Annotated in this window: 31 protein-coding genes (2 of these 31 cut by a window edge); 24 read left to right on the plus strand and 7 right to left on the minus strand. The window is 43.3% G+C overall.

The annotated features are described in order from the left end of the window. The 7 genes from IH597_01355 to IH597_01385 all read left to right on the plus strand — a co-directional run. Positions 1 to 2,217, plus strand: partial view of a tail fiber domain-containing protein gene (locus IH597_01355; protein MBE0661085.1) — the 3' portion only. The gene continues 27 nt to the left of window position 1, outside the view; 2,217 of the gene's 2,244 nt are visible here — the last part of the coding sequence; its start codon lies beyond the left edge, outside the window; the stop codon is at positions 2,215 to 2,217. Positions 2,218 to 2,316: 99 nt separating this feature from the next. Then, the gene (locus IH597_01360; protein ID MBE0661086.1) at positions 2,317 to 3,477 is read left to right on the plus strand and encodes a T9SS type A sorting domain-containing protein; all 1,161 of its coding nucleotides are present in this window, start codon (positions 2,317 to 2,319) and stop codon (positions 3,475 to 3,477) included. 347 nt (positions 3,478 to 3,824) lie between these two features. Continuing rightward, complete coding sequence (gene lipA, locus IH597_01365) at positions 3,825 to 4,727, plus strand: lipoyl synthase (GenBank protein MBE0661087.1); 903 nt, start codon at positions 3,825 to 3,827, stop codon at positions 4,725 to 4,727. Between the two features lie 192 nt (positions 4,728 to 4,919). After that, the gene (gene lipB / locus IH597_01370) at positions 4,920 to 5,615 is read left to right on the plus strand and encodes a lipoyl(octanoyl) transferase LipB (protein MBE0661088.1); all 696 of its coding nucleotides are present in this window, start codon (positions 4,920 to 4,922) and stop codon (positions 5,613 to 5,615) included. Between the two features lie 154 nt (positions 5,616 to 5,769). Beyond that, positions 5,770 to 6,375, plus strand: a complete 606-nt coding sequence (locus tag IH597_01375; GenBank protein ID MBE0661089.1) for a TIGR00730 family Rossman fold protein — start codon at positions 5,770 to 5,772, stop codon at positions 6,373 to 6,375. Between the two features lie 78 nt (positions 6,376 to 6,453). Next, a complete protein-coding gene (locus IH597_01380; protein ID MBE0661090.1) occupies positions 6,454 to 7,008 on the plus strand; it encodes an AAA family ATPase in 555 nt (184 codons plus the stop codon). A 196-nt stretch (positions 7,009 to 7,204) separates the two neighbouring features. Beyond that, entirely contained in the window at positions 7,205 to 7,693 is a 489-nt protein-coding gene (locus IH597_01385) for a dCMP deaminase family protein (protein MBE0661091.1), read from the plus strand. Positions 7,694 to 7,697: 4 nt separating this feature from the next. Here the strand turns inward: IH597_01385 and rsmA are convergent, their stop codons facing one another. The 6 genes from rsmA to IH597_01415 form a co-directional block, all read right to left on the minus strand. Further along, the gene (gene rsmA / locus IH597_01390) at positions 7,698 to 8,462 is read right to left on the minus strand and encodes a 16S rRNA (adenine(1518)-N(6)/adenine(1519)-N(6))-dimethyltransferase RsmA (GenBank protein ID MBE0661092.1); all 765 of its coding nucleotides are present in this window, start codon (positions 8,460 to 8,462) and stop codon (positions 7,698 to 7,700) included. Between the two features lie 258 nt (positions 8,463 to 8,720). Then, the gene (locus tag IH597_01395) at positions 8,721 to 10,550 is read right to left on the minus strand and encodes a tetratricopeptide repeat protein (GenBank protein ID MBE0661093.1); all 1,830 of its coding nucleotides are present in this window, start codon (positions 10,548 to 10,550) and stop codon (positions 8,721 to 8,723) included. A gap of 15 nt (positions 10,551 to 10,565) precedes the next feature. Continuing rightward, complete coding sequence (gene serS, locus IH597_01400) at positions 10,566 to 11,837, minus strand: serine--tRNA ligase (protein ID MBE0661094.1); 1,272 nt, start codon at positions 11,835 to 11,837, stop codon at positions 10,566 to 10,568. Positions 11,838 to 11,940: 103 nt separating this feature from the next. After that, entirely contained in the window at positions 11,941 to 12,204 is a 264-nt protein-coding gene (rpmA, locus tag IH597_01405; GenBank protein MBE0661095.1) for a 50S ribosomal protein L27, read from the minus strand. Between the two features lie 46 nt (positions 12,205 to 12,250). Continuing rightward, positions 12,251 to 12,562, minus strand: coding sequence for a 50S ribosomal protein L21 (gene rplU / locus IH597_01410; protein ID MBE0661096.1), 312 nt, complete (start codon positions 12,560 to 12,562; stop codon positions 12,251 to 12,253). A gap of 54 nt (positions 12,563 to 12,616) precedes the next feature. After that, a complete protein-coding gene (locus tag IH597_01415) occupies positions 12,617 to 13,534 on the minus strand; it encodes a DMT family transporter (GenBank protein MBE0661097.1) in 918 nt (305 codons plus the stop codon). A gap of 268 nt (positions 13,535 to 13,802) precedes the next feature. Here IH597_01415 and IH597_01420 point away from each other — a divergent pair, with 268 nt between their 5' ends. The 4 genes from IH597_01420 (at position 13,803) to IH597_01435 (ending at position 23,759) form a co-directional block, all read left to right on the plus strand. Further along, positions 13,803 to 15,113 carry a helix-turn-helix domain-containing protein gene (locus IH597_01420; protein MBE0661098.1) on the plus strand — a complete coding sequence of 437 codons (1,311 nt, stop codon included), beginning with the start codon at positions 13,803 to 13,805 and terminating at the stop codon, positions 15,111 to 15,113. A 333-nt stretch (positions 15,114 to 15,446) separates the two neighbouring features. Further along, positions 15,447 to 21,875: a carboxypeptidase regulatory-like domain-containing protein gene (locus IH597_01425; GenBank protein ID MBE0661099.1), complete on the plus strand. Its 6,429-nt coding sequence runs from the start codon at positions 15,447 to 15,449 to the stop codon at positions 21,873 to 21,875. Next, positions 21,872 to 22,111: a hypothetical protein gene (locus IH597_01430; protein ID MBE0661100.1), complete on the plus strand. Its 240-nt coding sequence runs from the start codon at positions 21,872 to 21,874 to the stop codon at positions 22,109 to 22,111. Before IH597_01425 ends, IH597_01430 begins: the two co-directional genes overlap by 4 nt. Before the next feature lie 253 nt (positions 22,112 to 22,364). Beyond that, entirely contained in the window at positions 22,365 to 23,759 is a 1,395-nt protein-coding gene (locus tag IH597_01435) for a helix-turn-helix domain-containing protein (protein MBE0661101.1), read from the plus strand. A 60-nt stretch (positions 23,760 to 23,819) separates the two neighbouring features. Here IH597_01435 and IH597_01440 read toward each other — a convergent pair whose 3' ends face one another. Continuing rightward, entirely contained in the window at positions 23,820 to 24,059 is a 240-nt protein-coding gene (locus IH597_01440; protein ID MBE0661102.1) for a hypothetical protein, read from the minus strand. A gap of 73 nt (positions 24,060 to 24,132) precedes the next feature. On the opposite strand from IH597_01440, the gene IH597_01445 reads away from it, so the two are divergent. The 13 genes from IH597_01445 to IH597_01505 form a co-directional block, all read left to right on the plus strand. Then, positions 24,133 to 28,677: a T9SS type A sorting domain-containing protein gene (locus IH597_01445; protein MBE0661103.1), complete on the plus strand. Its 4,545-nt coding sequence runs from the start codon at positions 24,133 to 24,135 to the stop codon at positions 28,675 to 28,677. 26 nt (positions 28,678 to 28,703) lie between these two features. Further along, the gene (locus IH597_01450; protein MBE0661104.1) at positions 28,704 to 30,059 is read left to right on the plus strand and encodes a T9SS type A sorting domain-containing protein; all 1,356 of its coding nucleotides are present in this window, start codon (positions 28,704 to 28,706) and stop codon (positions 30,057 to 30,059) included. Positions 30,060 to 30,208: 149 nt separating this feature from the next. Next, positions 30,209 to 32,146, plus strand: a complete 1,938-nt coding sequence (locus IH597_01455; protein ID MBE0661105.1) for a tetratricopeptide repeat protein — start codon at positions 30,209 to 30,211, stop codon at positions 32,144 to 32,146. Positions 32,147 to 32,452: 306 nt separating this feature from the next. Beyond that, positions 32,453 to 32,719: an acylphosphatase gene (locus IH597_01460; protein ID MBE0661106.1), complete on the plus strand. Its 267-nt coding sequence runs from the start codon at positions 32,453 to 32,455 to the stop codon at positions 32,717 to 32,719. A 19-nt stretch (positions 32,720 to 32,738) separates the two neighbouring features. Then, positions 32,739 to 39,650, plus strand: a complete 6,912-nt coding sequence (locus tag IH597_01465; GenBank protein ID MBE0661107.1) for a T9SS type A sorting domain-containing protein — start codon at positions 32,739 to 32,741, stop codon at positions 39,648 to 39,650. Between the two features lie 41 nt (positions 39,651 to 39,691). Continuing rightward, positions 39,692 to 41,491, plus strand: a complete 1,800-nt coding sequence (locus tag IH597_01470; GenBank protein MBE0661108.1) for a T9SS type A sorting domain-containing protein — start codon at positions 39,692 to 39,694, stop codon at positions 41,489 to 41,491. Positions 41,492 to 41,592: 101 nt separating this feature from the next. After that, positions 41,593 to 43,014 (plus strand): aldehyde dehydrogenase family protein, encoded by a 1,422-nt coding sequence (locus IH597_01475; protein ID MBE0661109.1) that lies wholly within the window; start codon positions 41,593 to 41,595, stop codon positions 43,012 to 43,014. A gap of 177 nt (positions 43,015 to 43,191) precedes the next feature. After that, positions 43,192 to 43,800, plus strand: coding sequence for an RNA polymerase sigma-70 factor (locus IH597_01480; protein MBE0661110.1), 609 nt, complete (start codon positions 43,192 to 43,194; stop codon positions 43,798 to 43,800). 111 nt (positions 43,801 to 43,911) lie between these two features. Beyond that, entirely contained in the window at positions 43,912 to 44,937 is a 1,026-nt protein-coding gene (locus tag IH597_01485; GenBank protein MBE0661111.1) for a FecR domain-containing protein, read from the plus strand. A 67-nt stretch (positions 44,938 to 45,004) separates the two neighbouring features. Next, positions 45,005 to 46,354 carry a hypothetical protein gene (locus tag IH597_01490; protein MBE0661112.1) on the plus strand — a complete coding sequence of 450 codons (1,350 nt, stop codon included), beginning with the start codon at positions 45,005 to 45,007 and terminating at the stop codon, positions 46,352 to 46,354. Positions 46,355 to 46,385: 31 nt separating this feature from the next. Then, positions 46,386 to 49,475 carry a right-handed parallel beta-helix repeat-containing protein gene (locus IH597_01495; GenBank protein ID MBE0661113.1) on the plus strand — a complete coding sequence of 1,030 codons (3,090 nt, stop codon included), beginning with the start codon at positions 46,386 to 46,388 and terminating at the stop codon, positions 49,473 to 49,475. 577 nt (positions 49,476 to 50,052) lie between these two features. Further along, on the plus strand, positions 50,053 to 56,790 hold the full coding sequence (locus tag IH597_01500) for a choice-of-anchor J domain-containing protein (protein MBE0661114.1): 6,738 nt from the start codon (positions 50,053 to 50,055) through the stop codon (positions 56,788 to 56,790). Between the two features lie 354 nt (positions 56,791 to 57,144). Further along, positions 57,145 to 57,671 carry the start of a choice-of-anchor J domain-containing protein gene (locus tag IH597_01505; protein ID MBE0661115.1) on the plus strand. 6,262 nt of this gene lie beyond the right edge of the window, so 527 of the gene's 6,789 nt are visible here — the first part of the coding sequence; the start codon lies at positions 57,145 to 57,147; the stop codon falls past the right edge of the window.

Below are 57,671 nucleotides of genomic sequence, written 5' to 3' on the forward strand. Positions count from 1 at the left end.
ATTGTGGCAGCCATGCTTTCATTAGTATCCTTTTCACAGGGTGTAGGTATCAATAATGATGAATCTGATCCGGATCCCTCAGCGATGCTGGATGTAAAATCCACCACACAGGGCATGTTGGTGCCGCGGATGTCTGCAGCTCAGGCTTTTGCAATCTCAAATCCTGCCGAAGGATTGTTGATTTATGCTACCGATGCCCAAAGTTTCCTGTATTATAAATCAGGTACCTGGGAATACCTAACCAATGAATTTGCCCGGGAAATAGCAGATTTCGATTTCGACACAAGAATTACAACAGGTAATGGTTTGGATCCGGATGATGATATTATTGAAATCTATCTTGGCAATGCGACGAATCCAAGATACAGGATTGACTCCATGCGGATTGAACCTTTATCTGATAATATTTTGATCGGCAGCAATACAGGGATTTTCAACCAAACCGGCAAAAGCAACATCGCCATTGGTAACGGGGCATTAAGAAGTAATGACAGCATTTCAGGCCTTGTTGCTATTGGTGATTCAGCGCTGTTATATAATTTCAGTGGTTGGGATCCATTCTTCATTCAGGGTGAAGAAAATACAGCCATAGGATTCAAAGCGCTTATGTTTAATTCTTATGGTTCTTTTAACACAGCATTAGGGTACGAAGCTCTAAAAAAAAATACAGCGGGGTATGGAAATACGGCTATCGGAACAAGAGCGCTTCTTAACAACAACAGCACTATTTCAACCTCAGAATGTATCAACAACACCGCTGTTGGTGCATTTTCCCAGGAAGGTACTACCAAAGGCAGTTACAATACTTCGGTTGGTTCACATTCGCTTCATGCCAATTCTGACGGCAACAACAATTGTGCATTCGGATATCTCGCCTTATCTACAGCTTCGGGCAATAACAATTCTGCCTATGGAACTCGTGCCCTGCAAGCCAATTGGGGCGGAAATTCGAATGTAGGAATCGGTTATATGGTGCTGTTGAGCAATCAGTCAGGAAGCAACAATGTTGCTGTAGGCATTGGTGCTGCTGCTCTTGGGCAAACGGCAGATCATGTAGTAGCCATTGGCGATTCGGCACTGTACAACAACACGCAGTCATTTAATACCGCAGTGGGCTCAAGTGCCTTGCTCCACAATGTCAATGGATTTTGGAATACGGCTATTGGCAGAAAGGCACTTTATGCAAACACCTCAGGTATTTTCAATACAGCTAACGGAAATTCTGCTCTTTCTTCCAATACAGAAGGATATCAAAATACAGCCATCGGGGTTGAAGCCTTACATTCGAATTTATTGGGTTACAACAATACAGCCAATGGCTTCCAGGCTTTATATCACAATTCAGGGGGGAATTTGAACGTGGCCATGGGCACATCGGCTTTGTATCAAAATGTAAGTGGAAGCAATTCAGTTGCCATTGGTTTAAATGCGTTATTCAATAATAATACTTCAGGAAATGTGGCAGTTGGCTCCGAAGCTGCCTGGCAAGGCACTACAGCTTTCAGTATTACAGCATTAGGGCAGCAAGCACTATATACCAATACAGTAGGATATGGAAATACCGCTATTGGTGACAAAGCCCTGTATTCAGTTGATTATGGTAACAGGAATACAGCAGTGGGTAATGAGGCAGGATATGCTTTACCTCAGGGTTCATACAATACCATAATAGGTGCCTCTGCCACTACTCCTGCCAGTTATATTTCTAATTCAGCGGCACTGGGTGACGCGGTATCAATCACTGCCAGCAATCAAATCCGCTTGGGAGATGCCGGTGTAACCAGCATTGGTGGATATGCCAACTGGACCAATATTTCCGATAAACGGTTTAAATCCAATGTTTCGAAAGATGTTCCCGGGTTGAAATTCATTCAATTACTTGAGCCGGTAACCTATAATCTCAACATCAGTGCCATCAACAATTTTCTGGGTGTAGATTATGCTGAAAAAGAAGAAGCCCTGGCTGAATCAGGAAAAGACACCATGAAGTTTTCCGGATTTTTTGCACAAGATGTAGAAGCAGCATCCCGTTCAATAGGTTATGATTTCAGCGGTGTAGATCCTCCTAAAAATGCTAAAGATACCTATGGCCTTCGTTATGCGGAATTTGTAGTTCCCCTGGTAAAAGCTGTGCAAGAACAACAGGCCATCATCGAAGCACTGATGAAAAGGATCGAGGTATTGGAAAATGAAAAAAGTTCTTCAGCAAACCATTAACAAATAATCTTAACGGTTTTGAGAAATTGAACTTGTAGTTTCCCTTTCTCAACTTCCGGTAAAAATGGACTTAAAAAAAACACTCAAGCATAAAAGACAATGAGAACAACCCTAACCCTTATGCTTACAATTCTGCTCACAGCAGGAGTGGCCCTTGCTCAAGGCATTAAAATCGGAACCAACATGATCATTACCGGTGGAACCGTTATGTATGTGGATGGTTATATTGTAGTTGATAATGACGGTGACCTCAAACTTGAATCCGGTTCAATCCTAAAACTAAGCGATGAGAAAACCCTCACCGTTAATGATGGCGGCATTCTCACCCTTAGGGGCGCTGATGGCGACCCCGTTACCGTTACCTCTGCCGGATACTTCGTATTCATTGTTAGTTCGGGTGGAACAATAGGCGCAGATTACGCGACTTTCGAAAAAATGAGCGGAGATGGGCTAAACATTCAATCAGGCGCTACCATTGACCCGGTATTCCCACTCAACAACAGTATTTTTCAGAGCGGGTCATCTGGCAGCACTTTTCTCACCATCAACAACAGCCAGGAATTGACCATTGATGGTGTATCTTTCATCTCCACATCCGGCAATGAGTATTATAATGTTACCAAAACCCTTAACTTTGGCGAGGTAACCTTCACAAACTTCAACGGCAATTTTGCAGGCGAGACTTTTGAAAACGACCCCTTTAGTCGCATACATTGGAGCGAAGTACCGATAAACAGGCTGGTTGAAAACGTAACCGTTACCAACGGGCAGGAACTCTGTTTTGATGCCGTGCAAACCATTTCGGTTCAAAATCTGCTGGTGCAAAGTGGCGGTATTTTTCATTTGGTGTCCGGACAGTCGGTATTGCTGCTTCCGGGTGTAATTGTTGAAAGCAATGGCTACCTGCACGCATGGATTGACCCTGACGGATTCTATTGCAGCAATGCCAAAGCCATTGTGGCTGCAACCGACCAGCCTATTCCTGAAATCATATTTGAGGGAACCTTGCCATTCGTTCAGGGCATAAGCGTTTATCCCAATCCCACCACAGGCATTATTACCCTTGAACTACCTGAAACAGAAGAAAACTCAACTGCCAAAGTTGAGATTTACGGCATGATGGGCGAGTTGGTTCAGCAGGTTACACTTTTAAATGAAAGCGGATATAAGTTCAACCTCGACGAAAATCCACACGGCATATATATCATTTGGGTGCTGCAGGGGGAGAAGCTATATTGGCAAAAAATAATTAAGCAGTAAGCTGAATTCTGGCGTTCAATTATTAACTCACTAGTGTTGCATTTTACCTCAAACTGACACAATGATAATTTACGCGATTTCATAACAAGAGAGTCCACTTTTAAGAATATTTTTAGGAATGCAATCAGCATGTAGGTGCAAAGAGCTATCCAAACCTGTATTAATGTGCCTTTTAGGCGATTGAATAGTTGCCACGGATTCACGGATGGATATATCTTATTCGTGCATTCGTGGCACCAACATTATCTGCGAATATCCGCCAAATCCGCGTCATCAGCGTTCCATTGTTAATCATGGTAAACCACCCTTCCTATAAAAGTTTACTTTTGCAAATTGAAGTTGGGTAAATGAATAATTCAGAGAATCAATACAAACGCAAACCCTCCTGGCTACGCATCAAACTACCTGGAGGGGAGGGCTACCGCAAGGTAAAACAGATTGTGGAAGGCCACGGGCTGCATACCATCTGCAGCAGTGGCAATTGTCCGAACCTTGGGGAATGCTGGGGCGCAGGTACAGCCACTTTTATGATCCTTGGTGAGATTTGCACACGTTCCTGTCGCTTCTGTGCGACCCTTACAGGCAAACCTTTACCGCTTGATGATCAGGAACCTCAGCGTGTTGCGCAATCGGTAAAGCTGATGAACCTGAAACATTGTGTGATCACTTCCGTTGACCGCGATGACCTAGAAGACGGCGGCGCGTCCATTTGGGCCGAAACCGTCAAAGCGGTTCGTAAAGAAAATCCCGGAACAACCATAGAAGTGCTGATCCCGGATTTCCAGGAAAACAAAGATCACCTTCAGTTGGTGTTGGATCAGAAACCGAATATTACCGCCCATAACCTTGAAACGGTTCGAAGACTAACACCCATAGTTCGCAGTGCAGCTAACTACGACAGAAGTTTACAGGTAATTAAGTGGATTGCAGAAAGCGGTTTAACTGCAAAGTCAGGCATCATGCTTGGCCTGGGCGAAACCTATGAAGAAATCATGGAAACCATGGGCGATCTGCTAAAAGCCGGTTGTAAAGTTCTGACCATTGGGCAGTACCTGCAGCCAAGCATCAAACACCTGCCTGTTGAAGAATACATTCATCCTGATATTTTTGCAAGATACAGGGAAGAAGGGCTGAAGAGAGGTTTTCGTGTGGTGGAGAGCAATCCGCTGGTGAGATCGTCGTATCATGCGGAGCATCAGCTTGTTGAAGACCCAAGCTCCAAGTCCCAAGTCTCAAATTCCAAGTCCTAAATTCCAAATAAATTCAAAGTCTAAAGATCAAAGGTCAAAATTCAAAGTCTAAAACTCAATTTCAAAATTCATAGAAAAGTTGGCAGTTGGCAATTGGCAATCGGCAATAATCTGCGAAAATCAGTTAAATCCGCGTCTTCAGCGTTCTATTAAAATCCGAAATCGTAAATCAAAGTGTTAGATAACAAACCCATTAACCACAAAGTCATTTATAGAGATCTGGGGCTTATCGCATACAAAGAGGCCTGGGATTACCAGGAAAAGCTTTTTAATGAGATTACTGAAGCCAAAAAGCAAATTGCAACGGGAAGCGAGTTGGAAATAACTCCAAACTACCTGCTTTTCTGCGAACACAAACATGTTTACACCCTTGGCAAAAGCGGTTCAGAACAAAACCTGCTGGTTGACTACATTCAGCTACAGGCCAAAGAAGCTGAGTTTTTCCGAATCAACCGCGGTGGTGATATCACCTATCACGGCCCGGGGCAAATTGTCGGCTATCCCATCCTGAACCTTGAATATTTTGTAAGCGGCGTAAAAGATTATATTTTCAAGCTCGAAGAATCCGTCATTCATTTGCTTGCAGATTACGGAATTGCCGCTACCCGTCTGGAAGGCGCCACGGGTGTGTGGCTGGATGCAGGTACAAAAAGTGTCAGGAAAATTTGTGCCATTGGGGTTCGCACAAGCCGCTGGGTAAGCATGCATGGCTTTGCATTTAATGTGAACACCGACCTGAGCTTTTTCAATCATATAAATCCTTGTGGGTTTACAGATAAAGCAGTGACCTCCATGGAGAAAGAACTTGGCAATAAACAAGATATGGAAACGGTGAAACAAAAGCTGAGAGGAAAAATTACGGAGGTGTTTGAGATGGAACTTCTCTGACCCGTCCGACCGCTCCAAGCGGTCTGACGGATAATGATACAAAGTGGAATTTTAATAAGTTTGCATGATGGAACTTCATAATTCAATTGTTCTAATACTCAATTGTTCTACTGTTCAAAAACAGACTTTATAAATGGATAAAACAATCGCTACAATAACAACCATATGCGTTTTCTGCGGTTCAAGCACCGGACGGGGAGAAAGCTATGCGGCAAACGCCCGGCTGCTTGGTAAAGCCATCGTAAGAAACAACTGTAATCTTGTTTATGGCGGCAGCAATATAGGACTGATGCGTATCATTGCCGATGAAGTGCTGTCTGGCGGCGGACAAGTTACAGGTGTGATGCCCAACGGCCTGGCTGATAAAGAAATCGCACACAACGGCTTACAGAACTTCCACCTGGTTGACACCATGCACGAACGCAAAGCCATGATGGCGTCCTTGTCGGATGCTTTTATTGCCATGCCGGGCGGGCTGGGCACGCTGGATGAAATTTTTGAGATCCTTTCGTGGAACCAGCTCGATCTGATCAACAATCCGGCTGCCCTCTATAACGTGGACGGATATTATGATCATTTGCTGAAATTCCTGGATCACACAGTTGAAGAAAAGTTTGTGCGAACCGAGCATAGAGCGAACCTGTTGGTAGATGAGGACGCCGAAAGGCTGATGAAGAAAATCATGGAATTCATACCTCAGAAGCCGCCAAGCAAATGGGTGGATGAGCTGAAAGTGGCAACGAAGAACTTATTGGCGTAGAAAGAGTTGGCAGTTGCAGTTGGCACTTCGGCAGGGTCACTGCCCGGAAATCGTAAATCCAAAATCGTAAATAAAAAAATGATCGTAATTGGTATCACAGGAACACTTGGCGCGGGGAAAGGAACCATTGTTGAGTACATGGTCGGTGAAAAAGGGTTCGCACATTATTCAGTCCGGGCTTACCTGATTGAGGAAATTGAACGCAGGGGAATGCCTGTGAACCGCGACAGCATGGTGGTTGTTGCCAACGATTTACGCACACGTAATTCCCCTTCATTTGTTACGGATCAGTTGTATGACCGGGCGTTTGAAACAGAGCAGAACTGCGTGATCGAAAGCATTCGCACTCCCGGCGAGGTGGAATCTTTGCGATCGAAAGGAAGATTTTATCTTTTTGCCGTTGATGCCGACCCAAAAGTCCGTTATGAACGTATCTTTGCCCGTAACTCAGAAACCGACAAAATTGATTTCGAGACTTTCCTGGAAAACGAAAAACGCGAAATGGATGCCGACGACCCCAACAAACAAAACCTGCGCCGTTGCATCGAAATGGCCGATTTTGTATTTCAGAATGAAGGAAGCATTCAGGTGCTGAATGATGAGGTGGATAAGGTGCTGGAGAAAATATTATGAAAACTAGCCACTAAGGCAGTAAATTTATCAGTATCAATAAAGACTTTACGGTATGAGTTGGCAGTTAGCAATTGGCAGTTAGCAATCGGCAGGCGAGTGGCAATCGAATACATCACTCCATTACTCCAACATTCCAAACTGCATCACTGAATCACACAATAAATCCGAAATCCGAAATCGAAAATCCGAAATAACAATGTCTTCAAAATACATCCGCCCCACCTGGGATGAGTACTTCATGGAAGTAGCCAACACCATTGCCAAGCGTGCCACCTGCGATCGCGGCCGAAGCGGTTGTGTGATCGCCCGGAACCGCCAGATTCTTGTAACCGGATATGTGGGATCGCCCATCGGTTTGCCGCATTGCGATGAAGTGGGCCATTTGTTTAAAAGCATGACCCACGAAGATGGCAAAGTGACCCAGCATTGCGTTCGTACGGTGCATGCCGAGCAAAACGCCATTTGCCAGGCCGCCCGCCTGGGTATCGCGCTTGAAGGCGCCACACTCTATTGCCGTATGACCCCCTGCCGCACCTGCGCCATGCTCATCATCAATTGCGGGATTAAAAGGGTGGTTTGCGAATACCGGTATCACAGCGGTTCAGAATCTGAGGCTATGTTTGCCGATGCCGGCATTCAACTGTTTTATGTGAATGACGAAGTGTTGAAGTACGAGAAGCAATAACTTGCTACTGCAGGCTGCTGGACAGTTTAACAAAATCGTCCACACTCAGCCGTTCAGCACGTTCACTCATGAAAGGCAGAGCAGCAGTGTCTTTATCTTTGATGATTGAAGAAAGCGCATTGCGCAAGGTTTTGCGACGCTGGTTAAAGGCGGTTTTTACGACGGCGGTAAAAAGGCTTTCATCGCATTCAAGCGTTTGCTTTTGATTTCGTGTGAGCCTTATCACAGCAGATTTTACTTTGGGCGGTGGTATAAACACATTTTCATTTACCGTGAAAAGATATTCAATATCATACCATGCCTGCAACAAAACACTCATGATCCCATAGGTTTTGCTACCCGGCGGGGCGGCAATCCTTTCCGCAACTTCTTTTTGAACCATGCCCACAACTTCAGGAACCATATTGCGGTAATCCAGGACTTTAAATAAAATCTGGCTGGAAATATTGTAGGGGAAATTGCCAATGATGGCAAAAGGTTCTGAGAAAAAATCGTTCAGCTTACTTTTCAGAAAATCTGCATGGATAAGCCGGCCATGCATCACAGGAAAGTGATCGTGAAGGAAGGAAACGGATTCAGTATCAATTTCAATAGCCTTGAAATTCATATTTTCGTTTTCGAGTAAGAAGCGGGTAAGAATCCCGGTTCCCGGCCCGATCTCAAGCACATTGCTGCTCTCACCCGACAAACTTCCCGCAATCTTTCTCGCGATATTCTGATCATGCAGAAAATGCTGGCCTAGATGTTTTTTGGGTCTGACGGGGAACATGGGGGTGGTAGTATTCAGTGATCAGTAATCAGTATTTCAGTAATCGGTATTTGAATTATGAATTTAGATTTATAATCAGTAATTTCATTCTGCTACTTTAATGCGATGCTTGCATCTGTAGCACTAGAATAATAGAACAACTGCCTGACAATCGTCTTACCACTGCATGACAATCGTATTACCACCGCATGACAACCTTCTGACCATTGAATGACAATTGTATGACCAGTGTTTGACCAATCTGTAACACACTTTCCCCTAAACCACATCCCCCCGCAGCGCCCGGAAGCGTTGACGCGCGGGTGCAGCCTGAAGGCTGGCCGGGTATTTCAACAAAAGTTCTTTGTAGTATTCCATAGCTTGCTCCGGATCGTTAAGGTAAATTTCATACACTTCAGCAAGGCGGAACAAAGCCTTATCGGCAATCAAACCATCGGGGTATTGGGTCACAATTTGCTGAAGCTGATTGCCGGCTTCTGTGAATTCCAAACGCCTGATGCTGATCTCAGCCTTTTTAAATAGCACATCATCGTGAATGGCATGATAAGGATAATTGGCAATCAATGAATCGAGCGTCATCATGGCCAGGTCATCGCGGTTGCGGTAGCTGTGTAGTTCCGCACGTGCAAAATACGACAAGGCTCCGAAAGTGCTGTCGGGATCCATATTATCCTTGATCACTAACGACAAGGCCATTGCATCGTTGGCAATGAGCTTTGAGGTTGCTGCCCGCAATACATTCAATTGTGCCCTGGCCCATACAAATTCGCCGATAAAGAACGATAATCTCGCGTTCCGGAATTTTGCCTCGTGGCCAATTGGTTCATTCGGAAATTCTTTTTCAACCTGCGAGTAAAGCAATGTAGCTTCCCATACATCTCCGGTAAAAAGCAGGATGTCAGCAAGGTCGAGTTTGCAGCCGGCCTGGTTTTGCTGCCCAATGCCAGCAATATCAAGCGCCTCATAAAGCAATTGAATGGCTTTGCCCGTGTCGTAAAGCTTGAATGCATAAAGGTTTGCCAGATCGCGTATCAATGCCACCGTGAAGCGGTTTTTGCCCAGTTCATCCAGTGTGTTCAGGTATCTCTTTTCGAGTTGAACTAAAAGCTCCTGATCAATCGGATAAGTGGAATTAAGGCGCTGGTATTCAGCATTCAGGATTTCAATGCGGCTATGCAGATAATATCTGTTTTCTTCACCCCTGCCAATCAGATATTCGTAGGCTCGCACTGCAATATCGTACTCTTTGTTGGCAAGACTGAGTTGGGCGATGGAGAACACCCTGTCGCCGCTTTCATTGAACCTGCGGTCGAGGGCCACAGCCTGAGCATAAGCCGATTCAAAATCTTCCTGCTGTATGGCGAACCAAAGCATCAACTCAGAATATATTGGAACATCAGGATATTGCCTGATGCTTCTAAGCAGCGATGTACGAAGGTATTGGGTTCGCTTGCCGTCAATATCGGTTCTCATTGCGTTCTGAAAACGGTTCTGAATCTGGGAAATATTTGTGCCGTCAATCCTTATCTGGTTCAGATATTCGGTGACCATGTTCTCGAAATCGCCCATGCGGTCATAAAGATTTCCGAGTTCCATATGGAAACTGTACGAACCGCCAAGCAACTCTCTTCCTTTAAGATAAGCCTTGATGGCATACTCATTTTCGAGCCGAATCATGAACGTATTTGCGGCTTCATTGATGATCCTCATGTCTGCATTCAGGCCTTTGATCACATCATCGTATTGGCGTTTAGCTTTTTCAGCTTCGCCATTGCTCATATATACGAAACCGAGGTCAATCTGATAGCGCAGGTTGTCGGGGTTTGTCCTGATTTGTTTGCGTGTTACCTGCTCTGCCTTTTTAAAGTTTTTTAGCTCGATAAGGCAACTGTAATAATAATGGTAAGTTACCTGAGATGGGTTTTTCTCATGAAGCTTTTCAAAAATAGTAAGGGCTTTTTCAAATTCCCGGTTACGGAAATATTCGGTTCCCAACTGCATATCGGTAGTTCTTGTCTGCGCTTTTGTTTCAGCAACTATGAGCGTTACCAGCGTGATAATAGTTAGAACCCTAAGAAAAAGCTTCATTTATTGTTTAGCTAGTTAATTAATGAGATCGTAACCCGTGTAAGGCTGCAATGCTGCTGGTATTCTGATCCCCGCTTCTGTCTGGTTATTTTCGAGCAATGCTGCCACTATACGGGGTAACGCCAAAGCGCTTCCGTTTAGTGTATGAACAAGACGCATCCGGCCTTGTTCATCTTTGAAACGTAATTTCATCCGGTTCGACTGGAATGTTTCAAAGTTTGAAACCGAACTAACCTCGAGCCAGCGCTGTTGTGCTGCAGAATAAACTTCCATGTCGTAAGTAAGGGCAGATGTAAAACTCATATCGCCACCGCAAAGCTTCAGCACCCTGAAAGGCAATTCCAGTTTCCGCAAAAGCATGCACACATGTTCACGCATCTCTTCAAGGGTTTCGTATGATTTTTCCGGATGTTGAATCTGAACGATTTCAACTTTATCGAACTGGTGCAGGCGGTTCAAACCACGCACATCTTTTCCGTACGAACCGGCTTCGCGACGGAAACAATTTGAATAGGCTACATTTTTAATGGGCAGATCGCTTTCTTTCACAATCTCATCGCGGTAAAAGTTTGTAACAGGCACTTCGGCGGTAGGGATCAGGTAAAGATTGTCTTCATTGATAAAATACATTTGCCCGTCCTTATCGGGCAATTGGCCGGTGCCATAGCCCGATGCCTCATTTACAAGCAAAGGCGGCTGGTACTCAATATAATCAGCGGCAATGGCCTGATCGAGGAAAAAGTTAATCAACGCTCTTTGTAAGCGTGCGCCTTCTCCACGGTAAACCGGGAATCCTGCCCCGGTGATTTTATTGCCAAGCTCAAAATCAACAATATCGTAGGTTTTGCAAAGATCCCAATGCGGAACGGCTTCGCTGTAAAGTTCCGGGATGGTGCCTTCCTGATGGACTATTTCATTGTCCTCGGGAGTTTTGCCTGACTTTACAGAAGCGTGCGGGAGGTTCGGAAGTTGAACCAGGATTTTCTGAAGTTCGGTTTCAGCATCGCTGAGCTGATCGCCAAGGGTTTTTGCATGGGATTTCAGCGCAACTGTTTTTTCCTTCATTGCATTGGCTTCGTCTTTTTTGCCCGATTGGAATAGGGAGCCAATTTCCCTGGAAATGTTGTTGACCTCGGCAAGCGCCTGATCCATTTGGTTTTTGGTTTCCCGTCTTACTTTATCAATTGTCAGGATTTGTTCAATCAACTGGCTGGCCTGAAAATTTTTAACGGCCAATCTCTCTGAAATTTGTCCAGGATTTTCTCTGATAGCGTTGAGTTCTAACATATAGCTATATGATTATAAAGGCTGCGAAATTAGATAAAAAAACCCGGCCTGAAACAAGCCGGGATAAAGTATCTGAATAGGGGGGACAAAGCTGGTATCCCTGCTATTCCTGCATTTCGGGAAATACGGAAACGTATGATTTGTTATTTCTGCGTTTCTTGAATTCAACCTTGCCGTCGGCCATTGCAAACAAAGTATGATCTTTACCCATGCCTACGTTGATTCCGGGTGAGTGCACTGTGCCGCGCTGACGTACGATAATGTTACCGGCTGTGGCGAATTGTCCGCCATAAATTTTAACGCCCAAGCGTTTGCTGTGCGATTCGCGACCGTTATTTGAACTACCGGCACCTTTCTTGTGAGCCATAATATCTTGTTTTTGTTCCTATTCGGGATGGTTAAACTTCAATTTACTAAATAACGATACCTTCAATTTCAATTTTGCTCAGGTATTGCCTGTGCCCATTGAGTTTCTGATATCCTTTTCTTCTTTTCTTTTTGAACACCAAAACCTTGTCGCCTTTCATGTGCTCAAGGATGGTAGCCGAAACGCTTGCGCCTTCAACTTTTGGGGTGCCAACGGTAACGGTTCCACCGTTATCAACCAGCATTACATTTCCGAATTCAACTTTTGCGCCGGCTTCACCTTCAAGGCGATGGACAAAAAGTTTCTGGCCTTTTTCTACTTTAAACTGCTGGCCTGCTATATCAACAATTGCGATCATTATTACTTGCTTTAAGAGTTGTTGCAAAGTGGGGTGCAAAATTAGATAAAAAAATCAAATACCAAAGCGGTTGGTGTAATTTTTTGTTTTTCTGATCAGAACACCAATGATTGGTAGTCGGCTGGGGTGTTTGGCGCTCACAAGAATAATCCCTGTAAGAACCAAAAGCACCCATAAGAGGTAACTCCAGCCTAATTTTTCTCCATCCAGGAAGCCCCACAACACAGCAATGATAGGAATCAGGTAAGTTACAGAGGAAGCAAAAACCGGATCAGTCATCTTTAGTAATTTGTTGAATAGCATCAATGCTAATGCGGTTCCACCAATAGCCAGAATTGCGACATAACCCAAACCTGTCAGGGCCTGTGGATGGTTTGAAAGCTTTAAAGTAAAGTCAGTGAAGGTGAAAAGGTAAATGAGAACCGGCAATCCTATGAGCATAAATGAAAGTGCAACAATACCAATGGAGTCAACATCTTTGAGATAAGTCTTAATGATGTTTACATTGATGGCATAAAGAAGAGTAGCGATGATCACATAAATTGCATAACTGAACTTGAATGAAAATTCTCCGCTTCCACTAACAGCAAGCAAACCCATGGCTCCAGCCATTCCAATGGCTACACCTAAAAAATTGAACCAGCGAAGTTTAAGTTTAAAGGCGATAATGCCAACCAGAACTGTAAACAAAGGTGTAAGGGAATTCAGGATTCCGGCTACCGAACTGTCAATCACTGTTTGGGCTTTTGCAAATAAAAATGCTGGGGCGCCATTTCCAAGAATGCCAGCCAACAATAATATCAGCAAGGTTCGCGGTTTAATATTCTTTAATCTTGCAAGAGCAAAAGGCAGAAGAAATAAAAAGCTGATTACTATGCGCAATGCACCCACTTCGCTGCTTGAATAAACCAGCAACCCTTTTTTCATTAAGATGAATGAACTGCCCCAGGTTAGCCCGAGAAGGATTAAAATGAGCCAAGCATAAGTCTGAGCTGGTTTGGGTTCGGGGTTCATAAATGATTTAAAAAGTTTGCAAAAGTAGTTTTAATTGCTGAAGGGAAGATGATTGGAATAAGGTTCATTCGGATTTATTTGAAAAATAAACTTTCAACCAATACAAAGCTGTGACCCAATTTGCAAACCGGCTTTATTGTCTCTATCTTCGTGTACTTTTTCCGTATTCATGCAATCACTTAATATTATTCACTGGTGGTTTGGATTGATTTGCTTTTTCATGCTTATGAAAACATCAACAGGGCAGGAGCAATATCAGATCCCGTACAATACCAGTGACATATTTATTGACGGGGATCTCAGCGATTGGAACCATTTCCTGTCAATTTTCTTTTCTGATACGCTCGCCCAGCTTTGTCCCGTTCCGGATCGTGCTCTAAAGGCTTTCTATGACGATAAAGTTGACTACACAAAAACCTGGCATCCACTTTCGAAAAACGATATTGAGATTTGGATTTGCTGGAACGTAAATTTTCTTTTTTTAGCTTTCAAGGTAGAAGATGAGCATCTTTTCAGCGAAGTTAAACCTGCTGAAGATCGGTTCCCGATTCAACTGAATGATGGAATTGAATTATATATTGATGCGAAAAACGATAGCTATCGGAAAATGGACTTCAATGATTACCAGTTTTTGGTTGATGTTTCAGGAAATAGCGTTGTTTACCGTGGCGATAAACAAAGGTTCAATATTGATACCGTACAGGTTCCAAAATTAGCAGGACAGAACATCTATTATGAAACGGCCGTCCGGTATCTGAATAATACAGTGGGTTTTGAAACAGGCTACTTAGTTGAACTTGCCATTCCATTCGCTGCTATAGGCATGAGACCCGAAACCGGTCTTAAAATGAAAATTGATTTGTGTAATAATGATATTGATTACTCATTAGAAGGTGCACAAACCTACGCTGATACTGCTTTACGCTATTGGGCATTTAATATGAGCGGGTACAGCGATTTCGGTTTCCCGGAAACATGGAAAACGATGCAACTGGCCGGAGCTCCGGGCTATATCGAAAGGCTCAGTGCGGCCAAGATTAGCAGGTATTTTAAGATATATATTTCCGTGCTTGTGATTTCCATTTTAGTAATCAGCTTTTTGTTGATCCGCATGAGAAAATTGCACAAACTTCCGGCGCGTGAAGATCTGCATCCTCAATCAATATTATTTCTTGAGAAACCGGGCACGGCTCAATATGCCGTAAGTGATGACCAGAAAATCCTTCAACAAGCTACTGATTTCATTAGCAGGAATAGTCATGAAACAATCAATTCAGAAATGCTTGCCAAACACCTTGGGGTTTCATTAAGAAAACTTCAACGCATTACACGTGAAGAACTATCATGCACTCCAACCAATTTTATTTATATCCTTAAGCTTAATCTTGCTGCTGAGTTCCTGAGGCAAGGAAAAGCCAACGTATCTCAAACCGCCTATGAATTTGGTTTTTCTGACCCCGGATATTTCACCCGCCTCTTTCACAAACACTTTGGCGTTTCACCGATTGAATATCTGGCCACCCACAGTTCTGCATAGATTGTGATGCAGTGATGCGGTAATACAGTAATACAGTAATACAGTGATGCAGTCTGTTCAAGCAATGCAGTAACCTTTGTTTTTTGCGGCCACAACTTACTCTACCCAATCTTACTAACCCATACTTAAGGCGTATAAGCCATGGCTTCACAGCATCACTGCATTACAAGAATCTGTCGTTTTCATCCCAATCTCTGTCGCTATTATCCACGTTTTTTTTTTTGTGCTGAAGTAGTTTCGTTCAGTCTTAGGAATGTCATGGACATGCTTTAAATATTGGCTCACACAAAAGGATTGCAACAATTAACCCCCAAAATCATAGGAGAAAACATCATGAAAACCTTAACAAGCATTTTATGCGGCATTTTATTGCCGTTTTTATTAACAGCACAGGGCTACAAAATTGTTCCGGTCGAAACCATCAAAGAAATTGCCGGCCGCAATGCGCAGGCTCTGTGGGGCGATGTGTATCCGGCTGAACCAATTCCTTACTATGGCCAGGATGATGAAATCGTGGCATGGCAGTTCAATTATTCCATCGGGAAACCATTTCCGGAATCAGAAAAGCTTGTCAGCGACTGCGGCGATTATGCTGCACAAAAGATGATAAAAGAACAATGGGGAAGCCGGCAGTTTGGCAACATCCTAATCGGCGCGCGTGATAACCTGCCGGTTGTGCATCAGTATTCACAACAGCTTTCGCCGGAATTTGCATTGGGTCATAAACTCCGTAAAATGCTGATTGAGGCGTTTGGCGACCAAATACCGAAGGCAGGTAAAACCTATTATTTGGGTGGCGCTGACATCTGGCAAGAATATTCGGCCTTGGATCAGAGCTATTATTTCTGCGCATCACCCGTGGGGAGAGTACTTTCAGAAACTGAATTCAGATTGATGAAAGCCTCAGCGGAACCATTCTGTTTAACAGGTGATTTCGGCGAAGAATGGATCAACTTCGAAAACGGTTATGATTTAGGCACACGAGGCGATGTATATATTTCTGACCACGAAGTGATGCCATATTACGACTGGAGTTACGGGTGCGGCCCGACCGCAATGGTCATGTTACTTGGATACCATGATTATCGTTCATTGAATTCAATCTACAAATATGCGAACCTGATAACACATCATTTTGAAAGATGGGATCCTGTGGATGTGGAGACTGATTTCAATGTTCCTGAAATACAAAAGCTTGTTGCTTTTTACATGGGAACCGACTCTACTAGTAGTGGTTTTACCCATCCGCACCTGATGGACAATGGAGTGGAATATATTGCCAATACGCTAAAAGGATATAATTTCAGTGCAAGCAATTACAGGGTTACCCCATGGACAAAGATCAATCCAAATATAGATAACAACAGGCCTTTGATTGGGCATCTATGGAATCATTTCATTACTATTATAGGTTACCAGGAAGGCACAGATATAATCCATACACACTGGACCTGGCAGCCTGAAATAACTTCAGTCAACAGGTATCATGTGCTGGGTGTTACAGTTGTGGTGCCCGGGGGTTCTTCAGGCAATGCAATACAACTGGTTACTCCTTTTGGCGATCCCAGGTATAACAGAGATGGTCAGGGAGAGACTTTTCGGGCAGGAAATTATCACGAGATCCGATGGTTATCGGATAATGTGCCCGGATCAACGGTGGATATATCATACTCTCTTGATGGCGGGCACAGTTTCACGAAGTTTGTAACTAATTTGCCAAATACCGGATTTCACAACTGGTTTGTTCCTTCACACCTTAGTTCCACTAAAGCCAGGATCAGAGTAGACTTGTACACACCAACAAAAGAATATGCCGGCGCCGATGGATCATACGGGAATTTTATGATTAATTCAGGGGGTTCAATCGCTTATCTCGAACATTCGCAATTTTATTTAAACGATCATTTAACAAAATATTACCGGTTCGAGCACTCGGTACCTTCCGATAACCCCAAGTGGGGAGTTGTAGGAACGTATCATTTAGAGGAAGAAAATCCCTGGACCTGTGAATTGTGGGATGAATACTTTCTTAATATGCTCTCATCTTCAACTTTAACTGACTCTCCACAAAACATTGTGGTTCTGGATGGAAACCATCTTCTTGGCAATGTCCCCTATGGCATGAAGATCAGACCATTGAGCGAAGTAAGTCAGGTTCTTACACAGTTCCAGAAATCAACAGAGGTCCTTAACTGGTTTCCGGGAGTTGAAATGATTCGTTACTGGAATAACAATGATCTGGTTCAGATTTATGACCTCCAACTAAACCCCGGCCAATACTATATAAAGTTGGAGCATGAAAGTGTTGGAATGAGCCTGGATATGGCCTTGTTTGGTTCAACCAGCGGAAATTATTTTAAATCTCTGTCAGAGGCTGACTATATTTCAAGCAATGCTGGTTATGCTCCTGAATCGTTCATCGTTAACATCACAACTGCCGACAGATATGGTCTTTGTGTTTTCGCGAGGGAAAGAATTTCAGGGCAATTCGGTATCACAATAAGCGATGCATTTATATGGACGGGTGCAGTCAGCCATAACTGGCATAATGGCAATAACTGGACAGGGTTGGCAGTGCCGGGCGCCGGAGATAAGGTTACCATACCACCAGTATCAAATTACCCCATTATAACAGCCGGTGCAGCTTTTTGCGGTGAACTGAATCTGCTTCAGAGCGGCCGGCTTCAGATTACCACTAACAACCTAACCGTAAGTAATGATGTTTTCCTTAATGGACTCCTCGAAATAGATGATGATTGGGCATTGATTTGTAACGGCAATGTAAGTTGTATGCAACACGGAGCTATCATGCTGGATGCAGACGCAGGCATACAGGTTAAGAAAGACTGGACTTTTGAGCTTTACTCAAACATCGTATCAAATATCGGGTATGTTAGCATGATCGGTTCTGAGGATTCGAAAATTTATGTTAAGTCGGGGAATAGTTGGTTCCCCAAACTAACAATTGCCAAAACGGATGCTTCGGTAACTTTTGCGGAAGAATCATCTACCGGGAAAGCACCGGTATCGTCCTATCCATTGCTCATTAAAAAGGAGTTTACCATTTTCCCAAATGCTCATTTTATTGGAACCTCAACTCAGAATACGATCATAAGGGACGTGTTTTTAACTTATCCGGGAAGTCAGTATACCTTTAATGAGGGTGCAGCAGTTTTTGAAATGCCTGGTTCAGACTCTTATTCAATAGGCACTCCAACAGGAAGCTATTTCAATGATGTGGATATAGATTTCTTTGGCACGCTCGATCTTTTATCCTTCATGGATATCAGGGGCGATCTTGACTTAAAGAGAGGAACACTGCAAACGAATGGCTACAACATTAAGATCAGAGGCAGTTGGAACAGGTCAGATAATAGCACTTTCCAACATGGCAATGCCAGGGTTATTTTTTGCGGAAGTGGAGATCAAACGGTTAAGAATACCAATTTCTGGATACTTGAAATAGATAACTCGTTATGGGTTAGTTTTCCGGAAACAACAGTTACTTGTCAATTTTACGATTGGACAAAAGGAGTGTTGATGGTAAATGGTGGAACATTTTCAGCAGCCGGGATGATGGATCCGGGAATTTATGGTGGAGTGTTTGTAAGTTCCGGTGAATTGAATCTGCGCCAGGACCCGGGCGAATACATGGACCTAAATGGTGACCTGTTAATTATCGGGGGAACCGTTAAAATTACCGGTGGCCAGGGCCCAAGCTTCTGGCCTTGGGCTGCCAACGCTTCCATCACCATGAGCGGTGGCGTTCTTGATTTTTATGATGTAGGCATCCAGATTAACAATTCCCCGTCCTATACTTTTACTGAGAATATTACAGGTGGAACAATCCGCACCCGAGGAAATTTGCTTGTTCAGCGAACTGATTTTAATCCAAGCGGCGGCACTTTTGAATTTTACGGCATTGAGGATAATGCCACAGTTGCTGTGAATCCAGCAAGCAATCTTTATAATCTTTTGTTAACTAAGGCCACAGAAGGAAAAGACAAAGGCATCGTAAAAAAACTGACCGCTTCCGGCACGCTTGACATCAACGGGGATTTTATTCTTGAACGCGGAATTTTTGAAGCACCACCCACCATGAAAGTTGCAGGGAACTTTATTAATCTTAAAAGCCAGGCAAATTTTACTGAACTCACAGGCCATGTTATCCTTGACGGCAACAGTAATATTATTATCAATAATAGCGAGACTTTTTTTAAGCTTACCGTTGACAAGGCCAGTCCGGGAAGTGTTCTCATAAACAATAACCTTGACCTGACTGTCAGTAATAAGCTCACTGTTGAAAACGGGCATATGACATTTAATCCAGGCTCTGCATTGTTTCTTGATGGCAGTTATGAATCCAATTATGGAGCTGAGGTAAGATTTCAGGGAACGGAAGCCGATAATATTCTGGTCAGTAGCGCTTCAAAGGCCAATTACGCATTTGATGTTATCGGGGGAGGAATAGGCGCCATCCATACCATTTTTGAAAACATGGATAATGACGGGATCAGACTGCTTTCCTATGTTGATCCTGAAATGGCTTTTCATCATTGCACCTTCAGGAATGGCGCTCCCGGAGGAACACTCGTTACGTGGAATCAGGGAGCCACAATAACGGTTGAAGATGCTGTTTTTCCGGCCAATACAACAGGAAGCCTGTATAATGTAACTAAAACCAGCGACAATGGTAATGTGTTTTTCCACAATGCCACCGGTGCTTTTGCCGGAGCTGCGTTCGAAAGCGATCCCTTTAGCCGGGTGCACTGGGAATATGTGCCACCCTTCGAATTGCCCTTTTCTGAAAATTGGACATCTGGCGATTTTACAACCAAACGCTGGGTAAAAACTGCCGACAATTGGGTTGTTTCGGCCACACTTGGAAATGCTGCCCCTGCGGCTACTTTCCATTTTTGGCCCCGGATTTATAATTACTCGGCAGATTTGCGAAGCCACTACCTGAATGCAAAAAATTATTCTCAGGTTTTTCTCAAATTTGATCTCCGTTACGTTAATTATTCCTCAACAACACTGGAACAACTGCAAGTAAGGGTGGTACTGAATAATGACGATTTTATCAATGTAGCAACTTACAACAATGCCGCCGGATCATTCGGGTTTATTAGCGAGTCTTTTAATATTTCATCCATAGCGGCCGGAAATGAGATCAGGATTTACTTCAGGGCTTTCGGACAGGATTCAAATAACATTAATGATTGGATCATAGATAATATCCAGGTTTACGGGACTCCCATTCCGCCTGCAACTTTAAGCGGTAAGGTAAGTGATGATGTTACCAGCCTGCCATTGGAGAATGCCCTGATCACACTTGTTGGAACATCTTATTCTGCCCTCAGCCAGAGCGACGGGCAGTACACAATCAATAATATATTACCCGGCATCTATGATGTTACTGCAACAGCAGCAGGTTATGAACCTTCCACATCCGAAGGAATTGAGTTTTTATCCGGGGAAACCGTGACTAAGGACTTTCCGCTTCAGCCCATACCACCTGCGTATTGCACGGAAGGTCTTTATTCAATCGGATGTGTTGAAGGTGACGGGCTGAATTATTTTGAACTGAACACGATCCTGAATTTAGCATCCGGATGCAGTGAAAACGGATATGGGGACTTCACAGCATTATTAACGGATATTGCAAGGGGCTATGATCATGCGGTGTTTTTTGCTTCAGGATTTTCCGATCAGCATCTATCACTTTGGTTAGATTTCAACGATAATTATGAATTTGAGGCGTCTGAACGACTGCTAACAGATTTTATATTATATGACGCAGGCGAAACGTACCAGGCTACAATTCATATTCCTGCCGGGGCTCCGTTGGGCGAACACCGGCTAAGGGTTCGTACAAACTGGAACGCTCCCGGTTCCGATCCCTGCGCCTTATATGAATATGGTGAAGCGGAAGACTATACCGTGAATATCACAAACGATCTGCTCTTCGGCTTACTCTACGCAACACTTACCGATGATGTTTCAGCTAATCCGGTAAATGGAGCAATGGTGGAAATTGAAGGTACTTCATTGTATGGGATCACAGAAGAAGAAGGAATTTGCCTGATTGAATATATTGTGCCGGGAACTTATAATGTGCATATTTCGGCCAGTGGTTACCAATCATTGACAATCAATGATTTCATGATAACCGGAAATGAGTCGAACTATCTGACTGCAACGCTTATTCCTGCGCTTCCTGATAATCTTTACCTTGAGGATATTACGATCCTAACGGGACAGTTTGAATGTTTTGCAGCCACACAAACAATTGTCGTGGCTGGCAGCGGAACAATATTTATTGTAGAACCGGGCGCTGAGGCAGAACTGGTAGCAGGTGAAAATATCATTATGTTGCCGGGAACGAGGGTTTTTGATGGTGGCTATTTGATGGCACGGATAACGGTTACTGATGATTATTGCTCAAATCCGGAAAGTATTATTTCAGCAGTTATTGATCCGACCCCGACGGAAATGCCCTCTCTTACAGGCACTGACAAATCATTTTTCAGGGTTTATCCAAATCCAACAACCGGAAGGTTCACACTTGAGCTTACCGGGGGAAGCTTCAGTGGTGCAATTGAAGTTGAAGCTTATGATCTGATAGGCAAAGTAATTCTTAAAACAGCATTGCCGGCATCGCAAAGCCATGAATTCGATTTTTCACTTATGCAACCAGGAGTCTATATTATGAAGGTTATTCATGGCAGTGATGCAGGTTTCGTAAAACTGATCAGGCAGTGATCATGCAGGGGCAACTCACCAATGTTTCCTGCCTGATGGGCTTGATAATTATTTTCCTGATGGCAGCTTATCTGAATGGGAACTATTCATGGATTGCCGGTATTTTGGTGTTGCTCGGTATTTTAATTGTAAGAAATGTTTTAGGCGAAATTTCCCGGAAAACCGATTGGTTGCTCGCGGTTCTTAGCTGGATTTGCGTCCCTCTCACATTTTTACTTATCATAGAAAGGATTTAAAACCCGACAGATGCAGAGGGTTTCAAAATAAATTACATTAATAGACTTAAGAATAGTCTTTAATCGCATAGAGGTGTATAATTCTCAGATCTGGTGAGACCAAGGCCAGTGGGGATTTCTTATGGCTTTCCTAGTTGCTTTACAAGCGAAATAGCAATCTGAAACAGTTGAGAACTATACCAAATCATTGGGTAAGGGTTGAATTGTTGGGACTTACTTTTGTATTTTTGTCTCGCTCAATCAATACTACGGAATGCGCCTTGCACTATTTGCATGCTTTTACAGTCTTTCGGTTTGCTTTATTGCATCTGCTTTAGAAAATGATGGCGCACAATTTTATGTTCCTTATACGCAAAGCAACATCGTTATCAACGGCAACCTTAACGACTGGAAAGAATATTGCTACATCACATTTTCTGATACCCTGCAGGAACTCCGGCCTGTGCCTGACAGAATACTGATGGCCTTTTTTGATAAAAACTTTGATTACTCACAAACCTGGCACCCACTTTCAAAAAACACAACGGAAGTCTGGATTTGCTGGGATTTGACCAGGCTTTATTTTGCATTTCAGGTTAAAGATCAACACCTTTTTGCAGAAGTTGAACCCGTTGGAAAAGTTCCTGAAATTCACCGTAACGATGGCATTGAATTATACATTGATTCAAAAGCCGATAGCCACACCAAAATGGACATCAATGATTACCAGTTCATTGTGGATATTGCAGGCAACAGCATAGTATTTCGGGGCGACCGCGAGTTGATGGAAAGAGATACAACACTTGCCACGCCCAAAACAAGCGGTCAGAATATTTATTACGAATATGCTGTTACAGTAAACGATCAGGATAATCAACAAAGGCATGATCCGGCTTATCTGGTTGAGATCGCCATTCCTTTTGCAGCTGTTGGCTTGAAACCTGAAACCGGCCTCAGGTTGAAAGCTGATTTTGCAAACAATGATATTGACTACAGCCTGAATGGAACAACCACATACGAAGAAGCGGCGTTGCGTTATTGGGCATATAACGTAAGCGGTTACAGCGATCTGGGCTTCCCCGACACCTGGGTCTCATTGCAGCTTGCCGGGGTTCCGGGATGGATCGAACAATTGAGCGCCTCCAGCCTGCAACGGTTTTACAGGTTGTATGTAAGTTTATTTGTATTATCAATTCTTGTGATCGCATTTCTCACTTACCGGATGAAACGATTAAAGAAATTGCCCGTGCGATCCGATCTTTCTCCTGCATCGGTGGTTTTTCTTGACAGGTCCATGTTACAGACCGCTCCTATAAGTGAAAACCAGGCATTGTTGCAAAATGCCACTGATTATATTCAGGCAAACAGCCATGAAACCATCAATTCAGAAGAGCTTGCCCGGCATCTTGGCGTATCGCTCAGAAAACTGCAGCGTGTAACCCATGAAGAGATTAACAGCACGCCCACTGCTTTCATCTACATAGTCAAGTTAAATCTGGCAGCTGGATTTATCAAAGAAGGGCGAGGCAATATTGCTGAAACGGCTTATCATTTTGGTTTTTCCTCCCCCTCATACTTCAGCAGGATGTTTAAAGAGCATTTCGGGCTCACACCCATGGAGATGAAGAAAAGCCCCGGTGAATCCGAAACAGACAATTCAACCGGATAATTACCATTTTCTGCTACTTTTTGTCCATATTTTTACAGCCTTTCCACCTTCCTGACAGTATTATTGCATCACATCCTCATTCATGGATTGTATGCAGAAATCATTGTTTTCCGGCATAATTGCGTTGGCCACCGTGTTGGCTTCATCATTCTGGTTCCCGCCCGGAGTCTGCTTTATTGCCGGAGTAGTGTTTGTCTGGACAGTGCTGATCATCAGGGCATTTATGGGCGAGATCAGCAAAAAAGCGGAAAACACATTGGCAATCCTTGTGCTGTTGTTGTCGGCTTTTACCATCATCATGAATGTGGGATTTTATATTCCATTTTGAATAGTAATACATCAGAAAAATAATTAACCAACAAAATAGAGAAACATGAAAACAAAAATTTTGATCCTCACCATGCTGACTGGCTTTGCATGCCTTATTTTCAGCACAGCATCCCTGGCGCAAACAGATGATTACCAAAAGATTCAGGACAAAGTTTTTGGGTCAAAAATTCCACAGAAAAAGGGAGGAACGCCCGGTTTGTGGACCGGTGCAGTAAGCTCAACCTGGCACAATCCCCTGAACTGGGATGATGGAGTGGTTCCGGGTTCAACGGTAGATGTAAACATTCCGGCGCCACCCTCCAATCAACCTGTTATCAACTCCGCTCATGCAAACTGTAAAAGCCTGACCATTCATCCCTGGGCCAGCCTTACAATTGAGGCGTATTATTTAACTATTCAAAACGATCTTACTGTATTTGGAACGCTCAATAAGAATTCCGCTTCTGGTCTTCTCATTGTTTATGGTGATGTGGTTTGGGAGAGCGGATCAACAGCAGGATTTACGGCAAATAGCTCATTCCGGGTTTACGGTGACTGGAATTTTAACGAAGGGGCCAACGTAAATTTTGCCAATGGCGCTGTTGATTTCATGGGGACCGGCGATAGCTGGATAAGGTGCTACAGTGACAATTGTAGTTTTAATAACCTGAGGATATACAAATCAAGTGCTAATACAAAAGTGAGTAATCTGAGCACTCATGATCTGGTCATTAATGGTTTAACCTTTGTTGACACTCATGCAACATTTGAAAGCTTTACCAGTGAGAATATTTTAATGGGGGGTGATTTTATTTATTACGGGAGCTTTGATTTTACAATGTTAAATAATGATGGCTCTGTAATCTTCAATGGTATATCGCAAACGATTGATAATTATGGTTCTGGTTCTGGAACATTTGGCCATATAGTATTCAATTCATCAATTGGAACCTTTGTGGTTAACGATGATTTCAATGTTGCCAGGAACCTTACCATAGAACAGGGTTACTTCAATGCCGGGTCTTCAACCATAACCGTGGGTGGCAACTGGACAAACAATGCAGGAGCTGGTGGTTTCAATCCGACCTCAAGTACCATCATCTTCGAAAGCAGTGGCGATCACCAGGATGTGACCGGAACAAATACTTTTTACAACGTGACCCAGCTAAATGCCGGTAAATATCTCAGATTTTTCGGCCCAACTACTATACAAAACAACCTGGCGCTTAACTACCTGTGCTGGGCTTATCAAAGCATGAATATTTCCGGGATGCTGGATTTAAGCAATGTGGGCAGCAGGTTTACAGCCAACACGGACAACGCAAATGTTACCATTGCACTTTTAAACCAGGGTGGAAAGCTAATGGCCAATGGTGCAGGCTCAATCATTGTGAACGACCTGGTTCAGAATTATGTGGGAGGAATCATTGAAGCCGGCACAAGCAGTTTAATTGATATTACCAATTCAGGATTAGAACCCTGGATTGACCTGAAAGGAAGTTTGTATAATTACGGAGGAACTATCAATTTAAGCGGCGATTTTTGTTACTGGCCTTTTGCAAATGGGGCTCATCTTGAAATGACCGATGGGATCATAGATATAAAAACCTGCGGGCTAACAATTTATCATCTTTATGATTGGACACATAACATAACAGGGGGTACTATCAGAACATCGAAGGGTTTCTCGGGAAACCGCGCCGATTTTACCCCTACCGCCGGCACTTTTGAATTTTATGGATCAGGTGATTACTTCATCAGTCAGACATACGGATGCAATGTTCACAATGTAAAGATTGCTAAAAGCGACAATGGTGAGGATAAAAAGGAAACAAGCGAACCAGTTTATGACAACCGAAGCGGTGAAATGCTTTCTGACGGAGGAAAAGCCAACACCATTTACTTAAACTCAGATTTTGCGATCACAGGTAACCTGGATATTGAAGCAGGCACCCTAAGCATTGGCCAGTATGCCTTCAATATTATCGGGAATACTAATATTTCCGGCAACCTGGATATGACGCATGATTTGAGCGTGATCAATGCCCATGGCGATGTTGTTTGGAACAGTGGTTCCACTGCCAACTTCACGGCAGCGAATGTTTTTATTGCCTGGGGCCACTGGAATTTTGAAAACGGTTCAAATGCCAACTTTACAGATGGAACGATACTTTTCAGGGGCAATACCTCCAAATTTATCCGTAGTCATTCACAAACCAGCTCATTCAACAATGTAGAAAGCGATAAAACAGATGGAGCTGAGGTTAGAGTAAGTAACAACTCTTCCACGCCATTGACGATCAATGGTAACATATACGTTCATCCAGAAGCAGTTTTCGGAATCTATTCTATCTATGATGTGATACTCAAAGGCGATATTAACAGCAATGGGACACTTTTATGCAATCATGGCAGGGTAGTGTTGAATGGGACCAATCAGAGCCTGGAACTGAACACAGGAAGTTACTTTAACAACCTCGCTTTTAACCAAAGCGGAACGCTTACTATTAACAACTCCTTGTCCGACATACTTGATGTGAAGGGTAATGTGGAAATTCAATCGGGAGTGTTTAATTTACAGGACAGAGAAATCTACGTTGGCGTTAACTGGACCAACAATGCCGGAGTTTCTGCATTTGACCCCGGAACAGGAAAAGTCATCTTTGAAAGCAGTGGCGATCAACAGAGTGTTTATGGTGCGAACACTTTTTATGATGTTCAGCAATTGAACACAGGGAATTATGTAAGGTTTCACGACAACACAACCATACAGAACAACCTGGAGCTTGCATATTCTTGCTATGTGTATGATCAGTTCGATGTTATTGGGGTATTGAATATTGATAATCCTTCATCCAGATTCAAAGCCCTTGGCCCGGGTGCTGTTGTCACCATTGGCGTTCTTGACCAGGGCGGTACTATGGATTGCAGTTCAGGGGCTACGATCCAGATAAATGATTTACAAGAAACCGGCGGGCTTTACGGAACCTATATTCTTTTTGATGCGGAATTGAACATTTACCAGGATGTTACAAAAAACATTGATCTCTCCGCCAATCTGAATATTCAATCCGGCATTATGAATATTTACGGTGGTATGCCGGGTTCCACCAGTTGGTGGCCGGGCATTTCTGCATCACTCACCATGAGCGGAGGAGTGCTTGATATCAAGGATCAAACGATTTATGTGAGGGCTGGTGGCACCTTTTCAAACTATATTACAGGAGGCAAAATCAGAACTTCCAAAGGTTATTTGGGTCATCGCCCGGACTTTACCCCAACAGCGGGAACATTTGAATTTTATGGTTCTGATAATGCTTACCTTGAACAGGTATTTGGCAGTACCCTGCATCATTTGCTGATTAACAAAACAGCGACCGTAAAGGATGATGGATCAGCACCTGTAATTACCCACAGCACCCGGGAAATGAAGCCGCTTTCAGATGGAGGAAAATCAAGCGATATCAGCTTTAATTCAAACTTTACCATCACCGGCAACCTGGATGTGGAAGCCGGAACCCTGATAAACCAGGATGTCAACAATACCATATTGGGAAATTCCACCATCAATGCCGGCGGGAAATTCGAAATGAACGGCGCAGCCTGGCTGGTCATGGGCGGTTCAACTTCACTTACGGTGAACAACGGCGGAGAACTACGATTGACAGGCGATGAATCGCATTACGTCCTGATTACAGGTGATGGCGGCCGTTATGCTTTGAACGTGGAAAGTGGCGGAACCATCGGGGCTGATTCCGCTTATTTTGAATATACTGATACCAATGGTATAAACATAAAACCCGGAGCCCTTGTAGATCCTTTCAGCGCTTTTAATTCCTGTGTTTTTACAATGGGACATGCCGATGGTACCTTGCTTACGCTCGACAATGATCAGAGTCTTCAGATTTTAAATGCACGTTTTCCCTCTTCACACAGCACGTACAATGTGACAAAAAATAATAACTCAGGTGTTGTGACCTTTGTTGATTACATCGGATCGTTTTCCGGAAGTGATCATGAGCAGGATATTCACAACCACGTTCACTGGACTGGCGATCCTTCAGTGGAAATCACCCTGGATGGCATTGCCGTTGGCGCCGGCCAGAATTTGTGTTTCGAAGCACAGCAAACCATTTTAACCGGAGGGGCACAAAACTTTGTGGTGGAAAGTGCCGCTGCGGTAAACCTGGTTGCCGGCGAAAGCATCCTGATGTTGCCCGGCACACATGCCCACAGCGGGTCATACCTGCATGCCCGGATCTCAGATCTCAGCTTTTGCAGTGGCCAGCCATTTGCTATGGTAGCTGCAGTAGATACAGAACATCAGCAAACTGAACTGAATGAAATTACTTCACATATTCATCAGAACCTGTTTAAAGTTTATCCCAATCCAGTCAGGGGAGTAGTTACCCTTGAACTTTTAAGCCATGAAAGCGCCAGAAATGTTGTTGTTGAGGTTTACAACCTGATGGGTCAGAACCTCATGAACAAAGTAATGGAAGCAAAGCCCCAATACCAGATTGATTTGACAGGGCTTCAAAACGGTGTGTATATATTTAAGGTAACTCATGGCAAAAATTCTGATTTTGCCAGGCTAATCAAGCAATAATTTATTTACCCATTAAAACCAATTTTATGAAAACAATTATCCATCCTTTGATCTTTTTAATTTGTATGAGCTTTTTGTTTAATGTTCATGTTTATAGCCAATCTGTTTTCGGGTTGAAACAAATTGAGAAAACGGAAACCCAGGGCAGAACAGATCCGGAAGATGGCGATCCATGCCCCGGCCAGCCAACCGTAACCGACAGCGAAGGCAATGTTTACAACACCGTATTGATTGGCGGGCAATGCTGGATGAAAGAAAACCTGAATTTAGGAAGCATGATTTGTGGAGGCTACGGTATTGACCAACTCAATAATGACATCATTGAAAAATACTGCTACAACAATGATCCAAATCTTTGCGATGCCTATGGTGGTTTGTATCAGTGGCGCGAAATGATGGATTACACTGATGTGCCTGGTGCCCAAGGCATTTGCCCCAATGGGTGGCATATTCCGACCGAAGAGGAATGGTTACAATTGCGTGATTACGTCGGCTTTGTAAATGGAGGACAAATTCTTAAATCGTGCCGGCAGGTGGATTCGCCATTGGGTGGCGATTGCGATACCGATGAGCATCCCAGGTGGAATGACGACGGAACAGGCTTACATTATGGGATTGATGCCATGAATTTCTCTTCATTGCCCGGAGGCGACCGCGACTTCTATGGAGGTTTTCATAATTTGGGCAACCAGGCATACTGGTGGAGTTCTACCGAACTTAATAGCTATCACTCAGCATATTGGAGCATGAGCTACAATGTTAACGTTTTACCCAATCTTGCCAACTGGTATAAAGAAAATGGGTATTCTGTTAGATGTGTAAAGACATATGTTCCGGAATTACCCGAAATACTTAACCTGAATAATATTTCAATCCCTCCCGATCCAGATGACTGCTTTGCCGCGTCCAGCCAGATTACGATTTCGGATTTTACAGTTGCAAACGGCGGCAGTGTAACCCTTGTTACCGGCCACAGCGGCAAAATCTTACTCCATGAAGGCACCGCAGTGCAACAAGGTGGTTATTTGCATGCATGGATTGATGTTGCCGGCAACTATTGCGATCAGCCGGAAAGCATGTTGGCAACCGGCTCGCAAGATGAGTCATTGCATCATATTCAGGCGCCTGGAGATAAATCGCCGGCAGACCTGAAGGTATATCCAAACCCTACTGCAGGCAGGTTCACATTGGAGCTTAACGGCGAGCCTTTAAGTATCATTGTGAGAATTTTCGGAACGCATGGTGAAATAATTATGGCAAAGGAGTTTTATGAATCTTCAACTATATATCTGGATTTATCAGGCCGGCAAGCCGGAGTATATTTCTTGCAAATCATGACAGCGGCAGGCACCGACTATCTTAAACTTATAAAAAGCAGATAATTTTTATTTATTTTTTCTCATCTTTTGATATGATTATTTTTCTATTTTTAGAGAAATTTTCTCATCAGAAGATCATGATAACTCATATTGCTGTCAATAAGCACTTTCTTGTTGCGAGTTACCGGTTTTATTTTTTTCTCCATAGAAAGATGCTTCTGTTCACCATCCTGCTTATTTTTAGCGATTTAATACATGGCCAGGAACAAGGCAAAGACAGCTTGAAGCTTCTGTTGTCCGGGTCGCAGGAGAAAAACCGTGCTGCGATCCTGGTAAAACTGGCCGATATAACTGTATTGAATGACCCGGATCAAGCCTATGCTTATGCGCTGGAAGCTGAACAGACTGCTCGAAGACAAAATCAGTTACCCTTGCTCAGCGATGCACTAAAACTCAAAGCCGACGCTTTATTTTATCTTGATAGCTTATTGCCATCACTGGGATCATACCTCGAAAGTGCCGAGGTTGAACAAAACACTTCCAGGCCTAGAATTGATAGCATCCTCCGCAGATATGGAGATGCCGGATATATTTATTATCAGCTTGGATGGTTCGATAAAGCTATTGAATACCACAGCCGCGCCTTAAAGCTTAGTAAACAAATGCATGATACAGCAGAAATTGCGACCAATCTGTCAAACCTTGGGATTAACTTTAAGATGACCGGACAATATGAAAAGGCCATTGATCATTTTCTGGAAACATTGAGACTGGATGAGTTGTCAGGTAACCTGGCAGATATGTCTACAACTTTTAACTCCATCGGGATGGTTTACTATGCCTGGGGGAAACATGACAAAGCATTGGAATTCCTCGAAATAGCCCTTGAAAATGACAGGACATCTGGCGATGAATCAAAAATATCTATCCGGCTGAGTAATCTGAGCAAGTTGTATATGGCCATGCAATCATATGAAAAGGCGATTAAGCTGCTGGAAGAGGCGCTTGAGATTGATCGCCGTTTGGGAAACCAGGCTAAGGTGGCTATCAGGTTGCAAGGACTTGGACTTGCCTCCCTTGCGATGGGTCAGAATAATGAGGCTCTGGATTATTTTGAAGAAGCCTTAAAGATATTTACTGAGCTTGGTTTAAATTTCAAGCTGTCGGGCTTACTCATTCAGATAGGTGAACTTAATTTTCAGATGGGCAATGAGCTTGCTGCCGAGGCTTCATATCTGGATGGCCTTGAACTTGCCTTGGAGCATCACCTCCGTCCGGAAGAAATGGATGCTTCAAAGTTTTTATACAATCTTTATAAAAGCCAGGGCAGGATGGATCAGGCACTGTACTTCCTTGAGAACTTTACTGTTCTCAAGGATTCTGTTTTTTCTGAGCAAAGCGCCAGGCTGATCAATGAGTTTGAAGTAAAATACGAAACAGAGAAAAAAGAAAAACAAAACCAGTTGCTGCTGGCAGAGAACCGGCTGCGGAAGCAAAACCAGCATTTTTCAATTCTTGCTATAATCGTACTCTTCTTGCTTTCCGGCTCACTTTTTTGGGCTTTCGTGCTCAAAAGAAAATCGCTTTTGCAAAGCCGGGCCTTATTTGTTAAGGAAAAGGAAGTTAACCTACTGAAGTTGGAATCAATAGAGACCCACAACCAACATCTGCGGGAAAGCCTTTTTGCAGAGGAAGAGATCAAAAAACTACAGGCCAAAAACCTTGAAAGGCAGAAACAGGAACTCACCACTGCCACCATGCTTATTGCCAACAAAAACGAAGTTTTTGAAAAACTCAGAATCCTTGCTGAGCAGATCAAAATCAACGATACCGACAAGGAAGGTAAGGCCAGGGAAATCATCATGGAAATTGACCGCCAGACCGATTTAAGCGATCAATGGGAAGAATTCAAGATTCATTTTGAGTCCATCCATAAATCTTTTTTCGAGAACCTGCGCAAAATGAATGGGTGCCTTACCCAGAATGATATGCAAATGTGCGCCTATATCAAACTCAATCTTTCCACCAAGGAGATTTCCCGGCTAATGAATATTACCCCCGAATCAGTAAACACCCATCGCTACCGGTTGCGAAAAAAACTCAGGCTTATCAACGGAGAAACCTTGGATGAAATAGTGCATGGGCTGTAGCGGAAGCCCCAAGTTTCAAGCTCCAAGCCCCAAGACCCAAATTCCAAGTCCCGAGATCCGAGACCCAAATTCAAAGAACAACGAATCTACCAATCTACTAATTAACCAATTGAACACACCATCACTCCAATAATTCATTACTCCAACACCCCATTACTCCATTCATACCGCAACACTGCATCACTGTAACACTGCATCATTGCGACACTGCATCAAACAATTTTCATCTTGTCTATTATTTGTCTATTGCCAAAATTAGGTTCAGGGCTTAATGGCTGTCTAATTTTACACAAAACAAACACCGACGTGATCAGGCATCTACAGATCATTATTTCCGGTAAAGTGGAACAGATCGGTTTCAGACTTTACGCACTCTGGGGTGCCAGCGAGTATCAAATCAAGGGCAAGGTAACAGAGCACCCGGGTCAAATTGTGATTGAAGCAGAAGGAGATGAGCCAGCCCTCCAGGGATTTATTGAATGGTGCAGGAAAGGCCCGCAGGGCAGCAAGGTTCAAATGCTGAGTACAGCAGAAAAACCACTATATGGCTATACAGATTTCAGAATACTATAACCAATAAACAGCAACACCTATGAAAAAGTCATTGACCACTTTCGCATTATTATTATGTTTTTCGGGGCTGACTTTTGCCCAGAAAACATGGACAGGCTCAACAAGTACTGCGTGGAATATTGCAGGTAACTGGAATCCTGTTGGAATTCCTACAGCCAGCGATAACGTTACCATTCCTTCAGGCACCACCCATTCGCCAACGGTATCCGGCTCAACCGGTGGAGTTTGCAATAACCTCACGGTGAATTCAGGAGCAACTTTGTCAATCACCGGTACAAGTGGAAGCAGCACTGTACTTACAGTTAGCGGTACTGCTACCCTCAATGGAGCATTATCTATCGGAGGGCATTTTCTTGGTAATACTGGAAAACTTATTGCAGGAAATGTGGTCTGGAATTCAACTTCATCCATCAATGCTTATCTTGGTGGAAGGATGGAGGTAAGTGGTAACTATACCTTTGCCTCCGGTTCATCCATCAATCTGGGGTGGTGCTGGCTGACCTTTACTGGTGGGTCAAACTCCAATATTTATAATCACAGTGCTTCAAGCAGTTTTAGCAGTGTTACCCTGAGCAAGACTGGGAGCGCTATTGTATATGTAAATAGTTCTTCCTCTGCAACCATAACCATTGATGGCGCTTTAAACATTGGCGCCGGCTCGGTTTTCATCGGGCAACCCAATATTACAACAATACTTAAGGGTAACCTTATAAACTCCGGAAACATTTATCTGAATTCGGGTACACTCAGCCTCGAAAAATCTTCCGGGACACAGGACATCCAGATCAATACCAACGACTACTTTAATTCGGTAAGAATTAACACAGGTGGAACTGTCACCATTTCGACTTCATACTTTATGCAATTGAAAGGATCAATGAACATACAGGCCGGTGTGCTGGACCCGCAGAATAATACGATAGCTCTTTTCGGCGATTGGACCAACACTGTTGGAACCGGTGGGTTTGAGCAGGGTATTGGCCGGGTGATCTTCAACGGGGGTAATTATCATCAATATTGCAGCAATGAAACTTTTTTTACGCTGGAGGTTCATAAAGCAGTTGGCGGCGCCTTGAGAATGAACGGAACCAACGTTACCTGCACCAAATACGACTGGACTGCCGGCGCCATAGATGTGTTAAACAACGGAACGTTCACCGTAAGCAACCAGTTGCTTGACAATGGCATTGCCGGCAATTTTTATCTGAACGCTGGTTGTACCATCAACCTCACCAACCTCACAGGGAATGTTGACCTGAAAGGTAATCTTTATATTTATGGGGGAATTTTCAATGTTTATGGGGGTATAAACCCTAGTTGGTGGCCGGCGGGAGGCAATGCATCCATTACCATGAGCGGCGGTGTGCTGGATTTTGTGGATCAGAGCATTGTGGTAAAAACAGACCTAACATACACTTTTACCCAAAACATCACGGGTGGAACTATCAGAACCAGCAAGGATTTCTCAAACGGGCGAAGCAATTTTACACCAGCAGGTGGTAAGGTTGAACAATATGGATCAGCCAATTCGCTCTTAACGATGACTGCCGGCAACCTGCATGAATACAGCGTGAACAAGAACTCCGGAAGCCAGGTAACATTGAATACAAATGCAACCGTAAACGGATCACTCACAATAGGTGGCGGTACTCTTGCTACATCCAATAAAACACTTAACCTTTTGTCTCATCTGGATATTAATGCAGCAGGCACACTTCATCTGGGGGCTGGCAGTCAGACAATATTTGCAAATGGGAAATATTTATATGTGAGTGGCAACGGTACATTAAAATCAGAGGGTACTCAATCGCAAAATGCTATTGTTACCAGCAGTTCGGGCTTTTACTTTATTCAAGTTTATAATAACGGCACGATTGCAGCGAAGCATACAACCTTTCGTAAAATGAATAATCTTTATCTGTTCGACGGTTCTATTGTTGATCCTGCAAATTCATTTTACAAATGCACTTTTACCGATAACTCACCCGCTTACGCCAATATGCTCATCTTTGCCAATGCCCAGGAAATACTAATAAGAGATGCACATTTTCCATTGCTTAACAGCGATTACACCATTTCTAAACCAAACAACTCCGGGAAAGTAACATTCAAAGATGCCACTGGCGCTTATGCAGGGCCGGCTTATGAGAGCGACCCCTACAACCGTATTGACTGGGTTGAAAGCCAGCCCGGACTTTGGACTGGTATTGCAAGTAATGATTGGAATGACCCTGAAAACTGGGATGACCTCGCGCTACCAAATTCCTCTGCCAGCGTGGTGATTCCTGCCTCAGTTCCAAATATGCCGGTTTTGAACTCAGAAACAGCAATCCTTGTGAATGACATGACAGTGCTGGGTACACTCACAATCGGAGAGGCAAACCTGATCACGAATTTTAATTGCACAATCAGTGGTTCCCTTGTGATAAGTTCCGATGTAACTGAACAAGGATATTTGCAGGTTTTGGGTGATTTGAATTTTGAATCTGGCTCTGCAGCCAGCCTAACATCAACATCTGACATTAGTGTAAAGAAGAATTTGGTTTTTAATTTCGGATCCAATGTGCAGTTTCTTAATGGGAGGCTCTTGTTAAATGGTGCTTTCATAAGCCAGGTTATCAATCATTCCGAAAATACTTTCATTGAAATGCTTGTAGTTGATAAATCAGATAGTTTTTATGCAAGGTTTTCAGATGCCTCAACCCAGCATCTTAATGTGAATTACCTGGATTTATGGGACGGGCATTTCTTAACCTCGGGCGATAAGCATTTTGTTCTTAACAAAAACCTCAATAACATGGGAGGCCATATCAGTTGTACAGAAGGAACTTTCAAACTTGATGGCATAACCCAAACATTAAAGCTCCTGCCAGATGACTATTTCCATCACCTGGTGTTCAGCCAGACCGGCACGGCGAGCTTAAATACTGTAAATACTTCTGTGCTGAATGTAAATGGCGACCTTCATATTAATTCCGGCATGTTTGATGCCACAGGTCTTACAATAAAACTTGGCGGCAACTGGGTCAATATTGCTGAGCCGGCGGCATTTACCGAAACCGGCAGCCGGGTCATCTTCAATGGCGGAGATTACCATCAATATCTGTGGCATGATGAAATATTTGATACCCTGGAAGTGGATAAACCATTGGGTGGGGCGCTAAGAATGAATAACGGACCTACAATTGTATGCAATGTTTACGACTGGACTGCCGGGGCCATTGATGCATTAAACGGTGCGGTTTTTACAGCTTATGATTTGGCTGACGAAGGTATTTATGGTAATTACTATGTAAATCCAGATTGTGAAATTAACCTTTATAAACCTGGAGAATACCAAACACTTGATTTGATAGGTAACTTTAATATTTGGGGAGGTAACTTCAACGTGTTTGGTCATGGTGATAGCCAATGGGGCCGTAATGGAAATTGTACTTTAAATATGAGTGGAGGTGTCTTGAATTTTGAAAATGTAGACATTTGGATTGATAGCCAGTCACCATATTCCTTTACAGGAAACATTAATGGTGGCAGTATAAGAACAAGTGGGGACTTTGCAATCAGCTCGGATGGAAATTTTAATCCTACCGGCGGAAATGTTGAAATTTATGGGACCAATAATGGAGGTATTTACGCCTATGGTGGGTCATTTTATGATTTAATTATAAATTTAGATTATGGTTGGAGCTATTGCTATGATGCACAAGTGACCAATGACCTGCTCATTCAAGGTGGCAGATTTGTCATAAGCATTGGAAATACACTCGAATGTTGGAATAGCATAGAAATCAGCAGTTGGGCAACTCTGGATATGCATTGTTTAGCAACCCTAAAGATGAAAGACATGTCTTCGATAGTAGTTCATGAATACGGTGAGGTTTTGTTTGATTGTGATGGAGGTATTGATAATGCCACTATCAGCGGTATTACACCAAATGATTATTACAGCATCAATGCCACTGCAAATTCATACATAACTGTCAGGAATACAAGTTTTAACCAGTTAATGGGCCAGGGTTTTTATGTTGCGCCAGGTGCAACTATCAATCCAGAGAAGGCATTCTCAAGTTGCATGTTTGGTCCGGGGAAACCGGGTTCCAATGCCTTACTTTCAATTGACAACAATCAGAATATCATTCTAAGAAACGTGGTTTTTCCTGATAATAGTTCAGGAGTGCTTCACAACGTAAGCAAAACTGTGGATGCCGGAAGTTTAACTTTCAAGGATGCCACGGGAGATTTTGCAGGCCCGGGTTTTGAAAACGACCCTTTTAACCGTATAAACTGGGGGATTTCTCAACCCGGACTGTGGACTGGAATCTCCTCAAATAACTGGTACAACTCCACAAATTGGGACGACCTGCAAGTTCCAACTGGCAGCACAGCTGTAACCATTCCGGCCAGTTGCCCCTACATGCCATGGATATCACAACAGAATGTTACCTGTCATAGCATTGATATACAAGGCACTCTTGATATTGGCGAAGGCACTCTTGAGATTCAGGAAGATGTGCAGGTAAGCGGCAAATTGAGAATGTGGAGTTCTGCAGGAGTTTTATTGGTTCATGGAAACATATTCTGGCTTTCCGGTTCCACAACAAGCATGCATACCAACGCGATGATGAACATCAAGGGGAACTGGTCGTTTGAGGCGGGATCGGATGTACAGCTTAATAATGGTATTGTAAGTTTTACAGGATTAGCTAACAGCAGGATATTGGTTCACTCACCTACCAGCTATTTCAACGATCTCGACCTGGCAAAATCCCCAGGCGCGCAGGTAGAGTTTGATGCATTTTCAACGGCTGCCCTCAATGCAAGTCTGTTGGGCGTAACATCCAGCAGCAAATTTATTTCAAACAGCAGCCAGGACATTGTTGTACGAAGTAATTTCTATACGCTGGGCGAAACCGCAATCAACCAGGGTACACTAAAGTTCTCAGGCAACAATCAGCTATGGATGCCAAACCTGAATACGTATGTTAACAATTTGACATTCAATCAGTCAGGAACCGTGTCTGTCATCACAGATTATACTGATGTACTTGATATCCGTGGCGCAGTTACCATTAACTCCGGTGTATTTGAAGCCGGAAATTGCACCATTAATGTTGGATCACATTGGAGCAACAATGTTGGGCCGGCTGCTTTTAACGAAGTCAACAGCAGGGTAGTTTTTAATGGCAATAACATGCAAACATGTGGCAACGAAGAGTTTTATATCCTCGAAATTGACAAGGACAACTTCTTTCTTTCGATCCAAAACGAATCTGTGGTTTCCTGCCTGGTGTATGATTGGACAAACGGGCGGTTATACACCCATGAAGATGCAACCTTTAATGCATACGATCTGGCTGATGACGGTATTTACGGCTGGTTCAGCACTGGTTCTTCAGGAACCATCAATCTTTACCAGGACGAAAACCAATCGGTGAATATCATGGGAGGTCTGCAGATAAATGGAGGAACCCTGAATATTTACGGAGGAAATGACCAGTGCAGCATGGGTTTCACCGAAAGTTCAGTCCTGAATATGACATCAGGTGTGCTGGACATTAAAGATCAGGGTATTTACATTATTGACAACTATCCATTCGTATTTTCAGGCAACATCAGTGGCGGTACCATCCGCTCTTCAAGAGGATTTACCGCCCAATCACCTGGTTTTGTTCCTGATGGAGGCACCGTTGAGGTTTATGGCGAGGACATAGGGTTTTTATTTGCACAGGATGGAGCGTCTTTTTACAACCTTCGAATCAATAAAACATATAGTTACTATAATACCTGGGATCACATTCAATTGTTATCGAGCCTGATCAGAAATGACTTCATGTTTCAAAGCGGATCAGTGAGCCTCGGTTACGACACAGAACTTGAATGTTGGGGAAATGTCACAATAAGCGATGGTGCTGTCTTTAGAATAAGTTGTGCTGATTTGCTGATGAAACATAACAAAGCCTTGTTAATTGAAGAAGGTGGGCTTATCAAATGCAGTGGGCAAGAAAACCGGTATTCAAAGATTACCGGTGTTACCACCGCTGACTATTATTCCCTAAATGTTGAAGGAGTATTGGAGAGCAACTATGCGCAAATCAGTCAGATGAATGAACAGGGTATCTATGTATCGCCAAGTGGAAAACTTCATGCTTATTATGCTGATATAGTGGAAGGGAAGCCTGGTCCCAACTCCTTGATCACCATCAATAGTAATGAGCTTAATATCCTGAACTACGTCAATTTCCCGCAAAATACCTGGGGAAGCCAGCACAATGTAAGAAAGATCAATGATGCGGGCCAGGTATTTATGCTTGATGCTACCGGCCCGTTTTCTGGCCAGGCCTTTGAGGATGATCCTTACGATAGGGTGCATTGGATGCCAGGGTCATACACATCACAACCACAAACAATAGAGAGCGGGATTTCAATCTGCGAAGATGCCTTCTATATCCTTACTGTAGCAGACCTTGTGGTCGAAAGCGGAGGTTCTGCTGATCTGATTGCAGCCAGCAAAATCAAAATTTTGCCGGGAACCCATATAATGAGCGGTGGTTATATGCATGCCTGGATTACCGAAACCTATGAGTTTTGCGAACAGCAGCAAAGCATGCTGGCATCAGTGTCCCCTGATGACGAAGAAGAAAACTCATTTCTTTCTGCCATGCGGTTTGCCTCAAATGATGATCAATACCACTACCTGAACATGTATCCTAATCCTACATCCGGTATAGTGAATATTGAACTGAATGGTTTGAACCCGGACGAAAAAATAATCCTCCAGGTATATGGGATCACCGGCGATCTGCGCGAGCAGCTTTATTATTCAGGGGCACAAAGGCTTTCGCTTGATTTATCAGGATGGAATCCCGGGGTTTACCTCATTCGAATTTTAGATGGAAACAAATCCTTTACCGGGAAAATTATCAAACAATGATATACCAAACGGTCATTGAATATTTACCAAAACCCGTTACCATGAAAAGACTAATTATTATTTTAGCAATTGTTAGTGCCTGCGGATTGAATTCCCTTGCACAAACCAATGAGTGGCAGGGCACAACCAGTATCAACTGGCACCAGTCCTCCAACTGGTCGCTGAACCGTGTACCACTGGCCACTGATGATGTTGTGATACCGGGGGCGCCTGCCAATAAACCAGTAATTTCAACGAGCAATGCAGCCTGTTGGAGCCTTTCTATTCAGTCAGGAGCCACACTTACTCTTCAATCGTCAAGAACCTTAACATTGAGTGGCAACTGGTTCAATCAGGCCGGTGCCTCTGGTTTTGTTGCCAACACCGGAACAGTTAAATTTACAGGAACCACTAACCAGCAAATTAACAACAGTTCAGGAACGGAAACTTTTTATCACCTTGTTGTTGATAAGCCGGCTGGTGTTGTTATGACATTGTGTAGTTTTGTTTTTATGGGTGATTTTACGCTGTTGGGTGGAAATTTTGAAGCTCAAACTATCGGGAAAACTTATGCATTTTATGGAAACGTAGCGTTCAATGGAAGCGGGATTTTCTGGCCGCAAGGCACATGTTATTTCAGGGGTGCAACCAACACCAGTTTTCACAACAATGGATACAGTTCGTATTTTATTGATTTTGTGCTGGAGAAAACAAACGCCTCTAACAAACTCACCATGTTTGCTGATTTGGTTTGTGGTGGTGGTGAGTTGGCGAAGGTTGAAAAAGGCATTCTTGATTTGGGTGGATTCAGGTTTCAATCCAGTGCGCCGATGCAGATCAACAATGGCGGTAAGATGCTTTTGCCTCCCGGATCAAACCTTAACATCAGAAATTCCCTACAGATAAACAACGGTGGCGAAATGGAAGTGGCTGGTCATCCTAACAATCCACCTTTGATTTACAGAGATGTCAACTATTATTCATTTGAAGTAAACAGCGGAGGAATCATCAAAGCAGAACATGCCATCTTTCACAGTATGAATGCCGATGGTATCCATATCAAAGCCGGAGCAAGCGTTGACCCTGACAAAGCGTTCAATTTCTGTACTTTTGGAAATGGAGTTTCTGGTGGGGTGCTGCTCACCATCAACAATAATCAAACTTTTACTGTAACTGAAGCCAATTTTGAGGGAAACTACTGGGGTGGCGCCTTTAATGTCCGAAAAAGTGTGAACTCCGGTAATGTTACCTTTTATGCTTTCAGCGGAGCGTTTGCAGGCGAAAATTATGACGACGATCCTTATAATCGTATAACCTGGGAAACAGGGGTTTCGACTAATTTTTTGGTTTTCAATCAATCAGTTTTTAATGGGATCGAAAAGTGCTATAATGCCACGCAAACACTCACTGCACAGTATCTTTATGTTTACAATGGTGGACAAGCAACGCTTATAGCAGGTCAGAAGATCATACTCCTACCCGACACCAGAGTTTTTCAAGGAGGGTATTTAAATGCCCGGATCACAACTGACGAAAATTATTGTAACAATTTACAAAGCAATGTTCTCGCAGAGGCGGAACCTGAAACTGTAGAAGAAAGACTAAATAGTCTGAGTGAAAAGGATCTGGAGTTGAATATTTTCCCGAACCCGACAGCCGGACTCATAACAATGAAATTTATGGGTAACCCTGCGGAAGTTATGCTGGAAATTTACAATATCCATGCTGAGTGTTTGACACGGCAGGAACTTTCATCAGCAGGAAACTATCAGTACGACTTATCAGGGTATTTGCCTGGAATTTACCTGTTACGCATGATAGCAGGCAACAAATTAATCACAAAAAAAATAGTTAAACATTGAACCTCTTTACGCCTTAACACCTTAACACTCAAAATAGCTATATTTGCCCTGCCGGCAAGCATTTGCCGGCGGGGCTTTTTAATATTAAACAGTTTAAACCTATGCAAATTCATAAAGCTTATATCGCCGGGAAATTCCGGCAAACAGAAAAAACAGTTGAAGTCAGGAACCCATATAATAATGAGCTTGTTGGCATTGCCTGTATTGGTTTAAAAGATGACCTGGAAGATGCCATCAAAGGTGCGGAGTCAGTTTTTCCATCATTGAAAACCTTGCCATCATTTAAGCGATATAATATTCTGATGCATATTCACCGTCGTTTGGAAACCGATAAACAATGCTTAGCAGAAATCCTGGCAAATGAAGCCGCCAAACCCATCAAACTCGCTATCGGCGAAATAGAGCGCGCATCCGAAACCTTCAAAATTGCAGCCGAAGAAAGCAAGCGCCTGCCCAAAGAATACATCAGCCTCGACTGGACTCCGGCTGGCGAAGGCAAAGAAGGCCTGGTGAAATATTTCCCGGTTGGTTTGGTGGCCGGCATTTCCCCTTTCAACTTTCCTATGAACCTCGCGGTTCACAAAATTGCCCCAGCCATCGCTGCCGGTTGCCCGATTATTCTCAAACCATCCACATCAACACCGCTCTCAACCCTTGAGTTGGCGAAGATCATTGACGAAACCGAACTGCCTAAAGGCGCAGTTTCGATCCTGCCTATGGATCGCCAAACAGGCAACCAACTTGTTACGGATGATCGAATCAAACTTCTTACTTTCACCGGTTCTCCCGAAGTGGGGTGGAAAATGAAAGAGCAGGCCGGCAAAAAGAAAGTCGTGTTGGAACTGGGTGGCAATGCAGGGGTAATTGTTTCCGATTCATGCGATTTGGAACTTGTACTGAGAAAATGCCTGGTCGGAGGTTTTGCTTACGCCGGGCAGGTTTGCATTCACGCCCAGCGCATTTATGTTCAGCAAAATTTTTTTATTCTATTTTCTGAACGCTTTGCTGCTTTAGCCTCAAAGTTGAAGACAGGTAATCCTTTGGATCCGGAAACTGATATCACCTCAATGATTGATGAAACCAATGCCAAAAGGGTAGAGGATTGGGTCGCAGAAGCCGTAAATGAGGGGGCTCGTATTTTATGCGGTGGAAAACGCGATGGAAGTTTTTATGAACCCACTGTACTGACTGGAACAAAAACCGAAATGAAGGTCTGCGCCCTTGAGGTTTTCGGTCCGGTAGTGGTAGTCGAACCATATTCTGATTTTAAAGATGCTGTCGGCCAGATCAATAACAGCCGCTATGGGCTGCAGGCTGGTGTTTTTACGAACCGTGTAGATGAAATGAACCAGGCATTTGAGCACCTGGAAGTTGGCGGAGTGATAATCAATGATGTTCCAACTTTCCGGGTTGATCATATGCCTTACGGTGGAGTAAAAGATTCCGGAACCGGCAGGGAAGGAGTGAAATACGCAATTCACGATATGATGGAGCCAAGGTTGCTGGTGAAGCCGGCTTTTTAGGAGGCAGTGGCAGAAGCAGTAGTCAGTTGGCAGCGGCAGTCGGCAGTAACCCGCAACCCGCAACCCGCAACCAGTATCCAGCAACAAGCAACCATCATCGCCTACGCATCATTTTAATCTGTTCTATCGGCTGTGCTACGTTTTTAATATCTTTGTGCCTCTTCAGCAAAAGCTGGCATGGAGAATATACAAGAAAAACTCATAACAGGACTAAGAGAAGGCGACAAAAAGGTGTTTAATGGCATCTTCAACGCTTATTATGCACCTCTTTGCCGCTATTGTACCAGAATTGTTTACGACGTTGTGATCGCTGAGGAAATAGTACAGGACCTGTTTTGTAAACTCTGGATCAAACGGGACGAACTGGAAATTGAAACTTCCCTCAAAGCTTACCTGTATCGTGCCGTACTTAACCATTCACTGAACTATTTAAACCATCGTAAGACCGAAGAAAAGTATCGGCAGTATGTGGGTTTTCAAATTCAGGGAAACCTTGCGAACCCAGGCGAATTGTTGGAGGAGCAAGACGTTCAGCGGATACTCAGCCTGGCCATACTGCAGATGCCGGAAAAACGCCGTTTAATATTTGAAATGAGCCGGCAGGAGGAAATGAAATATTCCGAGATAGCCGAAAAACTTAATATTTCTGTTAAAACTGTTGAATCACAAATTTCAAAAGCATTGGAGTATCTCCGTAAAATTTTTAGCGAAATTTTAGGATTGATTTTACCCCTCGCGATCACGTGTGGAACCATTGGAAACGAGTTACTTGCATCAGGGATGTGAGCACTGGTTTGAACCAATTGAAAAAAATATTTGAAAGTCGGATAAGGGTAAAGCGGTTTTGGATTGTCATCTATTTACTTTGGGGAATAAGACCCCGCCATTTAAAAAGCAATGTTAACAAAAGGCAAAATAAGCAAAAAACAGATAGCCAGCTATTTAACCGGCAATTGTTCAAATGATGAAAAACATCGTATCGAACAATGGATCAATGCATCGGTTAAAAATGCTGAGCTTTATAAACAGTATAAAGCTGTTTGGGCTTATACTGCTCCGCTTAGTGACATGCCTGATTTTTCTGTAGAAACGGCACTGGCATATGTGCATAAGCGCATCGAAAATCTTGAAACTCCCAACAAAGTTATTTTTACTCCCAAGCGCAGGAACAAAACCTTGCAGTTTGCTTACCAATATTCAGCACGGGTGGCCGCAGTATTGGTGATCGCATTATTTGCCGCCTATTTTCTCTTGCCAAAAAATACTGAAGTAATAACCAATACCATTACTGCCGAAGCCAAAGTCCTTGAACCGCTTATACTTCCTGATGGCTCAAAAGTTTACCTGAATGCCGGTGCTAAATTCAGCTATCCGGAAGTTTTTGACAAAGATAGCCGTACGGTGACACTCGAAGGTGAAGCTTTTTTTGAAGTCACTCCCGGCCTTTCTCAACCTTTTATAGTTACTACCGGCAATCTTGGCGTAAAAGTTTTAGGCACATCTTTCAATCTTAATGCATCTTCCCATCTTCAAACTGTTGAAGTTGCGATAAAAACAGGCAGAGTACTTTTTTATTCTTTTGACACCGGAACCGGAGAAGTTTTCGAACAGATCATGCTAACCCATGGCGAAAAAGGCATTTACTACAAAAGCAATGGTTTAATTGCCCGCAGCCTGCTCCAAAATGATAATTGCCTTGGATGGAAGTCAGGTTTACTTGAGTTTGAGAACACTCCACTGCCCGAAGTATTAATTGCCATTGAACGTGCGTATGATCTGCATTTCGTGTGCGAGCGTGATTTCAGCAAACTCTCCCTGACAGCACGATTCGACCAGGAAAACCCAGGAAATATTCTCGAAACCCTGAGGCTCATCTTCGGTTTCCAGATCGAAGAATCAGGCAACCAAGTCAGAATATTTTAAGAACGCCTGCATCCTTTAATGCCGTACTTAGGATTTATTGCTACTTTAGCGACGACAAAATTCTTGTGTGACCGCTACCTTAACAACTGGAATTCTCTTGATCAAAATCGCTGATTTTAAGTCTGGATTTTGGCTGAAAACATTTTTTTTATGCCTGTTTTTCAGCAATTTACTTTTGTGTACGACGTTGAATGCACAAACGGATTTTGACCGCAGGGTCAATTTCCAGGCCAATGGAGAAAAACTCTCTTCGGTGCTTGGTCGCCTTTCGGCAAGCGAAAATCTGAACTTTTCCTTCAACCCAGGCGAAAAGTCTTTTGATGTTGTTGTGAACTACAGCACGAGAAATATGCCTTTACAAACGGTTCTTTCAGAAATCTTAACACTTTCGGGTCACGATTTCCGCATTATTGGCGGGCAAATTGTAATCTTCAGCACGTCTGAAGTGCATGCTTCTTCCCGACCGCCAGAGGTTCCTCAGCCAGCAATTTTTCCGGTTCAAAAAACTGATACGATCATTGAAGAGATTATCATCCCTATCCGCGATACTTTGTTAATGCGCGATACCATCGTCAGGGTTGATACAATATTTGTTCATGATACAATTTTTGTTGAGAAAGAAGTTCCAAGGAATATTAAACCGGAGCGACCCACACCTTTAAAAGAAAATATGTTCAGGTTTGAAGCCGACCGGAATAACGGTTGGTCAATCATGCCTTTTTACAGCCATATGGTAGCTTTCAACTCCCTGAGATCGGGAAACGACGATACTGAACTTCTCAGGTTGACCAATGAAGCAGAATCAAACTGGTGGTTTAACCAATCATTTGGCGCTGAAGTCCGGGTCGCACAAAATAAGTGGCATATCACTTCGGGCTTGAATTACACAAGGTTCACCAATCGTTTCAATTACAATTACACCTTAACCGAAGGGGGCTTTTTTCAGAAAGATACCACTGATATTTATTACACCATACCCCAAACTGATACTATCTGGCATTATGTAACCGATTCAACCTGGGTTCCAATCAATAGTTTGGAGCATACATTTAACCGTTTGAACAGTTTAGGGTACATCGAGGTCCCTTTATATTTCGGGTACAATATTTATAGTGATGCGAATGTTAAGGTTTGGGTTAATGCTGGGATTAACTTAGGATTCTTAATGCATAAAAGTGGCGCTGCCATCCAAAGCAATCAGGATTATACTGGCGTTGAGTTCAATGAACTTGACTTCAAACCCCTGGTTTTGTCGTATGCATTTGCAGGAGGAATGCGTTACAGGGTGAATGAATGGGTGGATGTTGACGCGGGCATTTTTTACAGGCAGCACCTGCAGTCAGTCCTCAAGAGCAGCGCACTCGAAAAACGGCTTGGCGCTTTAGGCTTCAAATTTGGCATCGTATATTACCTTTGACTTACAATTCAGTTATCTTTTTTAAATCTGAATGACCGCTAAACACCCATATTCATTTCTACGTAGTGTAATCTTGTGTTGCTTCACAACTGCATTGATCCTTACTGGTGCAGTGAAAAGTGGTGTTTCGCAGACTGTTGTTGAGGTTTTCGGTGAGATCCAAAGCCAGGAATGGACCAGCGATTATATTTATCATGTTACTTCTTATTTGATTATAAACACTGGAGTGGAATTGGTTATCAGACCGGGTGTTCAGGTAAAATTCAGTCAGGCTTCCGGAATTATTGTCAATGGAAGCTTTAAAGTGTATGGCGAAGAAAATGGGATTGTGGATTCTGTTTACTTTAAGCCATTGTACATTGATCCACCGTTTAACTGGAAATGGCAAGGTATTCAGATAAACAGGGTTCAGGCGCCAGGTACTGCATTTATTGACCATGCCCGCATCGAAAATGCTTTCAACGGAATAACCATCAGCGGGGATGCACGCCACGTATCAGTTACAAATTCGGTTATACATAATTCGCTGCAATTTGGTATTGCAATCAATGCTTCGAACCAGATTACTATTGAGAGTTGCAGGATACAGCACAACTTTCGGGGAATTAACATCCAGAACAGTAATGATTGCGTGATCACAAATACTAACATATCTGATAATTATGTCGGAATCTGGTTGTTGGCTACTGAAGCCGGATCCCGAACTACCGGTAATTTGATTTCGGGCAATGTAATCAGAAACAGCGACTATGCAAATGTTTTACTCGACAATGAAGATGGAGGGAAATGCACTGGAAACCTTATTGAAAATAACTTTATTGAAAAAAGTTTCATTGGCATCCAACTTGGCAATCCATCTTCGCTTCCCGCACAAAACAGCATTATCGGCAATGTAATCGTAACCGATAAGCCCCCCGAAAGCGTGGAGTTTCCCGGAAGCGGAGTCATAATATACCAGGACACTGCAGTGATTAAGAATAATATTTTTTGGAAAAACAAAGATGCGATCATCCTGAACCGGGCTGTAAGCGCTGATATTTCTTTTAACAGTTTTTATGACAATGGAAACCTGAACAATGGAAACTGTGTTCAGGTTAATTCAGGTTCTTCACACGTTAGTATCGAACACAATACCTTTGCCGCAAACAGGAACCTGCTTATCAATCTCTTCGAGCCCACCGGTCCGGTTGTTCATAACAATAACATTCTTAAAAACAAGCGCGTTAGCGGGTTGGTTAAGAATAACACATCCAGTCTGATATCCATTATTAATAATCATTGGGGAACAACTGATACCGCAACAATAGACTTGATGGCCGCGGGTAATTTTATCCTTAGCCCTTTTCTTACTGAACCCGATACAATTGCACCGATATCTCCTCCACAACCAGCCTATAAGCAGGTTGTGAATAATAAGGTAAGAGTTATGTGGGAACCCAATCCTGAGTCAGATTTTAGTGGATACCGGGTGCACTACGGCTTGTTCAGGAATTATAATTTTGCCAACACCATTGATGCCGGAACCAATACTGATATCACACTAGAAATGGCCGGAATATATGACACAGTAGCCATTACTGCATACGATTCAGAAGCCGGACGGAATATATGGCAACGGCTCGGGCACGAAAGTCCATTTTCATTTCCGTTGATAATACCCTATGCCGGGCCTGATACCAGCATTTGTAAGGATCAGTCAGAGTATTTCATCAATCAAAGCACCTATTTTGGTAATTACTTATTGCTAGCATGGAAAACTTCCGGCGATGGCACATTCAGCACCACAAATCAACTCTATACAATTTACTATACTGGCATACAGGATCTTGATTCAGGAAGTGTAGTGCTTACGCTTCAGGTTGTAGATGACTTTGTGATTTACGAAGATAGCTTTACACTTACTTTCCTTGATTTTCCGCAGGCTTTTGCAGGAAATGATACCATTCTGGCTGCTGAATCATCGCTGGATTTGCACCAGGCATTTGCTGAGCATTATGATTCAGTGTACTGGACAAGTACAGGAGATGGATCCTTCAGCGACTACAATAGTGTGAACCCGGTATATACCCCTGGCGAACTCGATCAGTCAATTGGAACTCTGCAGCTTGTTCTTCATGCGATTTCTGCATGTGGACTGGCAACTGATACGCTTACCATCAGCATTGAACGCCGCTATCTTCTTGAAGGCCGCGTATGGCACAATAATGTGCTGCTCGACCGCGGAATTGTAATCGCTATGCTCGTTGGTGACGATTTTGTACAGGCACGAAAATTGACATCCATTGCACAAAATGGCGTTTTCCGGTTTAATGATCTTACTACTGGTAACTATCTGTTTTATGCCGTGCCAGATACTGCGTTTTATCCGTTAACATTCCCGGTCTATCATGTGAACAAGCAATATTGGAAAGATGCATATCAGCTCCCTTTAACAACCAATACGTATGATCTTGACATACAACTTCCGGTCCGGGCTTATCCTTTATCCGCCGGGGTTGGAAAAATATCCGGTCACTTCTTCCAGCTTGACGAGGGCATACTTGAGGAAACCATTTACTGTGCGAACTGGTTTGAAGTAGGTGGTTCAGAAGAAATATACTGCCAGGATGGAGTATCAAACATGACCGTATTGTTGTATAATAAATCAGGAATTGCCTTATTGGATTATGCTCTTACCGATGCTTCCGGGAATTTCAGCTTCACTAACCTTCCTTTTGGAGATTACGTCGTTAGTGCCGAAAAAGCAGGGTATACAACAATTCCATCCCCTGTGCTTACATTGAGCCCTCAGGACCCTAATATAGAAGATATTACTATTACGATGGAAGCAGGTTTGATCACAGTATTAACCAATACTCACCTTAAGGATGTATCTTTGCTTGAAGTGTTTCCGAACCCTGCATCCGAAACCATAAACCTCTTTTTCAAACATAAGGCTGAAGAGTCGTACCTAATAGAGATCTGCAACGTTTATAACCAGGTGATAATCTATAAACAGGGCAGTGGATCAGATGAACAGGGGGTTTTACAGATAAGTGTGAGCCAGCTAAACACCGGAATCTATTTTGGAACCATCACCTCTTCAAACTCATACAGGCGTTTTACTTTTTTGAAGAAGTAGGCGGTAAGCATTTATCTTCTCAGATTTAAAACACAGTTCAGCCATACCAAGACTCTTATAAAATTTAAAAATCACGATTTTAATTTTAGAGTACTGAATGCATTCCTTTTTCTCAATAAAATAAGATGAAAGCTAACATTTCGTTGTATTGATTTGATCCGTTTTAATTTTTTTTACTTTTCTTTGCAAAAAAAATGACATGAGCAGTAAGGGTAAAGGGGCTCGAGATTGTCATATTGCGGTAATAGTATAACTAATTTGGGCTAATTTCACTCTTTTCGATCCCAATAACTTGTACTAACTTGTAATGAACTAGATATTTAGCAGGCGTTTCCTGCGTAATGATGAACGATGTTAAATTTTTTTTTATTAGGGGCTCAGTAACACGATTTTAAGGTAACCGGGTTTTGCTTATGAATGTATAGGCATGACTGGTTATATTATTAAGAATTAGTTTATAATCAACAGTAAATCAAATTTATAACAATCAGAATCAAAGAAAGGAGGATTGAAAAACATTTCTACATCAACAAACTCTCTGTTTTTCTTCACTATTATTTACTTAAATTTAAATTTCATGTTAAAAAAATCAACAATTCTTAGTCGCATTAGCGCACTGGTGCTAGCCTTCATATTTGTGATGGGTAGCTTCTCAGTGAATGCGCAGGTAACTGACCTTGCTTTCTCAAGCAGCGTTGGAACCTACACGGAAATTACCGGTGGCACTTTGGTTGCAAGTGCTATTCCAAGCACAACCAGCGCTGACTGGCTGGATGATGTTACGTATCTTGCACAACCAATTCCATTTGCGTTCAATTTTAATGGAGTAGATTATTCTACTTTTAACATTAACACAAACGGGTTCATCACTTTTGGCGCCATCAATACAAACAGTTATTCACCAATCTCGGCTACCACTGCTTATGCAGGTGTAATAGCTGCAATTGCAAATGACCTTGATGGACGTTTCACCACACAGGCAAACACAACCCTGGGAAGCAATGTCCTAACCGGTGTGTTGCATTTTGGTGGCGTTGTAGTTGGCAAAAATATCACGGGAACAAATATCCCTGTTGGAACCACTATCACTGCTTTTGACGCTGGCGCTCAAACCATTACTTTGTCGCAGAATGCAACTGCAACAGGCACTCTGGTTACTGTTATTGTCTATAGTGCCGAAATCCGTACCGAAACCCTGGGATCAGCCCCTAACCGTATTCATGTGGTTCAGATTAAGAACTTCAAACGTTATGGTGCCGGATCAACTTTATATAACGGAGAGCTGGTAAATTACCAGATTCGCCTACATGAAACAACCAGTAATATCGAAATAGTTTACGGTAATGTTATTGTTACCGCCACTGCTGCCAGAACCTCACAGGTTGGCCTCAGGGGTGCTGTAAATACTGATTTCAGCAACCGCATGACAGTTGCTCCTCACGATTGGACTGCTACCACACCAGGTACACTCAATTCATCAAACTGTTCATTCCTGAGTACCGGGTTCCCACCAATGGGGCTTACTTTCCTATACGAAACTCCTCCACCACCAGCGTATGGTAATGTTGCAGGTATTGTTAAGGATGCAGCTACCGGTGAACCTGTCATTGGCGCTCACGTTATGACCGGAGACCTCAGTATGACTACTCTTGCCGATGGCGCTTATATGTTCGAAGAACTGGTTGACGGTCCCAATACTATTACCGTACAAAAAACCGGTTATATCACACTTAACCAGGTTGTTAACATAGTTGGTGGACAAACCACAAACCAGGATCTCATGTTAATGGAAACAGCAAACCTTCCAGGTCCGGTTCTTGCCGAACTGAATGGTGCTGCAACAGCCGTTAACTTAACCTGGGGATTGCCACAAGGACAGTATGATATCATTTATGACGATGGTGTTGCCGATAACGTAACAGCATGGGGATTAAGTGGCAACATGAATGCCTTACGCTTTACTCCAGCCGGATATCCTGCAAAAATTATGGCCGGTTCAGTAAATATTTATGATGGAACTTATCCTCCGGCAGGCAATGCACTTGTTGCTTTCCAGATGGCAGTATATGATGCTACCGGTGCCAATGGCTATCCTGGAAATGAACTGGGTGTTATTAGCGTTACACCTGGCACTACCGGTTGGGTTGATTTCGATTTTTCTGAAGAAGATATTATCATTACAAGTGGCGATTTCTACCTGGTTATGATCCAGGGCGGAAACTTCCCTAATTGCGCTCCGATCGCAATTGACAACACCAACCCTGTAATGCGCAGCTACAGTCGTTTTGTAACCGGTGGTGCTCCCTGGACTCCTGCCGGTTTCAATGATTTCATGATGCGTGCCACTGTAGAAGGCCCGGGCGGACCAAGTTTCCTTGGTTACGGCGCAGGCGAACTGCATGAATCAGGATGGGCTTCAAAAGGCGCTATGTCGCTTTACGAACCACAACGTGCAATTGCTGAACTTGGCATGGGTATTTTCAAGCCTATTGCCGGAACTGGTACTTTAGACAGGAATGTTGAAGGTTACCGCGTTTACCGTCTTGTTGAAGGACAAGAAGGCAACGAAGCTGCATGGACTATGGTAAATAATCCTACAACAACAGCAACAGTTGATAATTCATGGCCAAGTCTTCCTGATGGTGCATACCGTTGGGCAGTAAAAGCCAAATACCCAGGTGACGTTTACTCAGCCCCCACCTTCTCAAACGTTTTACGTAAGAACTGGGCCAGCGATGTCACTATTAATATCAGCTTAAGTGATCCTGAAGCATCTATTGCCGGAACTGAAATTACTTTAGCAAACAACGATTTCCCGCAGTATACCTACACTGCCATTGCTGATGCAACTGGTGTAATTAATTTCCCGGAAGTTTGGAAAGGTACTTACACACTCAGCGTAATGCTCTTTGGTTACGATCCTTATTCATCACAGGAAAGTATCATGACCAATACATTCACAAAGAATGTAACCCTGATGGAAACAACCAACGCTCCTTCAAACCTGGTTGTAAACCCTGTAACCCTCATGGCTACATGGAATGTTCCTACAAGTTTTACAGACTTTTTCGTTGATTTCAACAGTGGAATTCCTTCGGATTGGACCGTTGTAAATGGCGGTGCCTGCGCAGCAACTTTTGTTGGTGTTGCAAATTATGGCGGAAGCAGTACCCTTGATGGTACTCCATTCGTACTTGCTGACAGCGACGGCGCAGGAAGCGGTTGCGGCATCATGGATGAGCAACTGATTTCTCCAGCTGTAAACACCCTTGGCTTGTCAACCGTTATTCTGGAGTTCGACCAATATTATAGGGCTTTAGGCGATATCGCCGATGTGGATGTATGGAATGGCAGCACTTGGGTTAATGTTCTGCGTCAAACCACAACCTCAGGTGCTTGGGGAGCTCCCAACCACCGGGTTATCAACATTACAGCACATTCAAATGCTGCACTTCAGGTAAGATTCCATTATTACAATGCTAACTATGCATGGTATTGGGGAATTGACAATGTTCAAATCTCTGACGGAAGCCGTAGCGATCGTTCAGTTATTGGTTATTATGTATATCTTGACAATGTTCTTGCCGGATTCACCGAAGAACCATTCTTCCAGTTCCAGCCCGAATACATCGAGTACGGACAAACTTACACTGCAGGTGTCAGGGCCGTTTACCAAAGCGGTTTCTCACCACAGATAAATTATACTTTCACTTCGTTGTTCCTCTATCCTCCTTGCAACCTCGAAGGTGAAGATGTTGGACATGCTGTATCCCTCACATGGGAATCTCCAGGCCTCTGCGATCCATTTGGCGGATCAGGCGGTGGCGGCGGTGGTACCGTTGGTGACTTCTTTGAAGGATTTGAATCAGGAACTTTGCCTACTGGTTGGTTATCAGTTGACGCTGATGGCGACAGTTACAAATGGGACAACTCAGCTGTAGAGTTTGATGTATTTGATGCTCATACCGGATTGTACTGTATGACCAGTGCTTCATACCGCAATGATGTTGGTCCTTTGACTCCAAATAACTGGCTGATTACCCCTGCACTTCAGGTAACTGAAACTTCAGAATTGAAATTCTGGGTTGATGCACAGGATGCAGCCTGGAGTCAGGAGCAATACTATGTAAGGATTTCTACCACAGGTACAGCAATTGCTGACTTTACAACTACGATCCACAGTGCTATTTCACCCGCAAATTGGGCAGAAGTTGTGCTTAGCCTCGCAGATTTTGCTGGTGAAACTATTTATATTGCATTTGTACACGCTAACGTTACTGATATGTTCTTCATTAAAATTGATGACGTAACAGTGACCAACACTGAAACAAGAGCTGCTCAAACAGCCTCTGTAACAGCCATAAACAGCACCAGTGCGCCGTTTAAGACTGAGGGCATGACCCAAAGTGAGATCAATGCTCAAATGGATGTTTATGCTTCACAGGTTTCAAAACCAAGTTTACTATTAGCTTCAATGGATCCTAACCATGTACCTGCTCCTATCACAGCCGATGGACAGATGAACATCAATGGCAGAAGTGCGATTGGGTATGGATGGAATGCTTATGCTGCTGCTTCAGGTGTTTCTGAAGGCCCGGTAAGTGTTGCAATTCCTGCAGGAACACTGACTTCAATCCAGGCCGTACCGGCAGCAACTCTTTGGATGGCTGGTGGCGACTGGGCAAACGGTGTTTGGTACACTGTAAGTTACTCAGCAGCCAATAACTCAGGCTTGTATACAGTTGATCCTACAACTGGAAACTATACTTTGGTTGGACCAACAGGTTACGGAATGACCGGACTTGCTTATGATATGACCACCCAAACCATGTATGCTTCCGGTTATACAGGAGCTGTCAGCAACCTTTACACCATTAACATGGCTACAGGTGCTGCAACGTTGGTTGGCCAAATCAATGCAAGTATCGTTATCGGTATCGCTGCTGATGCAAGTGGTAACATTTTCGGTATTGATCTTTCTGACATCCTGATTTCAATAAATAAGACTAACGGAGCTCCAACAACGATCGGCCAACTTGGTATTGATATCAACTATGCACAGGACATTGGTTTCGACCGCGACAACAACATTCTGTATGGAGCCATGTACACAACAAGTGGTGGATTCTATACAATCAATACTACTACCGGACAGGCAACTTTCATCAACAATTTCATTGCTGAAGTTTGTGCTTTAAGTATTCCTTACTCTGGCGGCGGCGGTGGCGGCGGCGCTATCCCAACAGCAGGATTCAAGCTGTACCGTGATGGTGCACTTATTGCAACAGTTGATGGCGAAACATTTGAATATGTTGACACTCCGTTGATTGCCGGAACATACAGCTATAAGGTTTCTGCACTGTATGAATATGGTGATGAGCTGGTTGAGTCACAACTTGAAGGCCCTGCAGTTGTGGATGTTGCCCCTGGAACCGGATTTGTACAAGGCATTGTATTTGATGCAGTTACTTTCCAGCCAGTAGGTGGCGTTGAAATCACAGCAGGTGAATTCACTACAACCACACAGGAAAACGGAACATACACCCTGGTTGCTTTTGAAGGTGTTTATGACATTGAATTCGACAAAATTGGTTATGCACTTTATGTTGAAGAAGACTTTACAGTTGTATGGCAGCAAACCCATACCCTGAATGTTGAGCTTACTCCACAGGATCCCAACTTCCCGTTTGAGGAAACATGGGCTTCAGGTAGTTTTGCAACACAGGGCTGGACATTTACTCCTGCACAAGGCAACTGGAGAATGAGTACTACCGCAGGTAACCCTGCTCCAAGTGCTGAATTCTACTGGAGTCCAACAGCAACCAATTATTCAAATGCACTTACCAGCGTTGAAATAGATGCCCGTGCTGCATTACAAAATGTAACTCTAACTTATAGTATCCTACTAGATAACTACTCAGCTACAGCTGCTGAAAAAATCACAGTTGAAATATGGGATGGTGCAGAATGGGTATTTGTGTCTGAACACAAAAACGACAATTCAATTCCCTGGACCACCTTCAACTATGATGTTACTGAACATGCTTCAGGTAAGATGACAAGGGTAAGGTTTGTTGCCAATGGTGCCACTACCTTTGACATTAACTGGTGGAATCTTGATAACATTAAGTTACACGCAGTATTACCTCCTTCAATCTCTGTAAACCCAGGATCACTGACCCAGGCGTTGACACAAGGAACAACTGCCACACAGCAACTTACAGTTGCCAATGTGGGAGATGGTGCTATGAACTTCTCAACCCAGATTGAATATCTTGATAAGTCAAGCGAGTTCACAGTATATCCTGTTCCTTCAGGTGACAAAGTTGTGATTTCAGGTATGGAACTTAGTGCAGCCAACGCTATTCCAGGTGGAGATGCTCAGGAGCCAGCAAGGGACGAAGTGATTCTGAATTACGACGGCCCTAACTTTGACGCAATTGGTCTTACAGCCGGTGGAACTTTCCATGTCGCTGCCCGTTACCCTTCATCAATGGTTGGACAATATGCTGGTTACGTGTTATCATCAGTTGATGTTTACATCAATGATGCACCAAGCAGTGCAACTCTTAAGATTTGGGGAGCCGGTACAGGTACAGCACCTGGTGCTGTTCTGCATCAGCAGGCATTTACATCAACTGCTATGGCCTGGAAAACCATTGAATTATCTAGTGGTGTTGTTCTTGATGGAACCGATATCTGGGTTGGTTATGAGGTAACCCATGGAGCAGGAACTTATCCAGCAGGTACCGATGCAGGTCCCGCCAATCCTAATGGTGACTGGATTTCAATGGATGGTGCTGTTTGGGAACACATTGCAGGTTATGGACTGAACTATAACTGGAATATCCGTGCAACACTCAATTCTGGTGAAGGACTTTGGTTAAATGTATCTCCCAACTCAGGCAACGTTGCCCCGGGTGGATCATTACCATTAACTGTTACCTTTGATGCTGCCGGTCTTGAAGTGCGTGAATATACTGCCAACATTAAGGTAAACAGCAACGACCCGCTTACACCGCAGGTAGTCGTTCCCGTTACACTCGACGTATTAGTAGGTATTAACGAACTCGACAGGGAAGCTGTAATGGTTTATCCTATTCCTGCCAGCGAAGTATTGAATATTAATACTACACAGGGCATCACACATCTCAGAATGTTCAACTACACCGGGCAAATTGTTCACGAAACAAATGTGACGGGCCAGAGCACCCTCAGCATTGATGTGAAACCATTCCATTCCGGCGCTTACATTCTACAGTTTATTACTGTGGATGGCCAAACCTTTAACAAGAGGATCCTCATCAACAGATAATTATTTAACTGTTTGATAATGAAGAGGGGGGCTTTAGCCCCCCTTTTTTATTTCTTTTTTTTTTGTGAAGAGTAAGGGTATTTCAACAGTTGTTTGTCTTACTTTTGTTTCCTGGCTTGCCAGAAAACTTTTTGGCTATCCACTACACCCTCTCGAATTACTTCCCTTGTACTATCAGGTGCTTGACTTGATTTCGCATTATTTTATTGTCGAAAATAATCAGGTATTGCTATAATTAAAAGTTTTCGTTTAACCAACAATTAAAGTCATGGAAAGGAGGATCTAAGCAATCAATCAATGTTTCTAATTTCTTAAGAGTACTAACCAATGTTCATTAATTTAAACTTAAAATGTATGAAGACAAAATCAACAATTTTCAAATTCATCGGTTCTTTGGTGCTCGCCTTATTCTTATGGTGGGGCAGTGCACTTTCAGTAAGCGCCCAGCTACAGGATCTAGCTTTCACATCCAGTGCCGGGGCCTATACTGAAATTACCGGAGGAACCCTCATTGGAAGTGCAGGCCCCGGTGTGGGTGCCGATTACCTGGATGATGTTACCTATCAGGACCTTCCTATCCCGTTTAGCTTTGCATTCAATGGTAACAACTACTCAACCTTTAACCTGAATACAAATGGTTTTATAACATTTGGCAATATTTACACAAACAGCTATTCACCTATTTCTGCAACCACTGCCTATACAGGTGTTATAGCTGCAATTGCCAATGACCTTGATGGCCGTTTTACCACCCAGGCTATGACCACTGCAGGCAGTACCACCCTCACCGGTGTTCTTCATTTCGGTGGAGTTATAGTCGGTAAATCCATAACCGGTACAAACATTCCGGCTGGAACCACTATTACCGCTTTTGATGCCGG

The sequence above is a fragment of the Bacteroidales bacterium genome, from assembly GCA_014860575.1.
In the GTDB taxonomy this organism is placed as follows: Bacteria; Bacteroidota; Bacteroidia; order Bacteroidales; family JAAYJT01; genus JAAYJT01.

Bases quoted from the DNA above. Each gene is read 5' to 3' on its own strand.
- IH597_01395 (MBE0661093.1), bottom strand. From the start codon at position 10,550: ATGAAGCTTTTTCTTAGGGTTCTAACTATTATCACGCTGGTAACGCTC.
- rsmA (MBE0661092.1), bottom strand. From the start codon at position 8,462: ATGTTCCCCGTCAGACCCAAAAAACATCTAGGCCAGCATTTTCTGCAT.
- IH597_01480 (MBE0661110.1), top strand. From the start codon at position 43,192: ATGGAGAATATACAAGAAAAACTCATAACAGGACTAAGAGAAGGCGAC.
- IH597_01455 (MBE0661105.1), top strand. From the start codon at position 30,209: ATGCTTCTGTTCACCATCCTGCTTATTTTTAGCGATTTAATACATGGC.
- IH597_01485 (MBE0661111.1), top strand. From the start codon at position 43,912: ATGTTAACAAAAGGCAAAATAAGCAAAAAACAGATAGCCAGCTATTTA.
- lipA (MBE0661087.1), top strand. From the start codon at position 3,825: ATGAATAATTCAGAGAATCAATACAAACGCAAACCCTCCTGGCTACGC.
- IH597_01495 (MBE0661113.1), top strand. From the start codon at position 46,386: ATGACCGCTAAACACCCATATTCATTTCTACGTAGTGTAATCTTGTGT.
- IH597_01420 (MBE0661098.1), top strand. From the start codon at position 13,803: ATGAAAACATCAACAGGGCAGGAGCAATATCAGATCCCGTACAATACC.
- IH597_01435 (MBE0661101.1), top strand. From the start codon at position 22,365: ATGCGCCTTGCACTATTTGCATGCTTTTACAGTCTTTCGGTTTGCTTT.
- IH597_01380 (MBE0661090.1), top strand. From the start codon at position 6,454: ATGATCGTAATTGGTATCACAGGAACACTTGGCGCGGGGAAAGGAACC.
- serS (MBE0661094.1), bottom strand. From the start codon at position 11,837: ATGTTAGAACTCAACGCTATCAGAGAAAATCCTGGACAAATTTCAGAG.
- IH597_01500 (MBE0661114.1), top strand. From the start codon at position 50,053: ATGTTAAAAAAATCAACAATTCTTAGTCGCATTAGCGCACTGGTGCTA.
- IH597_01475 (MBE0661109.1), top strand. From the start codon at position 41,593: ATGCAAATTCATAAAGCTTATATCGCCGGGAAATTCCGGCAAACAGAA.
- IH597_01465 (MBE0661107.1), top strand. From the start codon at position 32,739: ATGAAAAAGTCATTGACCACTTTCGCATTATTATTATGTTTTTCGGGG.
- IH597_01440 (MBE0661102.1), bottom strand. From the start codon at position 24,059: ATGATGATGGTAAAAGCCGACAACAACAGCACAAGGATTGCCAATGTG.
- IH597_01360 (MBE0661086.1), top strand. From the start codon at position 2,317: ATGAGAACAACCCTAACCCTTATGCTTACAATTCTGCTCACAGCAGGA.
- rplU (MBE0661096.1), bottom strand. From the start codon at position 12,562: ATGATCGCAATTGTTGATATAGCAGGCCAGCAGTTTAAAGTAGAAAAA.
- rpmA (MBE0661095.1), bottom strand. From the start codon at position 12,204: ATGGCTCACAAGAAAGGTGCCGGTAGTTCAAATAACGGTCGCGAATCG.
- IH597_01445 (MBE0661103.1), top strand. From the start codon at position 24,133: ATGAAAACAAAAATTTTGATCCTCACCATGCTGACTGGCTTTGCATGC.
- IH597_01425 (MBE0661099.1), top strand. From the start codon at position 15,447: ATGAAAACCTTAACAAGCATTTTATGCGGCATTTTATTGCCGTTTTTA.
- IH597_01450 (MBE0661104.1), top strand. From the start codon at position 28,704: ATGAAAACAATTATCCATCCTTTGATCTTTTTAATTTGTATGAGCTTT.
- IH597_01385 (MBE0661091.1), top strand. From the start codon at position 7,205: ATGTCTTCAAAATACATCCGCCCCACCTGGGATGAGTACTTCATGGAA.
- IH597_01470 (MBE0661108.1), top strand. From the start codon at position 39,692: ATGAAAAGACTAATTATTATTTTAGCAATTGTTAGTGCCTGCGGATTG.